54 protein-coding genes (2 of these 54 running past the window's edge) are annotated in these 56,119 nt (G+C 71.7%); 30 read left to right on the top strand and 24 right to left on the bottom strand.

Features of this window, described 5'->3' with window-relative positions:
• Positions 1–849, bottom strand: the start of a protein-coding gene (gene asnB, locus BMW88_RS12940) for an asparagine synthase (glutamine-hydrolyzing) (RefSeq protein WP_089950926.1). It extends 1,080 nt beyond the left edge of the window; the window shows 849 of its 1,929 coding nt (coding positions 1–849); it begins with the start codon at positions 847–849; its stop codon lies beyond the left edge, outside the window.
• 170 nt (positions 850–1,019) lie between these two features.
• Between asnB and ctaC the strand changes: the two genes are divergently transcribed.
• Together ctaC and BMW88_RS12950 are read left to right on the top strand one after the other, a co-directional pair.
• Positions 1,020–1,952 carry an aa3-type cytochrome oxidase subunit II gene (gene ctaC, locus BMW88_RS12945; protein ID WP_245777738.1) on the top strand — a complete coding sequence of 311 codons (933 nt, stop codon included), beginning with the start codon at positions 1,020–1,022 and terminating at the stop codon, positions 1,950–1,952.
• A 14-nt stretch (positions 1,953–1,966) separates the two neighbouring features.
• Positions 1,967–2,383 (top strand): cytochrome c oxidase subunit 4, encoded by a 417-nt coding sequence (locus BMW88_RS12950; RefSeq protein WP_089950927.1) that lies wholly within the window; start codon positions 1,967–1,969, stop codon positions 2,381–2,383.
• Between the two features lie 159 nt (positions 2,384–2,542).
• On the opposite strand, the gene BMW88_RS12955 is transcribed toward BMW88_RS12950, so the two are convergent.
• The 4 genes from BMW88_RS12955 to BMW88_RS12970 all read right to left on the bottom strand — a co-directional run bounded on the left by BMW88_RS12955 (position 2,543) and on the right by BMW88_RS12970 (position 5,377).
• Positions 2,543–3,226: a lysophospholipid acyltransferase family protein gene (locus tag BMW88_RS12955; protein WP_089950928.1), complete on the bottom strand. Its 684-nt coding sequence runs from the start codon at positions 3,224–3,226 to the stop codon at positions 2,543–2,545.
• A 228-nt stretch (positions 3,227–3,454) separates the two neighbouring features.
• On the bottom strand, positions 3,455–4,495 hold the full coding sequence (gene trpD / locus BMW88_RS12960; protein ID WP_089950929.1) for an anthranilate phosphoribosyltransferase: 1,041 nt from the start codon (positions 4,493–4,495) through the stop codon (positions 3,455–3,457).
• A gap of 5 nt (positions 4,496–4,500) precedes the next feature.
• Positions 4,501–4,911, bottom strand: coding sequence for a hypothetical protein (locus BMW88_RS12965; RefSeq protein ID WP_089950930.1), 411 nt, complete (start codon positions 4,909–4,911; stop codon positions 4,501–4,503).
• Between the two features lie 64 nt (positions 4,912–4,975).
• Positions 4,976–5,377 carry a hypothetical protein gene (locus tag BMW88_RS12970; RefSeq protein ID WP_089950931.1) on the bottom strand — a complete coding sequence of 134 codons (402 nt, stop codon included), beginning with the start codon at positions 5,375–5,377 and terminating at the stop codon, positions 4,976–4,978.
• 93 nt (positions 5,378–5,470) lie between these two features.
• Between BMW88_RS12970 and ctaE the strand changes: the two genes are divergently transcribed.
• From ctaE to qcrB, 4 genes are all read left to right on the top strand, one after another.
• A complete protein-coding gene (ctaE, locus tag BMW88_RS12975) occupies positions 5,471–6,079 on the top strand; it encodes an aa3-type cytochrome oxidase subunit III (RefSeq protein ID WP_089950932.1) in 609 nt (202 codons plus the stop codon).
• Positions 6,080–6,140: 61 nt separating this feature from the next.
• Positions 6,141–6,953 (top strand): cytochrome bc1 complex diheme cytochrome c subunit, encoded by an 813-nt coding sequence (gene qcrC / locus BMW88_RS12980; RefSeq protein ID WP_089950933.1) that lies wholly within the window; start codon positions 6,141–6,143, stop codon positions 6,951–6,953.
• Entirely contained in the window at positions 6,950–8,077 is a 1,128-nt protein-coding gene (gene qcrA, locus BMW88_RS12985; protein ID WP_089950934.1) for a cytochrome bc1 complex Rieske iron-sulfur subunit, read from the top strand. The genes qcrC and qcrA overlap by 4 nt, the downstream gene beginning before the upstream one ends.
• Positions 8,074–9,738 (top strand): cytochrome bc1 complex cytochrome b subunit, encoded by a 1,665-nt coding sequence (gene qcrB / locus BMW88_RS12990; RefSeq protein ID WP_089950935.1) that lies wholly within the window; start codon positions 8,074–8,076, stop codon positions 9,736–9,738. The genes qcrA and qcrB overlap by 4 nt, the downstream gene beginning before the upstream one ends.
• 79 nt (positions 9,739–9,817) lie before the next feature.
• On the opposite strand, the gene BMW88_RS12995 is transcribed toward qcrB, so the two are convergent.
• A complete protein-coding gene (locus BMW88_RS12995) occupies positions 9,818–10,105 on the bottom strand; it encodes an Lrp/AsnC family transcriptional regulator (protein ID WP_089950936.1) in 288 nt (95 codons plus the stop codon).
• A 537-nt stretch (positions 10,106–10,642) separates the two neighbouring features.
• Positions 10,643–12,343, bottom strand: coding sequence for a DEDD exonuclease domain-containing protein (locus BMW88_RS13000; RefSeq protein WP_089950937.1), 1,701 nt, complete (start codon positions 12,341–12,343; stop codon positions 10,643–10,645).
• Positions 12,344–12,519: 176 nt separating this feature from the next.
• Between BMW88_RS13000 and BMW88_RS13005 the strand changes: the two genes are divergently transcribed.
• The 4 genes from BMW88_RS13005 (at position 12,520) to BMW88_RS13020 (ending at position 16,804) form a co-directional block, all read left to right on the top strand.
• On the top strand, positions 12,520–13,851 hold the full coding sequence (locus BMW88_RS13005) for an NYN domain-containing protein (RefSeq protein WP_089951094.1): 1,332 nt from the start codon (positions 12,520–12,522) through the stop codon (positions 13,849–13,851).
• A gap of 65 nt (positions 13,852–13,916) precedes the next feature.
• The gene (locus BMW88_RS13010; RefSeq protein WP_089950938.1) at positions 13,917–14,918 is read left to right on the top strand and encodes a C40 family peptidase; all 1,002 of its coding nucleotides are present in this window, start codon (positions 13,917–13,919) and stop codon (positions 14,916–14,918) included.
• Between the two features lie 10 nt (positions 14,919–14,928).
• Entirely contained in the window at positions 14,929–15,690 is a 762-nt protein-coding gene (locus tag BMW88_RS13015) for a hypothetical protein (RefSeq protein WP_089950939.1), read from the top strand.
• 10 nt (positions 15,691–15,700) lie between these two features.
• Positions 15,701–16,804: a glycosyltransferase family 4 protein gene (locus BMW88_RS13020; RefSeq protein ID WP_089950940.1), complete on the top strand. Its 1,104-nt coding sequence runs from the start codon at positions 15,701–15,703 to the stop codon at positions 16,802–16,804.
• Positions 16,805–16,884: 80 nt separating this feature from the next.
• Here the strand turns inward: BMW88_RS13020 and BMW88_RS40910 are convergent, their stop codons facing one another.
• The 3 genes from BMW88_RS40910 to BMW88_RS13030 all read right to left on the bottom strand — a co-directional run bounded on the left by BMW88_RS40910 (position 16,885) and on the right by BMW88_RS13030 (position 22,676).
• Entirely contained in the window at positions 16,885–17,550 is a 666-nt protein-coding gene (locus BMW88_RS40910; protein WP_143116060.1) for a hypothetical protein, read from the bottom strand.
• Between the two features lie 220 nt (positions 17,551–17,770).
• Positions 17,771–20,635, bottom strand: a complete 2,865-nt coding sequence (locus BMW88_RS13025; RefSeq protein ID WP_089950941.1) for an AfsR/SARP family transcriptional regulator — start codon at positions 20,633–20,635, stop codon at positions 17,771–17,773.
• A 244-nt stretch (positions 20,636–20,879) separates the two neighbouring features.
• Positions 20,880–22,676 (bottom strand): AMP-dependent synthetase/ligase, encoded by a 1,797-nt coding sequence (locus BMW88_RS13030; protein WP_089950942.1) that lies wholly within the window; start codon positions 22,674–22,676, stop codon positions 20,880–20,882.
• Between the two features lie 98 nt (positions 22,677–22,774).
• Between BMW88_RS13030 and BMW88_RS13035 the strand changes: the two genes are divergently transcribed.
• Genes BMW88_RS13035 through BMW88_RS13060 form a run of 6 tightly spaced genes read left to right on the top strand, consistent with a single transcriptional unit; the run spans position 22,775 to position 27,020 of the window.
• Positions 22,775–23,155 carry a polyketide cyclase / dehydrase and lipid transport gene (locus BMW88_RS13035; RefSeq protein WP_089950943.1) on the top strand — a complete coding sequence of 127 codons (381 nt, stop codon included), beginning with the start codon at positions 22,775–22,777 and terminating at the stop codon, positions 23,153–23,155.
• Between the two features lie 57 nt (positions 23,156–23,212).
• A complete protein-coding gene (locus BMW88_RS13040; RefSeq protein WP_177221078.1) occupies positions 23,213–24,001 on the top strand; it encodes a metallophosphoesterase family protein in 789 nt (262 codons plus the stop codon).
• A 23-nt stretch (positions 24,002–24,024) separates the two neighbouring features.
• Positions 24,025–24,465 carry an SRPBCC family protein gene (locus tag BMW88_RS13045; RefSeq protein ID WP_089950944.1) on the top strand — a complete coding sequence of 147 codons (441 nt, stop codon included), beginning with the start codon at positions 24,025–24,027 and terminating at the stop codon, positions 24,463–24,465.
• On the top strand, positions 24,462–25,682 hold the full coding sequence (locus tag BMW88_RS13050; protein ID WP_089950945.1) for an ArsA family ATPase: 1,221 nt from the start codon (positions 24,462–24,464) through the stop codon (positions 25,680–25,682). Before BMW88_RS13045 ends, BMW88_RS13050 begins: the two co-directional genes overlap by 4 nt.
• 13 nt (positions 25,683–25,695) lie before the next feature.
• The gene (locus tag BMW88_RS13055; RefSeq protein ID WP_089950946.1) at positions 25,696–26,046 is read left to right on the top strand and encodes a hypothetical protein; all 351 of its coding nucleotides are present in this window, start codon (positions 25,696–25,698) and stop codon (positions 26,044–26,046) included.
• Positions 26,047–26,060: 14 nt separating this feature from the next.
• Positions 26,061–27,020, top strand: a complete 960-nt coding sequence (locus tag BMW88_RS13060) for an ROK family glucokinase (protein ID WP_089951096.1) — start codon at positions 26,061–26,063, stop codon at positions 27,018–27,020.
• Position 27,021: 1 nt separating this feature from the next.
• Here BMW88_RS13060 and BMW88_RS13065 read toward each other — a convergent pair whose 3' ends face one another.
• Positions 27,022–27,408, bottom strand: a complete 387-nt coding sequence (locus tag BMW88_RS13065; protein WP_218148048.1) for a DUF3140 domain-containing protein — start codon at positions 27,406–27,408, stop codon at positions 27,022–27,024.
• Here BMW88_RS13065 and BMW88_RS13070 point away from each other — a divergent pair.
• Positions 27,407–27,622 (top strand): hypervirulence associated TUDOR domain-containing protein, encoded by a 216-nt coding sequence (locus tag BMW88_RS13070; protein ID WP_089950947.1) that lies wholly within the window; start codon positions 27,407–27,409, stop codon positions 27,620–27,622. The genes BMW88_RS13065 and BMW88_RS13070 overlap by 2 nt on opposite strands.
• A 258-nt stretch (positions 27,623–27,880) precedes the next feature.
• On the opposite strand, the gene BMW88_RS13075 is transcribed toward BMW88_RS13070, so the two are convergent.
• Positions 27,881–28,363: a hypothetical protein gene (locus BMW88_RS13075; protein ID WP_245777739.1), complete on the bottom strand. Its 483-nt coding sequence runs from the start codon at positions 28,361–28,363 to the stop codon at positions 27,881–27,883.
• 190 nt (positions 28,364–28,553) lie between these two features.
• On the opposite strand from BMW88_RS13075, the gene BMW88_RS13080 reads away from it, so the two are divergent.
• The 3 genes from BMW88_RS13080 (at position 28,554) to BMW88_RS13090 (ending at position 30,927) form a co-directional block, all read left to right on the top strand.
• On the top strand, positions 28,554–29,288 hold the full coding sequence (locus BMW88_RS13080) for a lysophospholipid acyltransferase family protein (RefSeq protein ID WP_089950948.1): 735 nt from the start codon (positions 28,554–28,556) through the stop codon (positions 29,286–29,288).
• Between the two features lie 21 nt (positions 29,289–29,309).
• A complete protein-coding gene (locus BMW88_RS13085; RefSeq protein WP_089950949.1) occupies positions 29,310–29,822 on the top strand; it encodes a polyadenylate-specific 3'-exoribonuclease AS in 513 nt (170 codons plus the stop codon).
• A gap of 76 nt (positions 29,823–29,898) precedes the next feature.
• Positions 29,899–30,927, top strand: coding sequence for a 6-phosphofructokinase (locus BMW88_RS13090; protein ID WP_089951099.1), 1,029 nt, complete (start codon positions 29,899–29,901; stop codon positions 30,925–30,927).
• A 95-nt stretch (positions 30,928–31,022) separates the two neighbouring features.
• Here the strand turns inward: BMW88_RS13090 and BMW88_RS43220 are convergent, their stop codons facing one another.
• From BMW88_RS43220 to BMW88_RS13100, 3 genes are all read right to left on the bottom strand, one after another.
• Entirely contained in the window at positions 31,023–31,280 is a 258-nt protein-coding gene (locus BMW88_RS43220; protein ID WP_245777740.1) for a hypothetical protein, read from the bottom strand.
• 4 nt (positions 31,281–31,284) lie between these two features.
• Positions 31,285–33,282, bottom strand: a complete 1,998-nt coding sequence (locus BMW88_RS13095; RefSeq protein WP_245777741.1) for an MMPL family transporter — start codon at positions 33,280–33,282, stop codon at positions 31,285–31,287.
• A gap of 298 nt (positions 33,283–33,580) precedes the next feature.
• A complete protein-coding gene (locus tag BMW88_RS13100) occupies positions 33,581–34,588 on the bottom strand; it encodes a DUF2891 domain-containing protein (protein ID WP_177221080.1) in 1,008 nt (335 codons plus the stop codon).
• Positions 34,589–34,741: 153 nt separating this feature from the next.
• On the opposite strand from BMW88_RS13100, the gene BMW88_RS13105 reads away from it, so the two are divergent.
• Entirely contained in the window at positions 34,742–36,130 is a 1,389-nt protein-coding gene (locus BMW88_RS13105; RefSeq protein ID WP_089950951.1) for a class II 3-deoxy-7-phosphoheptulonate synthase, read from the top strand.
• A 77-nt stretch (positions 36,131–36,207) separates the two neighbouring features.
• Here the strand turns inward: BMW88_RS13105 and pknB are convergent, their stop codons facing one another.
• Positions 36,208–38,235: a Stk1 family PASTA domain-containing Ser/Thr kinase gene (gene pknB / locus BMW88_RS13110; RefSeq protein ID WP_425434653.1), complete on the bottom strand. Its 2,028-nt coding sequence runs from the start codon at positions 38,233–38,235 to the stop codon at positions 36,208–36,210.
• A gap of 101 nt (positions 38,236–38,336) precedes the next feature.
• On the opposite strand from pknB, the gene BMW88_RS13115 reads away from it, so the two are divergent.
• Positions 38,337–38,702: an Rv2175c family DNA-binding protein gene (locus BMW88_RS13115; protein WP_245777765.1), complete on the top strand. Its 366-nt coding sequence runs from the start codon at positions 38,337–38,339 to the stop codon at positions 38,700–38,702.
• Between the two features lie 69 nt (positions 38,703–38,771).
• A complete protein-coding gene (locus tag BMW88_RS13120) occupies positions 38,772–39,173 on the top strand; it encodes a hypothetical protein (protein WP_143116061.1) in 402 nt (133 codons plus the stop codon).
• A gap of 8 nt (positions 39,174–39,181) precedes the next feature.
• On the opposite strand, the gene BMW88_RS13125 is transcribed toward BMW88_RS13120, so the two are convergent.
• The 3 genes from BMW88_RS13125 to BMW88_RS13135 all read right to left on the bottom strand — a co-directional run bounded on the left by BMW88_RS13125 (position 39,182) and on the right by BMW88_RS13135 (position 42,108).
• Positions 39,182–39,412 carry a hypothetical protein gene (locus BMW88_RS13125; RefSeq protein WP_089950954.1) on the bottom strand — a complete coding sequence of 77 codons (231 nt, stop codon included), beginning with the start codon at positions 39,410–39,412 and terminating at the stop codon, positions 39,182–39,184.
• The gene (gene mptB, locus BMW88_RS13130; protein WP_143116062.1) at positions 39,409–40,923 is read right to left on the bottom strand and encodes a polyprenol phosphomannose-dependent alpha 1,6 mannosyltransferase MptB; all 1,515 of its coding nucleotides are present in this window, start codon (positions 40,921–40,923) and stop codon (positions 39,409–39,411) included. The genes BMW88_RS13125 and mptB overlap by 4 nt, the downstream gene beginning before the upstream one ends.
• Before the next feature lie 117 nt (positions 40,924–41,040).
• A complete protein-coding gene (locus BMW88_RS13135) occupies positions 41,041–42,108 on the bottom strand; it encodes a polyprenyl synthetase family protein (RefSeq protein WP_425434650.1) in 1,068 nt (355 codons plus the stop codon).
• 103 nt (positions 42,109–42,211) lie between these two features.
• On the opposite strand from BMW88_RS13135, the gene metF reads away from it, so the two are divergent.
• Entirely contained in the window at positions 42,212–43,093 is an 882-nt protein-coding gene (metF, locus tag BMW88_RS13140; protein ID WP_089950956.1) for a methylenetetrahydrofolate reductase [NAD(P)H], read from the top strand.
• 3 nt (positions 43,094–43,096) lie between these two features.
• Here the strand turns inward: metF and BMW88_RS13145 are convergent, their stop codons facing one another.
• Positions 43,097–43,750, bottom strand: a complete 654-nt coding sequence (locus tag BMW88_RS13145; protein ID WP_089951102.1) for a DUF3153 domain-containing protein — start codon at positions 43,748–43,750, stop codon at positions 43,097–43,099.
• Positions 43,751–43,858: 108 nt separating this feature from the next.
• Between BMW88_RS13145 and BMW88_RS13150 the strand changes: the two genes are divergently transcribed.
• A complete protein-coding gene (locus BMW88_RS13150) occupies positions 43,859–45,511 on the top strand; it encodes a DUF885 domain-containing protein (RefSeq protein WP_089950957.1) in 1,653 nt (550 codons plus the stop codon).
• Positions 45,512–45,639: 128 nt separating this feature from the next.
• On the opposite strand, the gene BMW88_RS13155 is transcribed toward BMW88_RS13150, so the two are convergent.
• Positions 45,640–46,134, bottom strand: a complete 495-nt coding sequence (locus BMW88_RS13155) for a VOC family protein (protein WP_089950958.1) — start codon at positions 46,132–46,134, stop codon at positions 45,640–45,642.
• 23 nt (positions 46,135–46,157) lie between these two features.
• Between BMW88_RS13155 and BMW88_RS13160 the strand changes: the two genes are divergently transcribed.
• Complete coding sequence (locus tag BMW88_RS13160) at positions 46,158–47,723, top strand: alkaline phosphatase D family protein (RefSeq protein ID WP_089950959.1); 1,566 nt, start codon at positions 46,158–46,160, stop codon at positions 47,721–47,723.
• Here the strand turns inward: BMW88_RS13160 and BMW88_RS13165 are convergent.
• Together BMW88_RS13165 and BMW88_RS13170 are read right to left on the bottom strand one after the other, a co-directional pair.
• Positions 47,700–48,446, bottom strand: coding sequence for a maleylpyruvate isomerase N-terminal domain-containing protein (locus BMW88_RS13165; protein WP_245777742.1), 747 nt, complete (start codon positions 48,444–48,446; stop codon positions 47,700–47,702). The genes BMW88_RS13160 and BMW88_RS13165 overlap by 24 nt on opposite strands.
• Positions 48,443–48,862, bottom strand: coding sequence for an SAV_6107 family HEPN domain-containing protein (locus tag BMW88_RS13170; RefSeq protein ID WP_089951104.1), 420 nt, complete (start codon positions 48,860–48,862; stop codon positions 48,443–48,445). Before BMW88_RS13170 ends, BMW88_RS13165 begins: the two co-directional genes overlap by 4 nt.
• 203 nt (positions 48,863–49,065) lie before the next feature.
• On the opposite strand from BMW88_RS13170, the gene BMW88_RS13175 reads away from it, so the two are divergent.
• The 4 genes from BMW88_RS13175 (at position 49,066) to BMW88_RS13190 (ending at position 51,822) form a co-directional block, all read left to right on the top strand.
• Positions 49,066–49,554 (top strand): YbaK/EbsC family protein, encoded by a 489-nt coding sequence (locus BMW88_RS13175; protein ID WP_177221082.1) that lies wholly within the window; start codon positions 49,066–49,068, stop codon positions 49,552–49,554.
• Positions 49,551–50,114, top strand: a complete 564-nt coding sequence (locus BMW88_RS13180; RefSeq protein ID WP_089950960.1) for a GNAT family N-acetyltransferase — start codon at positions 49,551–49,553, stop codon at positions 50,112–50,114. The genes BMW88_RS13175 and BMW88_RS13180 overlap by 4 nt, the downstream gene beginning before the upstream one ends.
• An 89-nt stretch (positions 50,115–50,203) precedes the next feature.
• The gene (locus BMW88_RS13185; RefSeq protein ID WP_089950961.1) at positions 50,204–50,839 is read left to right on the top strand and encodes a GntR family transcriptional regulator; all 636 of its coding nucleotides are present in this window, start codon (positions 50,204–50,206) and stop codon (positions 50,837–50,839) included.
• The gene (locus BMW88_RS13190; protein ID WP_089950962.1) at positions 50,836–51,822 is read left to right on the top strand and encodes a 1-aminocyclopropane-1-carboxylate deaminase; all 987 of its coding nucleotides are present in this window, start codon (positions 50,836–50,838) and stop codon (positions 51,820–51,822) included. Before BMW88_RS13185 ends, BMW88_RS13190 begins: the two co-directional genes overlap by 4 nt.
• A 1-nt stretch (position 51,823) precedes the next feature.
• Here the strand turns inward: BMW88_RS13190 and BMW88_RS13195 are convergent, their stop codons facing one another.
• Positions 51,824–56,119: the 3' portion of an ATP-dependent helicase gene (locus BMW88_RS13195; RefSeq protein ID WP_245777743.1), read on the bottom strand. Its footprint extends 273 nt past the window's final position; the window shows 4,296 of its 4,569 coding nt (coding positions 274–4,569); its start codon lies off the right edge, out of view — the gene reads right to left on this strand; its stop codon occupies positions 51,824–51,826.

Below are 56,119 nucleotides of genomic sequence, written 5' to 3' on the forward strand. Positions count from 1 at the left end.
GACCGTCGAGTCGATGCCGCCGGACAGGAACGAGCCGACCGTCACGTCCGCGCGCATGTGCTTGGCGACCGAGTCGCGCAACGCGGCGGTGATCTCGTCGTAGAGCGCGTTCGCCTCGGCCTCGCCGTTGACGGTCCGCACCTTGAACTGCGCCGGGAAGTAGCGCTCGAACCGCGGGGCCTGGCCCGGCACGAGCGTGAACGAGTGGCCGGACTCGACGCGGAAGATCCGGTCGTGCAGCGACGCCGGCTCGGGCACGTACTGCAGCGTGAGGTAGTGCTGCAGGCCCTTGACGTTCATCTTCGGCGCGACGCCGAGCACGGGGGCGATCTCCAGCAGGATCTTCTTCTCGCTGGCGAAGGCGACGCCGCTCTGGCCCTGCGCCCAGTACAGGGGCTTGATGCCGAACGGGTCGCGGCCGCCGAACACGATCCCGCGCTCGGAGTCCCAGATCATGAACGCGAACATGCCGCGCAGCTTCGTGATGGCCGAGGGGCCGAGGTAGTGGTAGGCGGCGACGATGGTCTCGGTGTCGCCGTCGGTGTGGAAGACCGCGCCGTGGGACTCGGTGAGCTCCGCCCGCAGCTCGAGGTAGTTGTAGACCTCGCCGTTGAAGTTGATCGTGTACCGGCTCGGCGACTCCGGCGGACCCCAGGTCAGGGGCTGGTGGGAGTGCTCGATGTCGATGATGGCGAGGCGGTTGAACCCGAACACGACCTCGTCGACCCGCCGGGTGCCGCTCTCGTCCGGCCCGCGGTGCCGCATGCAGCGCAGCGCGGCCTCCACAGCCGGACGCGCGTGTTCAGCCTCGTTCTCGCTGGGGCATACAAGTCCTGCCAGGCCGCACAAGGCTCTCGCACCTCTCAACAATTACGACGGGGGAAGACCCAAGTATGCCGAAGCGGCTCTGTGTGACCGAAACTGCACCGCAAGCGCGGTGCCCCCGAGGGGTGAGCGTCGCCGCGCTGGGCTACGCTCCCGCTTGATCCGTTGGCATGGAACGAGGAGGCGGGCGAGCAGTGGGCCTGAAGGAGGGCACCAGGGCACACCGGCTGGCGAAGACCGCCGGGCTGGTCGGCCTGGTCGGTATCGGGGCCACCGGTTGCTCCACGGACGAGGTGCTGCGCTTCGGCTGGCCGGTGGCCGTCACGCCGCAGGCCGAGAAGATGCGCGAGCTCTGGACCTGGTCCGTGATCGCCGCGCTCGTCGTCGGCGTCATCGTGTGGGGCCTGATCCTGTGGTCGGTCGTGTTCCACCGCAAGAAGTCGGAGGAGCTGCCGCGTCAGACGGCGTACAACCTGCCGCTGGAGATCGTGCTCATCGTCGTGCCGACGGTGATCGTGGCGGTGTTGTTCTACTTCACCGCCGTCACGCAGAACTACGTGACGGACAAGTCGGGCAAGCCCGACGTGAACGTCGACGTCATCGCGTTCCAGTGGAACTGGGAGTTCCAGTACCCGGACCACAAGACCGCGGAGGGCAACGTCGTCAGCACGGTCGGCACCTCGGGCGAGATCCCGATCATGGTGCTGCCGGCGCACAAGCGCGTCCAGTTCACGCTGCGCTCGACGGACGTCATCCACTCGTTCTTCGTGCCGGAGTTCCACTTCAAGCGGGACGTCTTCCCGATGCCGGAGAAGAACAACCAGGACAACGTCTTCCAGATCGACCAGATCGACCGTCCCGGTGCGTTCGTCGGCCGCTGCGCCGAGCTCTGCGGCTCCTACCACGCGGTGATGAACTTCGAGGTCCGCGCCCTGAACGAGGCCGACTTCGACAAGTACATCGAGCTCCGCAAGGAAGTGAACGAGAAGACGGGCAAGCCGTACACCACGGCCGAGGCGCTTTCTCAGGTCAACTGCGGCGAGCTGTGCGCGCCGCTGGCCACCACGACCACCCCGTTCAACACCGACCGGACGGCCCGTGAGGCCTCCGGCGCGGGTCAGAAGTAGGGACACGCCCCGCGATGAAGATCGAAGCTCGCGTATTCGACCTGGTGATGGCCTTCTCGTTCCTGATGGCCGTCGTCTACGGCTGGTGGACGCACGCGGCGACCGGCCACGTCGAGCCCACCGGCACGGTGGCGCTCGCGCTCACCGGTGGCCTGGCCCTCATCACCGGCACCTACTTCCGGTTTGTCGCCCGCCGCATCGAGGTGCGGCCGGAGGACAACCCCGAGGCCGAGGTGTCCGACGGTGCCGGTGAGCTGGGCTTCTTCAGCCCCGGCTCGTACTGGCCGATCGGCCTCGCGGCCGCGGCGGCAACCGCCGGTGTCGCGGTGGCGTTCTGGCACGTGTGGATGCTCGTGATCGCCGTCGTGCTGGTGCTGATCGCGGTCGGCGGTCTGGTGTTCGAGTACCACACCGGTCCCAACCACGACTGACGTCCGGCACGTCCGGGCAGCGCACTCGGCCGAGGCCCCCTCCGCAACGGAGGGGGCCTCGGCCGTTTCCCGGGCACAGCACCGACGCGAAAGGGCCCCTTCCGCCGTGGTGGCGGAAGGGGCCCTTTTCACTGGTCCTTCGCGGTGTGCCGCGGAGCGCTAGGCGGCGGCGGGGACCTTCTCCGGCGTCTTCTGGTACGCGTCGACGTACTCCTGGCCGCTCAGGTCGAGGATGCGGTAGATGATCTCGTCGGTGACGCTGCGCAGCACCGGCAGCGACTCCTGCATGCCGTCGTAGCGGCTGAAGTCGAGCGGCTCGCCGAACCGGACGGTCACCGGGACGATCTTCGGGAACTTGCTGCCGACCGGCTGCACCTTGTCCGTGCCGATGATGCCCACCGGCACGACCGGGGCGCCGGACTCGAGCGCCATGCGGGCCACCCCCGTGCGGCCGCGGTGGAGCATGCCGTCGAGCGAGCGGGTGCCCTCCGGGTAGATGGCGAAGGCGTCACCGCGGGCGAGGATCTCGGCGGCCGTGTCGAGCGCGGCGCGGGCGTCACGCCCCTTGCCGCGGTGCACCGGCACGTGACCCAGCGACGAGAAGAACCAGCGCGACAGCGAGCCCTTCACGCCGGTGCCCGTGAAGTACTCCGCCTTGGCGAGGAACGACACGCGGCGCGGGACGACCATCGGGATCACGACGCTGTCGATGAAGCTGAGGTGGTTGGCCGCCAGGATGACCGGGCCGTCGGTGGGGATGTTCTCCAGCCCTTCCACCACGGGGCGGTAGACGAGACGGGCTGCGCGCGCGACGACGTGTTTCATCACCGGGTAGAGGACCATGCCTCCAGCATTCCAGGTGGCGGTTGCCGCCGCGTTACCACGTGGTGCGCATCTCCAGCCCATCACTCGCTCGGACTACGCGGGTGCGTCGGCCGTGCGAGGAGGGTCACGCGGCGACGACGAGACGTGACGAAACGCACCGCACGGCCTGGTCCGGGCCGCGTCACCCGGCAGGCCCCGCCGGCGCCACCGGCCGGCCCAGGCCCGAGCGGGCGCCGCGCCGGCAGGCTAGCCCTTGAGCGAGGCTGAGAGCTCCACCCAGCGGCTCAGCAGTGCCGCCGCCCGGCCCGAGTCGACGGCGTCCGCCGCGCGGCTCAGCGAGGCCGTCAGGTCGGCGTGCAGGTCGTCGGAGAACCCGCTGTGCGCCGCGATGGCGCCGGCGGCGTTCACCAGCACCGCGTCGCGCACCGACCCCGTCTTGCCGGCCACCAGGTCGCGGACCACCCGGGCGTTCACGGAGGCGTCGCCGCCCTTCAGGTCCTCCTCGCGCGCGGGCTCCACGCCGAGCACGGCAGGGTCGATCGTCTCCGTGCGCACCACGCCGTCCTGGGCGAGCCACGCGGACGTCGTCGTGGTCGTGGTGATCTCGTCGAGGCCGTCGTCGCCGCGGACCACCAGCGCGGTGTTGCGGCGGCGCGCGAACACGCCGGCGATCAGCGGCGCCGCGGCGGCCCTGGCGCAGCCGATCAGGCCGACGGTGGGCTGCGCGGGGTTCGTCAGGGGGCCGAGCAGGTTGAACGAGGTCGGGATGCCGATCTCGCGGCGCACCGGGCCCGCGTGCCGGAAGCCGGGGTGGAACACCGGCGCGAAGCAGAAGCCGATGCCCAGCTCCCGCACCGTCGCCCGCACGCCCTCCGGCGGCAGGTCGATCGCGACGCCGAGCGCCTCCAGCACGTCCGCCGTGCCGCACTGCGACGAGGCCGCCCGGTTGCCGTGCTTCACCACCGGGACGCCCGCGGCCGCCGTGACGATGGCGGCCATCGTCGAAATGTTCACCGAACCGGAATGGTCGCCGCCGGTGCCCACGATGTCGGCCGCCCGCACGTCCACGGTGAAGCGGCGCGCGTGGTTGAGCATCATCGTCGCGAGGCCGTCGATCTCCTCCGGCGTCTCGCCCTTGGCCCTCAGCGCGACGATGAACGCCGCGATCTGGGCGGGCGTCGCCGCGCCCGACATGACCTGGTCCATGCCCCACGAGGTGTCGCCGGCGGTCAGGTCGACGCCGTCGAGCAGCCGGTTGAGCAGCGAGGGCCAGGTGCGCTCCGCCATCCCGATCAGCCCTTGACGACGGGAACAGCCGAGCTCCGCAGCACCTCGGCCACGGTCTCGGCGGCGGCCAGCGGGTCGAGCGGGTGCACGAGCACCGCGTCGGCCTGCGACCAGGTCGCGAGCCAGCGGTCGTCCTTGCGGCGCACCGCGACGACGACCGGCGGGCAGTCGGTGATCTCGTCCTTGAGCTGGCGCGACAGGCCCATGCCCCCGGTCGGCTGCGCCTCGCCGTCGAGGATCAGCAGGTCGACGGTGCCGTTGTCCACCTCGTAGAGGACGTCGGCGATCGCGCCCGCCTCGATGAAGTCGACCCTCGGCAGGTCCGGCGCGGGACGGCGGCCGACCGCAGTGATGATCGTCTCACGCACCTCGGGCCGGTGGCTGAACACCAGGATCTTCGTGGTCTGCGTGCTCATCTCTCGATCCTCCGCTGCGACTGCTGACTGGGCCGTCAAGAAAGTGACCAAGGTCGCGGCGATGCTATCGGGCCGCCGCCGGCCGCGGTTGCAGGGCGTCCCACCCCAGGGCGTCCCCGCCGAGCCGTTGCGCCAGCGAGGCCATCCGCGAGCGCTCCTGGGCGCAGTGCAGCGCGTCCAGCTCCTGCACCCGGCTGACCTGCGTCACCTCGCCCGCGACGAGCACCCAGCCGTCCGGTGCGAGCAGCTCCCGCGCGCGTTCTACCTGGTCAGAGGGGATGCGCAGGTGGTGGCGCAGCACCGCGGGCTCGTCGGCGCGCCACTGCGGGGAGCGGGCGAGCGCCGCCGAATCGGCCTCCGCGATGTCGAAGGCCTCGACGACCACGACGAGGTCCGGGTCGTCGAGCGACAACGCCGGTTCGCCCTCCCGGCGCAGCAGCTCCCGCAATCGGCCCAGCAAACCCATCCGTTGACCTCCTCGCGGTCACCCGCCGTGTGACCCAGCCGACCCATGATCCGCCCAGGACCCGATGGGCGGAGCAAATAAGCGCAAGCAATAATGCTGCTCGTGACCACGGCAGCGCCTTCAATCGGCCAGCGCGTGCACTCGCTGAACCGTCCGAACATGGTCAGCGTCGGCACGATCGTCTGGCTGTCCAGCGAGCTCATGTTCTTCGCTGGCCTCTTCGCCATGTTCTTCACGGTGAAGGCCCAGAACGAGGGACCCTGGCCCCCGCCTCCCACGCACCTGAACGTCCCCTACGCGTCGGTCTTCACGATCATCCTGGTCGCGTCGTCCTTCACCTGTCAGTGGGGCGTGTTCGCGGCGGAGCGGGGTGACGTCTTCGGTCTTCGTCGCTGGTACATCGTGACGCTGATCATGGGAGCGATCTTCGTCGGCGGCCAGGCGGGTGAGTACATCGAGCTGGTCCACGCGGGCACCACGATCCCGTCGTCGGCCTACGGCACGGTCTTCTACCTGACCACCGGCTTCCACGGCCTGCACGTCATCGGCGGCTTGATCGCGTTCGTCTACCTGTTGATCCGGACGAAGCTCAGCAAGTTCACGCCGGCACAGGCCACCTCGGCGATCGTCGTGTCGTACTACTGGCACTTCGTCGACGTCGTGTGGATCGGCCTGTTCGCCATCATCTACATCGTGCCCTGACCCGGTCGGCACGAAGCCAAGCCACGAGCTCCCGAACTGACAGCAAGGGTTGCCGCACACCATGACCACCACGACGAAACGCCCCCGCGGCGCCCGCACGAAGCTGCGCCGCCGGGTCGCCGGACTGCTCGCACTGGGCTTCGGCCTGCTGAGCGCCGGCATGCTGTTCGCCGCCTTCGCGCCCCAGGCGCAGACCGCCCAGGCGCAGCAGCAGGACGCCCTGGTCCGCCAGGGCGAGCAGATCTACCTGAACACCTGCATGAGCTGCCACGGCAAGTCGCTCGAGGGTGTCGAGGGCCGCGGGCCGAGCCTCGTGGGCGTCGGCGACGCCGCGGTGTACTTCCAGACTTCCTCCGGCCGCATGCCGCTGGCGCGGCAGGAGGCGCAGGGCATCCGCAAGCCCGCGAAGCTCTCCCCCGAGCAGATCAACGCGCTGATGGCCTACATCACCGCGAACGGTGGCGAGGGCCCGAAGAAGCCCTCCGAGTCCGGTGAGGCCCTGCGCGGCGACAACCCGGCGCGCGGTGGCGAGCTCTTCCGCCTCAACTGCGCGAGCTGCCACAACTTCACGGGTCGCGGCGGCGCCCTGTCGTCCGGCAAGTTCGCGCCGGCGCTCGACGGGGTGAGCGAGGAGCAGATCTACACGGCGATGCTGAGCGGCCCGCAGAACATGCCGAAGTTCGGCGAGCGCCAGCTCACGCCGGAAGAGAAGAAAGACATCATCGCGTACGTCAAGTCGGTCACCGACGGAAACAACAACTCCGGCGGTAACCCCCTGGGCGGGTTCGGGCCCGTCTCGGAGGGATTGATCGCGTTCATCGTGGGCATCGCCGCGCTCATCGGCGTGACCCTCTGGATCGGAGCCAAGGCATGAGCGGCGACAAGCCGACCGACCTGCCCAGCGAGGCAGAGCTCGCGGAGATGAGCCGGGACGACCTCGTCAGGCTCGGCACGAAGATGGACGGCGTCGAGCTCGTCCACTACGAGGAGAAGTTCCCGGTGGCGGGCACCCGCGCCGAGCGCCGTGCCCAGCGCTCCGTCGCGCTGTGGTTCCTGCTCTCCGCGCTGTCCGGCGTGGCCTTCCTCGGCGTGTTCCTGTTCTGGCCGTACCAGTACGAGGCCCCGCACACCGAGCGCCACCTGCTGCACCTGCTCTACAACCCGCTGATCGGCCTGTTCCTCGGCCTGTCGGTGCTGGCCCTGGGCATCGGCGCGCTGCTCTACACCAAGAAGTTCCTGCCCGACGAGCTCGCCGTGCAGCAGCGCCACGACGGCCCCTCCCCCCAGGTCGACCGCGCCACGCTCGTGGCGGAGCTCGCCGACGCCGGTCAGCGCAGCGGCATCGGCCGCCGCAACCTGATCAAGCGCACCGCGGGCCTCGGCGCCGGTGTGCTGGGCCTCGGCATCGCCGTCGTCCCGCTGGGCGCGCTCGTCAGGAACCCGCACTCGGACAGCGAGACCAAGAACTCGCTGTGGCACACGAGCTGGAAGCCGGAGAAGCCGGGCGAGAAGGTCTACCTGCGCCGTCACACCGGCAACTTCCACGAGGTCTCCCTGGTGCGTCCCGAGGACGTCGAGCCGGGCGGCTTCGAGACGGTGTTCCCGTTCCGCGAGTCCGAGCGCAACGACGAGCACGCGCTGGTCGCGGCCCTCAAGCGGTCCGACGCGCCGGTCATGCTCATCCGCATGCGCCCGAACCAGGCCATCGTCAAGCGCGCCGGCCAGGAGGACTTCAACTACGGCGACCTGTACGCGTACTCGAAGGTCTGCACGCACCTGGGTTGCCCGACGTCGCTGTTCGAGCAGCAGACCGGTCTGCTGCTCTGCCCGTGCCACCAGTCGCAGTTCGACGTGTTCGAGTACGCCAAGCCGCGGTTCGGTCCGGCAACCCGTCCTCTTCCCCAGCTTCCGATCACGGTGGACGAAGACGGATACTTGGTTGCCCGCAGCGACTTCATCGAGGCTGTGGGTCCGGCGTTCTGGGAGCGGAAGTCATGAGTGCCATCACCACGCCGACGAAGCCGGCCAATGCCGCCGCGCGCGTCGCCGGAGCGGCGGCCAACGCTGCCGACGAGCGGTTCCACCCGGCCGCTGGCCTGCGCAAACAGCTCAACAAGGTCTTCCCGACGCACTGGTCGTTCCTGCTCGGTGAGATCGCGCTCTACAGCTTCATCGTGCTGCTGCTGTCGGGTACCTACCTGGCGTTGTTCTTCGACCCGTCGATGACCGAGGTCACCTACAACGGCGCGTTCGAGAACCTGCGCGGCATCGAGATGTCGCGCGCGTTCGCCTCGACGCTCGACATCTCGTTCGAGACCCGCGGTGGCCTGTTCGTCCGCCAGGTGCACCACTGGGCGGCGCTGCTGTTCATGGCCGCGATCGTCGTGCACATGTTCCGGGTCTTCTTCACCGGCGCGTTCCGCAAGCCGCGTGAGATCAACTGGGTCATCGGCATCGTGCTGTTCATGCTCGGCGCGATCGAGGGCTTCCTCGGCTACTCGCTGCCGGACGACCTGCTCTCCGGTACGGGCCTGCGCGTGATGGCGGCGCTGCTGATCTCGATCCCGGTGATCGGAACGTGGCTGAACTGGCTGATCTTCGGCGGGGAGTTCCCCGGCACGGACGTCATCCCGATGCTCTACACCGCGCACATCCTGATCATCCCGGCGATCATCCTCGGTTTGGTCGCGGCGCACCTCGCGCTGGTCTGGTACCAGAAGCACACCCAGTTCCCCGGCGTGGGCCGCAAGGAGACGAACGTCGTCGGCGTCCGCATCATGCCGGTGTTCGCGGCCAAGGGCGGCGGCTTCTTCGCGATCGTCGTCGGTGTCACCGCGGTCATGGGCGGTGTCTTCCAGATCAACCCGGTGTGGAACTTCGGCCCGTACAACCCGTCACAGGTCTCGGCGGGGTCGCAGCCCGACTGGTACATGGGCTGGACCGACGGTCTGATGCGCATCTGGCCCGCGTGGGAGTTCTACCTGGGCAACTACACGATCCCGGAGCCGTTCCTGCCGTTCATCCTCGGCCTGCCGCTGCTGACCGGCATCGCGGCGGTCTACCCGTGGATCGAGCGCAGGATGACCAAGGACTACGCGCACCACAACCTGCTGCAGCGCCCGCGTGACGTGCCCGTCCGCACCGCGCTCGGCTGGATGGCGATCACGTACTTCATGGTCCTGCTGCTCATGGGCGGCAACGACATCATCGCGTACCAGTTCGACATCTCGTTGAACCTGACGACGTGGATGGGTCGCGTCGGCATGCTGGTGCTGCCTCCGATCGCGTACTTCGTCGCCTACCGCATCTGCATCGGCCTGCAGCGCGGCGACCGCGAGGTGCTGGAGCACGGCGTGGAGACCGGCATCATCAAGCGCCTGCCGCACGGCGAGTTCATCGAGGTCCACCAGCCGCTCGGCCCGGTGGACGACCACGGCCACCCGATCCCGCTCGCCTACCAGGGCGCGTCGGTGCCGAAGAAGATGAACAAGCTCGGCTCGGCGGGCCACCCGGTCGCCGGCAGCACGTGGTCGCCGGACCCGGTCGAGGAGACCGTGGCCCTGGAGAACGCGCGCGCGAAGCGGCACGTCACCGAAGGCCTCAGCGCCGAGGACACGGCCGGCGAGCTCGCGGGCAAGCCGTCCGACCCGAAGGCCTGACCCCGCTCGGACCAGAGCCGAAAAGCCCCCGTGGAACTTCCACGGGGGCTTTTCGCTGTCTCGGTGTTCTTCGGGCTTCTTACTGGGCGTCGTCCAGGCCGATGGCGAACGCCGCCTCGTCGTCGCGCTTCGAGTAGCTGCGGAACGCGATGTGCGTGTCGGTGTTCAGCACGCCCGCGACCTTGCTGATCTTGCCGGGCACCAGCGCCGCGAGGTCCTCGTGCTCGCTGACCCGCACGAGCGCGATCAGGTCGACGTCGCCCGCGCAGGAGTACACCTCCGTGACTCCGTCGATGTCGGCGATCTCCTGCGCCGCCTCTGGGATGCGTTCGGCGGCGGCCTGGATCAGCACGATGGCGGTGACCACGGCGTCCTCCTCGGGGTCTCGGCACGGGTGTCTGAAGCACCCGTAGTCTGCCCTACCGGATGATCGACGGCGTGAGGACGTCGTTGTCCGTGTGAGTGCCTGGCCGCGGTCGGCATGGGGTCGCTGGTTCTCCGCGGAACGGGCGGTGGGCCGGGTTCACCGGGGGCTTGTTCGGCCGAGGCGCCCAAGACGCTGGCTCCGTGCCGCCGCCGCTGGGCAGGAGCCGGTGCCACCAGCGGAGGGTCAGGCCCACCGGCCGGGCACCGGCGGCCTGCTCGGCCCAAGGCACCCGGGCCGCCGCGCTGGTGTGCGGATGCCGCGACTCCGCGCGGGGCCCGGGCCACCGGCCGGTGGCCGAGGTGTTGCTGGATTCGTGTGGAACGGGCGGTGGGCCAGGTTCACCGGTCGTGTGCCGGGGGCTTGTTCGACCTGAGGCGCCGGGCCGCTGACCTCTTGCCGCCGCCGTTCCGCAGGAGTCAGCGCCACCGGCGGCGGCTGACCGAGTCGCGGCTCCCGCCCCAGGCAACCAGCGGAGGGTCAGGCCCACCGGTCGTGCACCGGCCGGGCACCGGCGGCCTGCTCCGCCCAAGGCACCCAGGCCGCCGCGGCACCGGCGGGGGAGGACCACGGCTCGTCCGCGTACACCAGGCGGGTGCCCGGCTGGTCGAGCCAGCGCAGCACCACGCCGGTCTCCTCGGGCGGTGCGCCCCGCAGCGGGCCGGCGGTCGGCACGACCGTCTCGGCGGAGGCGACCAGGGCGTCGACCACGGGCATCGGGCGGGTGCCGCGGCGGGCCACGCCGGCGGAGGCGAGGCGGCCGTAGCGGACGACCGAGAACTCCCAGCCGCCTTCGCGGTCGGGGCGGGCCGCGACGAGGTGCGGCAGGGCGGCCAGGGCGGCCAGGCGCTGGGCGCGGTCGAGGGATCTGACCAGGCCCGCCAAGCGGTCGCGGCGGCGGGCGGCCTCCTCGAAGCGCTCGGCGGACGCGAGGCCGCCCAGCTGGGTGATGAGCGTGCGCAGCGGGTCGGCGCTGCGGCCGACGACCAGGTCGCGCACCGCGACGACGGCGGGGGAGTACTCGTCGACGGTCTGCCTGCCCGCGCACGGTGCCTGGCAGCGGCCCAGTTCGGCCAGGGCGCAGGGGGAGGCCCGCTGGTTGGTCGCCGGGATCTTGATCGTGCACGAGCGCAGCGGCACGGCGTCGAGCAGGGCCTCGGCCACCGCTTCGGCCGACCGGCGGGTGCGGAACGGGCCCAGCGCGCCGTCGCGGGGGTTCCTGACCAGGGACAGCCTGGGGAACGGCTCGTCGGTCAGCACCAGCCACCACGCGTGGTGCGGGTTCTTCGACCGGCGGTTGTACGCGGGCCGGTGGGCGCGCAGGAGGCGCAGCTCGCGCACCTCGGCTTCCAGCGGGTGGGCGCACTCCACGGCGTCGACGCGCACCGCCAGCGCCACCATCTCGCGGAGCCGGCGGCGGCCCTCGCTGGCCGTGAAGTACTGGCGGACCCTCCGCCGCAGGTCGGAGGCGGTGCCGACGTAGAGCACCTCCTCCTTCGGGCCGCGGAAGAGGTACACGCCGGGTGTGGACGGCAGGTGCGCCGCCAGCGAGCGCTTGCGGCGTTGCTCCGGCGTCACCTCCGGCAGGTACGCCAGCAGCTCCTCCAGGGAGTGCACGCCGACGTTGCCCACGCGCTCCAGCAGGGCGTGCAGCACCTCGACCGTCGCGCGGGCGTCGGCCAGGGCCCGGTGCGTGGGCTTGGTCGAGGTGCCGAAGAGGTCCGACAGGGCGGACAGCCGGCACGACGGGGCCTCGTCGCGGCTCAGCACGCGCCGCGCCAGCTTCACCGTGCACACCACGGGCGGTTTCGGCCACCGGTAGCCGTGGCGCTCGCACGCCGCCTTCATGAAGCCGACGTCGAAGCCCGAGTTGTGCGCCACCAGCACCGCGCCGGCCGCGAACTCGAGGAACGCCGGCAGCACCGTCCCCATCCTCGGCGCGCCCGTGACCATCAGCTGCGTGATCCCGGTCAGCTGCGCCACCTGGGGCGGGATGCCGCGCTCGGGGTCGACGAGCGTGGCGAACTCGCCGAGCACCCGGCCGCCGCGCACCTTCACCGCGCCGATCTCGGTGACGGCGTCCTCCTCGTTGCTCCCGCCCGTCGTCTCCAGATCGAACACGACGAACGTCGTGTCGCGAAGGGGCGTCCCCAGCTCGTCGAAGGACAGTTGACCGGTCACGGCGGCTGACGTTAGCGGCGGGGTCTGACAATTTCCGGCGGTGCTCGTCCCCGACCTGCGCAGGCCGCGCGGAGACGGCCCCGCGGTGATCTTTTCCAGATCGTTGTTCCCACGGGCGGAGATGTCCGTGCGCTGCTCAAGCGCGGGGGCTCTAGCCTGTGGGGGTGCCCGACCCGATGCCCGAGCCCGAGTTCGACCAGCCTGCCGAGGAGGCAGGTGAGTCCACTGTGGACTGGTCGGCCCTGCCGGAGCCGTTGCGGACGAGGCTCGCGGAGATGGGCGCGGACGCGCTGGGCGAGATGGCGAAGGTCGACGTGCCCCAGCACCTGCGCCCGGTGGCGAAGTTCGCCCCGACCAAGCGCGCCCGGCTGGGAGGTGCGCAGGTCGTGGCCGCGCTGCGGGACTCGGCGAACTTCCGCACCGCCGTCGTGGAGTGGCTGCGCAAGAACCGGCCGTCGACGCTGGAGGTGACCTCGCCGGACCCGCTGACGGCGGCCGCCGCGGCGGTGCTGACCGGTGACGAGGTCGCGCCGCACTACGTCGAGCTGGTCTCGCGGCGGGTGGGCGACGCGACGTTGCGGGCCGAGCGCGACGCGGCGGTGGCGCGCGCGGAACGGCTGGAGGGCGAGCTGGAGCGGCTGCGGTCCGAGCGCAGCCAGCTCGACGGCGCCGCCGAACGGGTCCGCGCGGAGGCCGAGATCGAGCTGGAGCGCCTGCGCAAGCGGTTGCGCGAGCAGGGCGTGAAGCTGCGTGAGGCCAAGGACGCCGCGCAGGCCGCGGCCGCCGAGGCCGCGCAGGTCCGGGCCCGCACCGCGGAGGAGGTCAAGCGCCTCGCCGCCGAGCGCGACCGGGAACGGGAGCGGGCCGAGGCCGAACGCGGCAAGGCGCAGCGGGCCATCGCGGACGCCGAGGTGGCCCGGCAGTCCGCGCGGGAGGCCCGGCAGGCGGACGAGGTGCGGCTCGCGCTGCTCGTCGACACCCTTGACGGCGCCGTCACGGGACTGCGCCGCGAACTGGCCCTGGGCGGTTCCGGGCCGCGTCCCGCCGACCTCGTGCGGGGCGCCAGCGCGTCGCAGGGCGCCGTCGGGCGCGTGGAGGACCCGGCGGCGCTCGACCGGCTGCTGGCGCTGCCCGCGGTGCACCTGGTGGTGGACGGCTACAACGTCACGAAGACCGGCTATCCGGAGCTGTCGCTGTCGGACCAGCGCGACAGGCTCGTGCACCAGTTGGCCGTGCTGGCCGCGCGCACGGGCGCCGAGGTGACGTTGGTGTTCGACGGCGCGGGGGTGGTGGCCGTGCCCGCGGCAGCGCCTCGGGGCGTGCGGGTGCTCTTCAGCGACCCCGGCGTTCTGGCCGATGACGTGATCCGCGCGCTGGTCACCGCCGAGCCGGAGGGACGGCCCGTGGTGGTGGTGACGTCGGATCGCGCGGTCGCCGACTCGGTGCGCCGCCGCGGTGCGCACCCGGTGCCGTCCGCTGTGCTGCTGGCCCGTCTCGGGCGCGTTTGATCACCCGGTAGCCTGACGCCGTCGATCTTGGCGGTCTTGTTCTGGCGAGGGGGATCGGCGACCTCATGTCGCGCAAGCTCACCCGTGGTTTCCTGGTTCTGGTCCTGCTCTCGGCCACGCCTGCCGTGTCCCTGGCCGCCCAGCCGGCCGATCCGGCGCGCGCGTACGCCGATCTGACCGCGCAGGCGACGAAGCTCAACGAGGAGGTGCTGCGCGCGCAGGAGGACCTCGTCCAGCGCCGCGCCGAGCTCGACCGCGCGACCGCCACCGTCGCGGCGGCGCAGCAGATCGAGCGGCAGGCCAAGGCCGAGGAGAACGACTTCCGCGGCCAGGTCGACCTCATCACCCAGGCGTCGTTCGAGGGCGCGCGGTTCAACCAGCTGTCGGCGCTGCTCGTGGCGGACTCGCAGCAGGACTTCCTGAACCGCCTGGAGATGATGCGGATCCTCGCCACGGACAGGGCCGAGTCGCTGGCCAGGCTGTCCGGCGCGGTCGAGAAGGCCCGCCAGGCGCACCAGGTGGCGGAGACCGCGCGCGCCCGCGCCGCCGAGGCCGCCGCGGCGGCCGAGAAGCTCAAGAGTGACCTGGACACGCGCAACCAGGCGTTGCAGGCGCAGATCGGCGACGTGCGGGCGGCGTTCACGCGGCTGCCGGCGCCGGTCGCGTCCCGGTTGCGCGACCCCGGCGACCGGTCGCGGATCAGCGTGCCCGCGGGGACGGCGGGGCTCGCCCTGGCGTTCGCGCTGGAGCAGCGCGGGGACGAGTACAACTACGGCTCGACCGGGCTCGACCGGTGGGACTGCGCGGGGCTGACGATGAAGGCCTACGAGGCGGCCGGGTACACGATCCCGCGCACCTCCGGCGGGCAGGCCTCGGTCGGGCGCGCGGTCACCCGGGCCGAGGTCCGCGCGGGAGACCTGATCGTCTACTACGCGAGCCGGTCGCACGTCGCCCTGGCGGTCGACAACGCGCGGGCCGTGCACGCCTCCACCGAGGGGCAGCCGGTGAAGATCGCGCCGATCGACGCCATCGGGCCCATTTCGGCGATTCGGCGCATCGAGGGTTAGCGTTGCGCCGATGAGGCACCTCAGGGCGTTGCTGGCGGTCACCGTCGCCATGACGTTCCTGCTCGGCCTCACCGTCGCCACGCGCCCCGCCGAGGTGCCGCCGACCGGGACGGCGCGGTGCGAAGAGGCCGTCCTGCGGGTGGCTTCCGGAACCGTGACCGGCAGTTCCTGCGACGGCGAGCTGGCGGCACGGGTCGCGGCGCTGCTGGACGAGTCCGTGCGCGCCGTCGCCGCTGTGGTGGACGTCGGCTGGGGCCGGCGAGCCGACGTCGTCGTCCCGGCGTCCCGCTCCGAGCTGGTCGCGCTCGTCGGACCGGGGTTCGCGGACATGGCCGGCATCGCCATCCGCGACGGCGCCGGGCAGCGGGTGGTCGTCAACCGGGAGCGCGCGGCACCGTTGTCGGACGCGGAGCTGCGGGTGCTGCTGCGGCACGAGATCACCCACGTCGCCACGCGCGACCTGACGTCGGACTCGGCCCCGCTGTGGCTCGTGGAGGGCTTCGCCGACTGGGTCGCGTTCCACGGGCTGGGGCTGTCGCTCCGGCAGGCCGCGCCGCTGCTCACCCCGGACGTCACGGCGCTGCCCGCCGACTTCGGCGGTGCCGGGCGGGACCTCGCCTACCAGCAGGCGTACTCGGTGCTGGTCTACCTGGAGTCGCGGCTGGGGGAACGCGGCGTCGTGGACTTCTACCTGCGGCACGCGTCGTCCGCTGTGGACGTGCCGGTGGACGTCGCGGGCTGGCGCGAGTTCCTGCGGTCGAGCATCGGCTAGCGTTGCCCCCGTGCGCCGAACCCTGCTGGTGACCAACGACTTCCCGCCCCGCCCCGGTGGCATCCAGTCCTACCTGCACGCCCTGGCCACCCGGCTGCCCGCGGACTCCCTCGTGGTCTACGCGCCGAAGTGGGAGGGCGCGGAGGAGTTCGACGCCCGGCAACCGTTCCCGGTGGTGCGGCACCCCACGTCCCTGATGCTGCCGACGCCGGACGTCCTCGCCCGCGCCCGCGCCATCGCGCGCGCCGAGTCGTGCGAGGCCGCGTGGTTCGGCGCGGCGGCGCCGCTCGCGCTGCTGGCCCCGTCGCTCGGCCTGGACCGCGCGGTGGCCTGCACGCACGGGCACGAGGTCGGCTGGTCGATGCTTCCGGTGGCACGGCAGGCGTTGCGCGCCATCGGGTCCGGTGTGGACGTCGTGACGTACGTCAGCAAGTACACCCGCTCCCGGTTCGCCGCCGCGTTCGGCGCGATGGCGGCGCTGGAGCACCTCCCGTCCGGTGTGGACACGAGCCAGTACCGCCCGGATCCCGCCGCGCGCGCCGAGATCCGCCGCCGCTACGGGCTGGGCGACCGGCCGGTGGTCGTGTGCGTGTCGCGCCTGGTGCCGCGCAAGGGGCAGGACGTGCTGATCCGGGCGCTGCCGCTGATCCGGCGCTCGGTGCCGGACGCCGCCCTGCTGATCGTCGGCGGCGGGCCGTACCGGAGCGCGCTCGAGAAGCTGGCCGCCGGCGACCGCGACGTCGTGCTGACCGGCTCGGTGCCGTGGGAGGAGCTGCCCGCGCACTACAACGCCGGCGACGTCTTCGCGATGCCGTGCCGCACCCGCGGCCGCGGGCTGGACGTCGAAGGGCTCGGCATCGTCTACCTGGAGGCGTCGGCGACCGGGCTGCCCGTCGTGGCCGGGCTCTCCGGCGGCGCGCCGGAGACCGTGCTGGACGGCGTCACCGGCAACGTCGTCGACGGCCGCGACGTCGCCGACGTCGCCGAGAAGGTCGCCGCCCTGCTCGCCGACCCCGGGCTGGCCGCGAAGGCAGGACGCGCCGGCCGCGAGTGGGTGAGCGAGAACTGGCGGTGGGACCAGCTCGCGCACCGCCTCGAGAACCTGATCGGCTGAATTGCGAGGTCTCGTGCAGATGTGTGAGCGCACGTGAGATTCATGTCAGAGCGAAGATGGTTCTAGATCTGAAGACGGCGTCAAGGAGTTACTCTTCCTTCATTCGACGCTGTTTGTGAGCGCTTCCGATGTTCCGCTTTTTTCCCGGGCGGCGGGAGCGGCACTGGCCGCATGTGCTCGAAGCGCACGTGCGCGATCTCGTTCAGCGAGTAGCGAGGTGAACGGAAGTGCTTCCTGGCGCCGCTCCACTCGTCGTAGGCGAGAACGTCAATCTCGATGTATGACGGGTTTCCTGGCATCAACAAGTGCTCGAGAGTGTCTTGTCCGCAAGTTGCGATGGCCGGCATCCGGAAGGCGTTCCGATGGTTCGGGGAAGCCTCTCTGATCGCTCGATCGACATCGAGCCGGATCACTCGGCGGCCATCGGAAGGGTTCAAGCGGGTGATGTGAGGGTTGTTGACGGGTATGGGGAGGATGACGTTCGACGTCCCTGGAGAATACTGAAAATTTTTTAATCCGTAAGTAGTCAGCGTGCAGGTGATGGAGAGGTCGACTGCGCCTCTTCTCTTCGAGGCGTTGCACATGAAGACCTCGTAGCACGCGGTCCCGTCAGTCATGTACCTCTTGCTGATGAGCGGCGTGAAGATGACTTTGGGGATGATGCGATGATTGGTGTAGTACCACAGCAAGGCTGACAGAAGGAATCCGCCGAGCAGGCCGATGGTAGTAGTTGCGGCAGCTTCCACCTGATCCCTCGCATCCTCGAACGAATCTCGTCGTCCGACCATGACTCCGGTCGAGGGCTCTCTGTTGCGCAACTCGGGGCACTTCACCCGAAGGTTCGAGTGCTTTCGGTGCTACCAGCCTCTATCGCAGTGCCCCAGTACTGAGTGGTGGGTTGATCCCGCAGTCGTTCCGAACAGGCGCACCGCCTCGAGAACCTGATCGGCTGAGACCTCCCGCGGATCAGCCGAGCTCGCGCGCCCGGCTCTCCAGCGCGCGCAGCCCCAGCTCGGCGCTGCGCCGCACGGCCTGACCGGCGGCGGCCCGGGCGTCGGCGTCGCGGGAGAGGTCCCGCCACACCAGGGCCAGGCCGATCAGCGCCCGGACCTCGCCCGAGGCGTAGCCGATCCGCCGCGCCGTCACCAGCGCCTGCTCGAACAGCGCGGCGGCGGCATCGAGGTCGGCCAGCGCCCGCCGGACCTCGCCGAGCGTGATCCGCACCGACGTCGCCACCTGCTGGTCACCGCCGTCGGCGACCAGCGCCAGGGCGCGCGACGCCGGCGACAGGGCGCTCTCGGCGTCACCGGAGGCGAGCTCCAGCGCGGCCAGGTTCTCCAGGGCCTCAGCCTCGCCCGCGGGCACGTTGCCGATCTCCAGCGCGCGGTCGAGGTGGACGCGCGCCTCGTCGAGGCGGCCCTGCAACCGCAGCGCCATGCCGAGGTAGGTGTGGCTGTCGGCGTTCGGCGCCAGGAACAGCGCCTGGGAGAAGTGTTCGACGGCGCCGTCGATCTCGCCGAGCTCCACCGCGAGCTGGCCGAGGTTGTACAGGCCGGTGCTGATGCTGTCCGGTGAGCGCAGCATCTCCAGGCAGCGCACCAGGGCCTCCTTCGCGGCGCCCAGCTCTCCCGACCGGCGGTGCACGAGGCTGAGGTTGTTCAGCACGCTCGCCTCGGCGTCCCCGTCGCCCAGCTCCCGGTACAGCTCGATGGCCCGGTTGTGGTGCTCGACCGACCGCCCGTAGTCGCCGAGCCGCAGGTAGAGGCTGCCGAGGTTGGTGTGCATCGCCGCCTCGGCCGGGCGGTGCGCGGACGCCTGCGCGGCCCGCAGCCCGTGGCGGGCCGTGGCGAGCCACTCGCCGACGTGCTGGCCGATCCACAGGTAGCCGCGCAGCGCGTCGGCGAGCTGCCAGGCCATCTCCGCGGGGCCGTGCAGGGCCGCGTGCCGGATCGCGGCCGTCAGGTTCGGGCGTTCGGCGTCGAGCCACGCGAGGGCCTCCGCCGAGCTCGCGATCCGCGGCACCGGGCCGGTCGCCGGCGACGGCAGCCGCACGATGCCGGGGTAGAGCAGCTCCGCGCACCGCTCCACGCCGCGCGCGTAGTGGTTCAGCAACGCCGTCCACGCCGCCTGTTGCTCGGCGGGGCTGTCGGACTCCTCGCGCGCCGCGGCGGCGTAGCGCACCAGCTCGTCGTGGAACCGGTAGCGGCCCGGCGCCGAGGCGGGGACCACCAGGTTCGCGATGGCCAGCACCGTCAGCAGGCCCTCGGCGTCCACGTCGGCGAGCGCCGAGGCGGCCTCCGGGGTGAAGTCCGGGCCCGGCACGAGCGACAGCAGCCGGAACAACCGCTGCGGCGCCGGCGGCAGCGCGGCGTAGGCGAGCTCGATCGGTGACCCGGAGATCGTCACGTCGTCGCGCCCGGCCAGGTACGCCGCCGCCACCCGCAACGCGAGCGGGAGGTGCCCGCACCGCTGGGCCAGCTCCGCGTGGTCGCCCTCTCCGAGCAGCGCGGACAGCAGTGCCACCGACTCCGCCGGGCTGAACACGTCCACCGGCACGGTCCGCGCGCCGTTCATCGCGATCAGCCCGCGCAGGTCGTCCCTCGACGTCACGATCACCCGGCACGACGCCGTCCCCGGCAGCAACGGCCGCACCTGGTCGGGCGCGGAGGCGTTGTCCAGCACCAGCAGCACCCGCCGGCCCGACAGCAACGACCGCAGCATCGTGCTCTGCTCGTCCGCGTCCGGCGGGATCTCGTCCGGCGGCACGCCGAGCGCCCGCAGGAACCGCGACAGCACGTCGAGGCCGTCCGCGGGCGGTCCCAGCGCGTAGCCGCGCAGGTCGACGTAGAGCTGTCCGTCCGGGAACCGGTCCCGCAGCAGGTGCGCCACGTGCACGGCCAGGGTCGTCTTGCCCACGCCCGGCGGCCCCGCGAGCGTCACGATCGGCACGGAGCCGCCCGTGATCAGCCCGGAGATCCGTTCGACGTGCCGGGTGCGCCCGGTGAAGTCCGCGATGTCGTCCGGCAGCCGCATCGGCGACGCCGGCGCGCGGTCCTGCCGCCGGTCGGCCACCGGCGCCGCCAGCTCCGGCGAGCCCACCAGGATCGCCTGGTGCAGGGCCCGCAGCTCGGGCGACGGGTCGATGCCGAGCTGCTCGTCCAGCGTCCGGTCGAGCTGCCGGAACGCCTCCAGCGCCTCCGCCTGTCGGCTGCCGCGGTACAGCGCGACCATCAGCTGGCCCCAGAACCGCTCGCGCAACGGGTGGTCCCGCGTCAGCGCGAACAGCTCCGGCACCAGGTCGGCGTGGTGGCCCAGCGCGAGCTCCACGTCGACGCGCTGCTCGTGCACGGTCATCAGCAGCTCGGTCAGCCGGGGCGCGTGCTCGGAGTGCAGCGTCTCCGACGGCACGTCCGACAGCACCGGGCCGCGCCAGAGCTCCAGCGCCTCGGCGAACGCCTGCCGCGCCGCGGTCAGGTCGCCCGAGGCCGCTGCCGCACGTCCCCTGGCGGCCGCGTCGGCGAACCGGTGCACGTCCACGGCCAACGGGTCGACGCGCACCCGGTAGCCGTCGGCGGCGGTCTCGATCAGCGACGGGTCGCCCAGCGCCGCCCGCAGCCGCATCATGTACGTCTGCAACGTGCCCCGCCCGCGGGCGGGTGGCGTGTCACCCCACACGTGCTCGACGAGTTCCGTCACGGACACGACGCGGTTCGGCCGCAGCAGCAACGCCGCCAGCAAGGCCCGGTGCTTGCCCGCGCGCAGCACCACCGCGGACCCGCCCACCCGCACCTCCATCGGGCCGAGCAGCCGGAACTGCGGACCCGAAACCATTGCCGTCCCCTCGCGCGCACCCGATGATCGCCGTCTGCCCGACAGCCTATTAGCGCGCTGTCGCGCGGTGACATCGGCGCGTCAGCGATACGTCAGCGACGTACGGCAATCTTCTCCTCGTCCCGGTCGGGGGGCCGGGGCAACACACTTCTCGGGTTCCGCGGAGTTCCGCGGATCACGATCGCTGGGGGTCGAAAGGCCCAGGGGCTCCAAGGAGCCCCTGGGCCTTTCGCGCATCCACCCGCTACTTCGCGTAGATCGCGTCGATGTCCGACGCGTAGGTCGTCGCCACGACCGAGCGCTTGAGCTTCAGCGACGGCGTCATCTCGCCACCGGCCTCGGTGAAGTCGACCGGCAGGACGCGGAACCTGCGGATCGCCTCCGCCTTCGACACCGTCTTGTTCGCCTCGTCCACCACCGCCTGGATCTCGGCCAGCAGGTCGGCGTCCTCGATGAGGTCGGGGACCTCGGCGGAGGCCGGCTTGCCGTGCGACTCCTTCCACGACGGGAAGAACTCCGGGTCGATCGTGATCAGCGCGCCGATGAACGGCTGCTTGTCGCCGACGACCATGCACTGCGAGATCAGCGGGTGCGCCCGGATGCGGTCCTCGAGCTGCGCGGGGGAGACGTTCTTGCCACCGGCGGTGACGATGATCTCCTTCTTCCGGCCCGTGATCTTCAGGAAGCCGTCGTCGTCGAGCTCGCCGATGTCGCCGGTGTGGAACCAGCCGTCCTCGAGGGCCTCCTTGGTGGCGGCCTCGTTGTTCCAGTAGCCGGTGAAGACGATGTCGCCCTTGATGAGGATCTCGCCGTCCTCGGCGATCCGGACCGACGTGCCCGGCACCGGCAGGCCGACCGTGCCGACCTTCTCCTGGCCCTTGAACGTCACGCACGCCGCCGCCGACGTCTCCGTCAGGCCGTAGCCCTCGTAGACGGGGATGCCCGCGCCGCGGAAGAAGTGCGACAGGCGGTCACCCAGCGGCGCGCCACCCGACACGGCCGCCATCGCGCGGCCGCCGAGGGCGGCGCGCAGCTTCGCGAACACCAGCTTGTCGAACACGGCGTGCTTGAGCCGCAGCCCGAAGCCGGGGCCGCCGTCGTCGAGCGCGGTGCTGTAGGCCACCGCCGTCGCCTCGGCGGCGTCGAAGATCTTGCCCTTGCCGCCGGCGTGGGCCTTCTGCTTGGCGCCGTTGTAGACCTTCTCGAACACGCGCGGCACCGCGACGACGAACGTCGGGCGGAACTGGCCGAGGTCCTCGACGAGGTTCTTCACGTCGGCCGTGTGGCCCAGCGTCACCCGCGAGTACACGCACGCCAGCGCCAGGGCGCGGGCCAGGATGTGGGCGAGCGGCAGGAACAGCAGCAGCGAGTTGCCGGCCGTGAGGATCTCGGGGAACCGCGACAGCGCCGACCGCACCTCGGCGAGCAGGTTGCGGTGCGTCAGCGTGCAGCCCTTGGGGCGGCCGGTGGTCCCGGAGGTGTAGACCAGCGTGGCCGTGTGGGCGGCCTTGGCCTGCGCCCGGCGCTCGTGCACCTGTTCGTCGGTGATCTCGGCGCCCAGCGCCGTCAGCTCGTCGACGGCGGCGGCACCGCCCTCGACCTGCCACACGTGGCGCAGCTCCGGCAGCTTGCCGACCACCTCGTCGACCAGCGCGCGGTGCGACGACGCCTCGACGAAGACCGCCTTCGCGCCGGAGTCGGACAGGATCCACTCGATCTGGTCCGCCGACGACGTCTCGTAGATCGGCACGACGACACCGCCCGCCGCCCAGATGGCGAAGTCGAGCAGCGACCACTCGTAGCGGGTCTTGGAGACCAGGCCGACCCGGTCGCCCAGTTCCAGACCGGCCGCGATCATGCCCTTGGCGACCGCCATGACCTGCGCGGCGAAGTCGCGCGCCGTGATGTCGACCCAGGTGCCGTCGACCTGCCGGCGGAAGCTGACGGCGTTGCCGAAGCGTTCCGCGTTGGCCCACACCATGTCGGTGAGGTTCTCCTCCGGAGCCACTGCGGCCGTGGCGGGGACGCTGAACTCGCGCACGTCAACCTCCGTACGGTGATTTGTTACTGACGGGGAAACTTAGCGTGTGATTCCGGCGATACAAAGGCTGGTACGCCCTTCCGTTACCTTTTGACCCCATGGCCAGTGTGGACGTCGTCGACGAGACCTTCCTGGCGGTGCCACCCGGCGTGGTCGCCGCCGCCTTCGCCGCGCCCTCGTCGTGGCGGGCGTTCTGGCCGGACCTGGAGCTGGACGTCTACGCGGACCGCGGTGACGAGGGACTGCGCTGGACCGTGGGCGGCGCCCTGGTGGGCACCATGGAGGTCTGGCTCGAACCGGTCCTCGACGGCACCCTGCTGCACTACTTCCTGCGCGCCGACCCGCCCACCGGCTCGTTCGCGCCGCGCGCCGCCCGCCGCGAGGTGCAGCGCCGCCAGCTCGACGCGAAGTCCGTCGCGCTCGGACTCAAGCTGGCGCTGGAGGACGGCCGCCCTCCCGGCTGCCCGCCACAGGGGTGATCCTGCTCGACGCGTGGCGCGGACACCACCCCCTGTTCTTTCAACTAAGTTGGAACCGTGCGGGTTCACGTGGTCTCGGATGTGCACGGCAACGCGGAGGCGCTCGCCCGCGCCGGTGACGGCGCGGACGCGCTCGTCGTGCTCGGCGACCTCATCGACTTCGTCGACTACCACGACCACTCCAGGGGAATCCTCGGGCGCGTCTTCGGGCCGGAGAAGGTGGGGGTCTTCGCCGAGCTGCGGCGCGGCACGAGGCGCGCCGACACGGCGAGCTACATCCGGTCGCTGTGGGACGGCCTCGCGAACGCGCGGTCCGTGGTGGAAGAAGCCGTGCTGGAGCAGTACCACGCGCTGTTCGGCGCGATGTCCGCGCCGACGTACGCGACACCGGGCAATGTGGACAGTCCGCAGCTGTGGCCGCGGTTCGCCCGCGACGGCGTGCACGTGCTCGACGGGGAGGCCGTCGAGATCGGCGGGCTCAAGTTCGGGTTCGCGGGCGGCGGGCTGATGCTGCCGGGGCACGTCCGCAACCCCAACGCGCCCTGGCACCCGTACCTGCGCACGGAGCAGGACATGGCCTCCGCGCTGGAGGGCATGGGCGCGGTCGACGTGTTGTGCACGCACATCCCGCCGCTGGTTCCGGAGCTGACGTACGACGTCGTCGCCCGCCGCCCGGAGTGGGGCTCGCGGGCCGCGCTGGACAAGATCGTGGGCGAAAGCCCGCGCTGGTCGGTGTTCGGGCACGTGCACCAGCCGCTCGCCAGGCGCGTGCGCATCGGTTACACCGAGTGCATCAACGTCGGGCACTTCCAGCGCAGCGGCAAGCCTCACGTCCTCAACTGGTAAAGACGCGAGTAACCTCCTCACACATGGCCGACGAGTCCACTCAGTCCATCGTCATCGACGCGCCGCCAGAGAAGATCATGGCGATCATCGCGGACTTCCCGTCGTACCCGGACTGGGCGAACGGGATGAAAGAGGTCGAGGTGCTCGGCACCGGTGACGACGGCCGCGCGGAGCAGGTCCGGTTCGCGATCGACCAGGGGCCCGTCAAGGACGAGTACGTCCTGAGGTACGACTGGGCGGCCGACGGCCTGTCGGTGCGGTGGGACCTCGTCAAGGGCACCATGCAGAAGTCCCAGCACGGCAGCTACGTGCTGGAGCCGGCCGGCGCCGGCACCAAGGTCACCTACACGCTGTCGGTGCAGCTGGTGATCCCGATGATCGGCCTGTTCCGCCGCAAGGCCGAGAAGCTGATCCTCGACACCGCGCTCAAGGAGCTCAAGAAGCGCGCGGAGAAGGCGGCTTGAGCCGGGTCCTGCTCTTCACCGGCAAGGGCGGGGTCGGCAAGACGACGCTGGCCGCCGCGACGGCGGCCTCGCTGGCGGCGCACGGCCGCAAGGCGCTCGTGGTCTCCACCGATCCCGCTCACTCGCTCGGTGACGCCCTCGACGTGCGACTGGGCGCCTCACCGTCCGAAGTGGACACCCCGGGGACGGCCGTCGGCGGGCTGTTCGCCTGCCAGATCGACCCCCGCGGGCTCGTCGACGAGGCCTGGGGCGAGCTGCGCGGGCACCTGCGGACGGTCCTCGCGGGCGCGGGCGTCGACGAGCTCGACGCCGAGGAGCTGACCGTGCTGCCGGGTGTCGAGGAGCTCCTCGCGCTCGCGGAGGTGCGGCGGCTCGCGGTGTCCGGGCCGTGGGAGGCCGTGGTCGTCGACTGCGGGCCGACGGCCGAGACGCTGCGGTTCCTGTCGCTGCCCGAGGCGTTCGCGGGCTACCTGGAACGGCTCTTCCCGACGCACCGGCGCGTGGTGCGCGGTCTGCTGGCCGGTGTCGCGGGCACCGGGACCGTGGAGAGGTGGGACGCGACGGCGGACGCGCTGAGCAGGCTCGCCGAGCGGCTGGACGCGCTGCGCACGATGCTCGCCGACCCCTCGGGGTGCTCGGTGCGACTTGTGCTCACGCCCGAGCGCGTGGTCGCCGCCGAGACCCGCCGGACGCTGACCGCGCTGGCGCTGCAGGGGATCCGGGTCGACAGCGTGATCGCGAACCGGCTGGTGCCCTCGCCGGGGTCCGCGCGCGGCGCCGCCGCGACCTGGTTGCGCACGCGCCGCCGGGAGCAGGACGCGGTGCTGGCCGAGCTGACCGGCATCGGGGAGGTCCGCACGGTCGACCACCGCGCGTCCGAGCCCGTCGGGGTGCCGGCGCTGCTGGAGGTCGCCGCCCAGCTCTACGGCGACGACGACCCGTTGCCCGGTGCCGCGCCGGCGGGGTCGTTGCTGGAGGTGTCGGGCAACGGCCGTGGCCTCGACGCCCGGTACTCGCTGCGGATCGCGTTGCCGCTGGCGGACGACGCGGAACCGGACCTCGCGCGGGTTGGCGACGACCTCGCGCTGACCGTCGACGGCCGGCGCCGGCTCGTGGCGCTGCCGTCGTTGCTGAGGCGCTGCGTCGTGACCGGCGCGGAGATGGACTCGGGCGGCGTGACGGTGGGGTTCCGGCCGGACCCGTCGTTGTGGCGCTGATCAGGAGCTGCGGATGACCCAGGACAACACCGGCAAGCTCGCCGAGGAGCTGCGGCTGCTCGTCGAGACCGCCGCCGAGCGCGTGCAGCCGTGGCTGCACCGTGTCGCGGAGGCGGGCGACGGCTCGCACGCACCCGAGACCTGCGGCTGGTGCCCGCTGTGCAACGGCGCGGCGCTGCTGCGGGGTGACCGCTCCGAGCTGGCCGCGAAGGCCGCCGAGCACGCGGCGGGGCTGATCGCGGTGCTGCGCGCGGCACTGCGCGAGCCCGGCGGCGGGCCGTCGCCCGCACCACCCGGTGCCGACGCGCCGGCGGACACCGGGCAGCGGGTGCAGCACATCAAGGTCGTCAGGAAGAGCGACTAGTGCTCACGGTCGGAGTGGACATCGGTGGCACCAGCGTGCGCGCTGGTGTCGTGGACGCGCGCGGTTCCGTGCTGGACACGTCACGGGCGCCGACGCCCGCGGGCGAACGCGCCCTCGAAGACGCGATCGTGGCCGCGGTGGAGGAGGTGGCGGACCGGCACGCGGTGAACGCCGTCGGTCTCGCCGTGGCGGGGTTCATCGCCTCCGACCGCCGCACGGTCCGTTTCGCGCCCCACCTGGCATGGCGGCAGGCCGACGTGGCCGATCGCATGAGCGACCGCCTGGGCATGCCGGTCGTGCTCGAACACGACGCGAACGCCGCCGCCCTGGCCGAACAGCGCTTCGGCGCGGCACGTGGTGCCCGCACGGCCGTACTGGTCGCCATCGGCACGGGCATCGGCGCGGCCTTGCTGCTCAACGGCGAGGTCTTCCGCGGTGCCTACGGTGTCGCTCCCGAACTGGGCCATCTGCGCGTCGTGCCCGATGGACGCCCCTGCCCGTGCGGCAAGAACGGCTGCTGGGAGCGCTACTGCAGCGGCACGGCCCTGAGTGCCACGGCCGTGGAACTGCTGGCCAAGCACCCCGGTGTGTCGACCGTGCTGGCCCGTGAGGCCGCCGGCGACTCCCGCGCGGTGACCGGACGCCGGGTGGCGGGTGCCGCCAGGGACGGCGACCCGCTGGCCAAGCGCGCGATGGCGGAGCTGGCCCGCTGGCTCGGCGAGGGCCTGGCGCTGGTCGCCGACGTCTACGACCCCGAGGTGATCGTCATCGGGGGCGGGGTGTCGGAGTCGGCGCCGCTGTTCCTCGACGACGCCCGCGAGCGCTACGCCGCCGTCGTCACCGGCGCGGGCCACCGGCCGCTGGCGCGGATCCGCACCGCCCAGCTCGGCGACGACGCCGGCATCGTGGGCGCGGCGACGCTGGCCCGCGAGATGACGACGTCGATGGCCGAGAACCACTCGCGCCGGTCCTGACCTACTTCCCGAGGGGGTCGTGGCCCCAGTTCATCAGGGAGTAGCGCCAGCGGCTGTCCTCGACGTCGCCGCCCGGCCGCTGGGCGAGGTGGCGGTGGACGTAGCCGACGACCTTGCGCATGTGCTCGTAATCGCTGTCGGTGAGGTCGTCGCGTTTGGTCCTGAGCAGCTCCACGATGCGCCGGCCGGACGCGTGCCCGGTCGACTCGCCGGACTTCTTGTCGCCGACCTCCTCCGACTCGTCGGAGCCGAGCCAGCGCTCCAGCTCCGCCGCGGTCATGTTGACCGCGGCGCCGAAGTCCTGGCGGGTCTTCTCCTGCTCCTCGTCGCGCACCCCGTCCTCCTCCTGGCGGCGTTGGCTGGTCCGGACGGGGTACCCCGCGGTCATGACGAAGCATCCCTACGAACCGGGTGACGAGGTCGAGTGGTCGAGCCACGGCAGCACGACGCACGGTGAGGTGAAGGAGGAGATCACCGAGGAGAAGCAGGCTGCCGGGCGCAAGGTGAGCGCCTCGGAGGAGGAACCGCAGTACCGGGTGCGGAGTGCGAAGAGCGGCAAGGACGCCGTGCACAAGCCGAGCGCGCTGCGGAAGAAGAAGTGAACGGTCGCGGGAAGCGGGGCTGAGTTGTTCGCGGCGAGCGAACAACTCAGCCCCCGAAGCGTTAGCGGCCGAACAGGCGCAGGATGCGCGGGCGGCGGCGCTTGGCGCGCTCCGCGTCCTTCTTGCTCAGGGTCGCCATGGCACGGGCCATCATCAGGTGCTGCATCTGGTCCATGCCGACACCGTAGGCACGACCGAATCGTTATCTGAAGGTTTGAGTGGCCGTTATCACGCCGTTACCCGTCGGGACGCGACGTGTCACACCTGCGCGCCGTCGTCCCAGCCGGAGTCCGGCGGCGGGGTGTTGCGCATCCGCAGGATCAGCCAGCCGACGCCCGCGCAGAGCGCCACCAGGGACAGCGGGGTGCCGATGCTCGGCTGCAGCCCGAAGAGGCCGGGCACGACCAGCAGCAGGATGCCCAGCACGAACAGGCCGAGCGCCGCGAACGTGGAGGCGCGCAGCGCCGGGAACGGCGGCGGCTCCGGCGGCACGTAGTGGTCCTCGTCGTCCCGATCTCGGCGTTCTGGCTCGTCCTCGGGTTCCGGCGGGAGGTCGTCGGCCGTGTCGTCGGGCGCTTCGCGTTCGTCGCGGACGGCCACGGGGCTCGCCTCGTCGAGGTCGAGCCAGTCCTTGCCGACGCCGTCCCGTTCGAGACCCGCGACGATCTCGGCAAAGAGCTCGTCGACGTTCTCGGGGCCGTCGGTCGAGTCGCGCCGGGCGTTCATCCAGAGCCTCTCCACGAGCCGCACCCTCTTGACCCCACATCGTTGCACGGTCGGGACGTGTAGCGGGTGACGGCGGCCAGGTCGGCGGTACGCGGGGCGCGGGGCGTGACGCCCCCGGCCCCGACTCGTTGTGTGAGGTGCCGTCGGCTCCGTAGGCTGGCTGGCGGGATCAAGGTTCGCGGTGTCTAGGGAGGCGCTCCCCAAAGTGCTGTACTGGTTGATGAAGCACGTCCTCCTGGGACCGATCCTGCGGTTGTTCTTCCAGCCCAAGATCATCGAGGGTGCCGAGAACATCCCGGAGGACGGCGGAGCGATCCTGGCGAGCAACCACCTCGCCGTGTCCGACTCCTTCTTCCTGCCGCTGATGCTGTCGCGGCGCGTGACGTTCCCCGCCAAGATCGAGTACTTCACCGGCACGGGGGTCAAGGGCAAGCTGCAGAAGTGGTTCTTCTCCGGCGTCGGCCAGGTGCCGATCGACCGGTCCAGCGCGTCCGCCGCGCAGGGCGCGCTCGACACCGGCGTGCGGATCGTGCGCGAGGGCAAGCTGCTCGGCATCTACCCCGAGGGCACCCGCTCGCCCGACGGCCGCCTCTACAAGGGCAAGGTCGGTGTCGCGTGGATCGCGCTGGAGTCCGGTGTGCCGGTCATCCCCGTCGCGATGTTCGGCACCGACAAGGCCAACCCCATCGGATCGAGGATGTGGAAGCCGCACCCGATCCGGATCAAGATCGGCAAGCCGCTCGACTTCTCCCGCTACGAGGGCCTGTCCGGCGACCGGTTCGTGCTGCGGTCGATCACCGACGAGATCATGTACGCGTTGATGGAGCTCTCCGGCCAGGAGTACGTCGACGTCTACGCGGCCAAGGCCAAGGAGCAGCCGGCCGGCGGTCAGCAGCGGGGCGGCAAGCCCGACCGGGTGCCCGAGACGAAGGCGGGCTGACCGGACCCCTAGGGTGTCGCGGTGCGGTTCTTCTACGACTGTGAGTTCATCGAGGACGGGGTGACGATCGACCTCGTGTCGATCGGGGTGGTCGACGAGGAAGGCCGCGAGTTCTACGCCGTGTCCACCGAGTTCGACCCCGAGCGCGCGGGTCCGTGGGTGCGGCAGAACGTGCTCAACCAGCTCCCCTCGCCCGCGGACAGGGCGTGGCGCAGCCGCGAGCGCATCCGCGAGGACCTGCTGGACTTCCTCGGCGCCCGCAACGCCGCGCGCGACGAGGTCGAGCTGTGGGCGTGGTTCGCCGCCTACGACCACGTGGCGCTGGCACAGCTGTGGGGTGCGATGCCCGCGTTGCCGCGTGCCCTGCCCCGGTTCACCCGCGACCTGCGGCAGCGCTGGGACGACGTCGGCCGCCCCAAGCTGCCCGCGCCTCCCGCCGACGCGCACGACGCCCTCGCCGACGCGCGCCACAACCTCGCGCGGTGGAATGTGATCGAGGAACACCGGCGCAAAATCGGGTTTCCCGTCCGGTGAGTGGGACCCGCGTTGCTGCACCGATACAGCTCGTGAAAGTCTGAGTGACACAGAACACGAGAGATTGGGCAAGCAGATGCGCATCGGTGTGCTCACTGGCGGTGGTGACTGCCCCGGTCTGAACGCCGTGATCCGGGCCGTGGTCCGCAAGGGCATCAAGGCACACGGCTGGGAGATCGTCGGGTTCCGCAACGGCTGGCAGGGTCCGATCGAGAACCTGACCAAGCCGATCGACCTCACGGACGTCGAGGAGATCCTCACCCGTGGTGGCACCATCCTCGGCTCGTCGCGCACGAACCCCTACAAGGTCGAGGGCGGCGTCGACCGCATCCGCGAGACCATCGCGGCGAACAACATCGACGCCATCGTCGCGATCGGCGGCGAGGACACCCTCGGTGTCGCCAAGCGCCTGACCGACGACGGCATCGGCGTCGTGGGTGTGCCGAAGACGATCGACAACGACCTCGGCGCCACGGACTACACGTTCGGCTTCGACACGGCCGTGCACATCGCGACCGAGGCCATCGACCGCCTGCGCACCACGGCGGAGTCGCACCACCGCGCCCTCGTCGTCGAGGTCATGGGCCGGCACGCGGGCTGGATCGCCCTGCACTCCGGTCTCGCCGGTGGCGCGAACGTCATCCTCGTGCCCGAGCGCCCGTTCAACGTCGACAAGGTCGTCGAGCACGTGGAGCGCCGGTTCGAGAGCGAGTTCGCGCCGATCATCGTCGTCGCCGAGGGCGCGATGCCCGAGGGCGGCGCCGAGGTGCTGCACTCCGGTGAGCGCGACGCCTTCGGTCACGTCCGCCTCGGCGGCGTCGGCCAGTGGCTCGCCGAGGAGATCGCGGACCGCACCGGCAAGGAGTCCCGCGCGGCCATCCTCGGCCACATCCAGCGCGGCGGCACGCCGACCGCCTACGACCGCGTTCTCGCCACCCGCTTCGGCCTGCACGCCGTCGACGCCGTCGCGGCGGGCGACTTCGGCACGATGGTCGCGCTGCGCGGCACCGACATCGTGCGCGTGAAGCTGTCGGAGGCGACGGCGGAGCTCAAGACGGTTCCGACCGAGCGCTACGAAGAGGCCGAGGTCTTCTTCGGGGCCTGATCGACCGGCACCGCACCCCGCAAGGCCGGGCGTCCCCGCGGACGCCCGGCCTTCCGCGTGTGCGGGCGGGCTTCCCACCGCGGTCGCGAAGGGGTTCACAGGGGCCGGAGCGCGGGCGTCGCCTTCTGCGGGTTCTCGGGCAGGGGACGACGTGGTTGCGTCTCGTGGGCGGGGGTGTCCGGTGTCTCGCGAAGTCCGACGCGCCGGTGCAGCCGGCGCATCGGCGTGGGAGCCCACCACGCGTGGCGTCCGAGCATCCGCATGCCGACCGGCATCAGCACACCGCGGATGAGCGTGGCGTCCAGCAGCACGGCCAGTCCCGCTCCGATGCCGAACATCTGGACGAAGCTCACGCCGCTACCGGCGAAAGCGCAGAGGCTGACCGCGATTCAGCGCCGCGGCGGTGGACACGAGCCGCCCGGAGCGGGACATCCCGAGGACCACCGCGCGGTGGTGGTCGGCGCCTTGGTCGTGGGCCTCCTTGATCCGGCTCACCACGAACAGCTCGTAGTCGATGGACAGGCCGAGGATGATGCTGAACATCAGCACCAGCATGCAGGTGTTGAGCGGCAACGGGGTGAAGCCGAGCACCGGCGACAGCCACCCCTCCTGGAAGATCAGCACCAGCACCCCGAGCGTGGCCGACAGGCCGAGCACGTTGAACGCCAGCGCCCGCACCGGCTGCAGCAGGCTTCCGGTGAACAGGAACAACAGGGTGAACGTGGTGAGCGCGACCAACGTGATCGCCAGCGGCAGCCGGTCCCCGATCGCGTCCTGGCTGTCGGCCAGCAGTGCCGCCTCGCCGCCGACCACGACCGAGGTGCCGGCCGGTCGCGGCAGCGCGCGGATCGCGCTGATCAGCTCGCGCGCCCGCGCGGAGCCCGGGCCGGCCGCCACGAGGAGGCGCTGGCTGTCGCCGCGGGCGAGCGCGGGGCCGGCGGGGGCCGGTCCGCTGGCGTGACCGCGGGCGAACGTCCCCGCGCTGGACGTCACCCGCAGCACACCGGGGAGCTCGGAGATCCGGCGCGCGTGGCCCGCGACCGCGGCCGGCTCGGCGGTGCCCTGGAGGACGACCTGGACCGCCCTGTCGTCCTCGTTGCGGAAGTGGTCGCGCAGCGCGTCGCCCACCACCCGGCTGTGCGCCGAAGCCGGGAGCACCCGGTCGTCGGGCATGCCGAGCTCCGCGTGCAGCAGCGGCACTGCGGCCAGCAGCAGCAGGACGATCACCGGCACCCCGGTGAGCACCGGCCGGCGCGTGGCGGCGTCGGCCAGCCTTGCCCAAAACGCCGAACCGGAGCACGCCGAACTGGAGGACGGAGGGCGCCGGTGCGCCCACGGCAGGCGTCCGGCGTCGACCTTCGGCCCGAGCGCGGCCAGCGCCGCCGGCAGCACGAGCACGGCGCTGACCGTCGAGGCGGCGACCACCCCGATCCCGGCGTAGGCGAACGAGCGCAGGAAGTACATCGGGAACAACAGCAGCACGGCGAGCGCGGCGGCGACCGTGACGGCGCTGAACACGATCGTCCGGCCGGCCGTCTGCACGGTCCGCGCCACCGCGGCGGAGGTGTCGAGGCCGGCGGCCAGCTCCTCGCGGAACCGGCTGATCGTCAGCAGCGCGTAGTCGACGGCCAGTCCCAGGCCCAGGCCGATCGCCATGTTGATCGAGTAGATCGACACGTCGGTCAGCGACCCGATGACCGACAGCCCCGCGACGGTGCACACGATCGCGATGCCACCCATGACCAGGGGCAGGATCGCGGCCACGAGCGTGCGGAAGGCGAGCACCAGCAGGAGCAGGATCACCGGAACGGCGATCAGCTCGGCCAGCAGCAGGTCGGCGGCGAGCTGCCGGTCGGCGTCCAGCTCGGCCGCCGCCCTGCCGCCGATGTGGACGGTGATCGGGCCCCGGTCGCCGGCGTGCCGCTCCCGCAGCCGCTCGACGGTGTCCGCGTTGCTCCCGGAGTCACCGGAGAACTGGCCGAGGGCGAGGGCGTGCCGGCCGTCGCCCGAGCGCAGCTGCGGCGCCCCGGTGACGAAGTACGAGGTCACCTGGGACAGCGCCGGGTCGGCCGCCAGGCGCGCGGTCAGCTCGGCGCCCGCCTGCCTGACCGCCGCGTCGTCGACCGCGCCGCCGCGAGCGGAGATCAGCACCAGGGCGTTGACGTGACCGCCGAACCGCTCCTCGATCAGCGCCTGCGCCTGCCAGGACTCCGAGCCCGGATCACCGAAACCGGACGTCGTCAGGGTGCCGGAGGCCGTGCACCCGAGCGCTCCGGCACCGATGACCACCAGCGCGCCGGCCACCAGGACGGCGCGTGCGTGTCCCGTGACGAACCGGCCGATACCTCTGAACACGGGCGGACTCCCTCTTCATCGGATGCCGGTCGACCGAGCGGGCGCCGCGCCAAAGTAAGTGGCATCCGATTTGCCTGCGCTTTGTGTCGCCCGGTCGAGCGTCCCTCGACGGAGTGCGCAAATGGGGAACCGGCGATCGAAGTCCCTTGCGCCTCAAGGGTTCGAGCTGCTCCGGTGATCCCTGCATGCTGAAGAAATGTCGCGAATATTCACGCGACACGATTGACGGAGTCCGCTGATGTTGGTTGTGCAAAAGACGTCCGTGGACGTCTTTTGCACAAAGACGGACAAGCGCAGGTCAGCAGGCTTTGACGTCGAGGTAGGCGCCGAACGTGCCGAGCCAGTGGTCGGCCATGTACCCGTGGCCGCCGAAGACGTAGGTCCACCCGGCTTCGCGGTGCGCGGCCGAAGCCGTCCTGGCCAGCTCGGTGTACCGGTGCCCGGCCGGCAGCGAGTCCGCGATCGCCTCCCAGTTCCAGGCGCGCGACAACGCGAGCCCCGCCAGGTGCGAGCCGTACGGGTCGCCGGGGTCGTCGACCGGGAACGGCTCGCGCAGCACGCGCCACCGCGGCGAGGCGAGGTCCGGCAGGTACGCGTCGAGCCAGGCGCCGAAGTCCGCGGTGCCGAGGGCACGGCGCATCAGGTCGGCCGTCGTCAGCGCGGGGGAGAGGAAGTCGGCGGCGTCCGGCTCGAACCCGCCGTAGGCGACCTCGTCCCGGTGCCACCGCAGCGCCGCGTCCGCGCACGCCGACGCGAGCTCGGCGTCCCCGGTCGCCAGGGCGGCGTCGAAGACCAGGCCGGTCGCGAACGCGGTGTTGCCGTGCGTGCCGGTGCGGATGGGCAGCCGGGCGGCCGAGACCCACTCCAGCCACCGGTTCCGCAGCACGTCCGCGATCGGCGCCACCGACCACGGCAGCCCCGAGGTCCGCAGCTCCGCGTCGAGCAGCAGCAACCACGCCCACCCGTACGGGCGTTCCCAGTACCGTCCCGCCGGCGAGGCGAAGAACCCGGCCTCGACGACGCAGTTCTCGTGCGTGATCAGCTTGTCCAGCGCGTCCCGGGCCGCGTCCGCCCCCGCGAGGGCGGGACGCAGCCGCAGCAGGCGCACCGCCAGCCAGGTCTGGTGCACGCACGAGTGCCAGTCGAACGACCCGGCGAACACGGGGTGCAGCTCCCGCTGCGGCACGAGCCGGTGATCGCCGTCGATCACGTGCGTCCAGTGCACCGGGTGGTCCCGCTGGATGTTGTCGATCGCGATGCCCAGCAGCCGGTTCGCGGTGCTGTCATCCAACCGGGTGGCTTCCATGGCCCACATCATGCAGTGCGACGCCCCGGCGGGCAGTGTCGACAGTTGACGGGTGAGCTGCTCCGCCGGTCCCGCGGGCCCGGACGTTCCCGGCCGGGGAGCGCTGACAGGCCCGGCCCGGTCTCTCAGTGTGGAACAACTAAGCTGAGCAGCGTGAACTGGACCGTGGACGTGCCCATCGACACGCTTCCCGAGCTTCCGCCGCTGCCTCCCGAGATGCGCAAGCGCCTGGACGACGCCCTGTCGCGCCCGGCCGCCCAGCAGCCGGAATGGCCCGACGCCGAACAGGTGCGTCGCGTGCGGACCGTGCTCGAGAGCGTGCCGCCGATCACCGTGCCCGCCGAGATCGACCGGCTGCACACGCAACTGGCGCAGGTCGCGAACGGGCAGGCGTTTCTTCTGCAGGGCGGTGACTGCGCCGAGACGTTCGCGGACAACACCGAGCCGCACATCCGCGCGAACATCCGGACCCTGCTGCAAATGGCCGTGGTGCTGACCTACGGCGCGAGCCTGCCGGTGGTCAAGGTCGGCCGCATCGCCGGCCAGTACGCCAAGCCGCGCTCGTCGAACATCGACGCCCTCGGCCTGCCGTCCTACCGCGGCGACATCATCAACTCCCTGGTCGCGACGCCCGAGGCCCGCATCCCCGACCCCGGTCGCATGATCCGCGCCTACGCGAACGCCGGTGCGGCCATGAACCTGCTGCGGGCGCTCACCGGAGCGGGTCTCGCGGACCTGCACCGGGTGCACGACTGGAACCGCGACTTCGTGCGCACCTCGCCCGCGGGCGAGCGCTACGAGGCGCTGGCCGGCGAGATCGACCGCGGCCTGCGGTTCATGTCGGCGTGCGGCGTCACAGACCAGTCGCTGCACGGCACCGAGATCTTCGCCTCGCACGAGGCGCTGCTGCTGGACTACGAGCGCGCGCTGCTGCGCCTGGACACCACCGGTGACCAGCCGAGGCTGTACGACCTGTCGTCGCACTTCGTGTGGATCGGCGAGCGCACCCGCCAGCTCGACGGCGCGCACATCGCGTTCGCGGAGATGCTGTCGAACCCGATCGGTCTCAAGATCGGTCCGACGACGTCGCCGGAGATGGCCGTCGAGTACGTCGAGCGCCTCGACCCGCGCAACGAGCCGGGCCGCCTGACGCTCATCTCGCGCATGGGCAACCAGAAGGTGCGCGACGTGCTCCCCGCGATCGTCGAGAAGGTCGAGGCCTCCGGCCACAAGGTCATCTGGCAGTGCGACCCGATGCACGGCAACACCCACGAGTCGAGCACCGGCTACAAGACCCGGCACTTCGACCGCATCGTCGACGAGGTCCAGGGCTTCTTCGAGGTGCACCGCCGCCTCGGCACGCACCCCGGTGGCATCCACATCGAGCTCACGGGTGAGGACGTCACCGAGTGCCTCGGCGGCGCCCAGGAGATCTCCGACGCCGACCTCGCCGGCCGCTACGAGACGGCGTGCGACCCGCGCCTGAACACCCAGCAGTCGCTCGAGCTCGCGTTCCTCGTCGCGGAGATGCTGCGCTCGTAGCCGTCACCACGGGAACAAGGCCGAAAGCGAAGGGCCCCGCGCCGGGAGCGCGGGGCCCTTCGCCTTCGCCTGACGGGTCAGAGACCGAAGATGATGATCTCGGTCCCGCGCCGCACGCGCGTGCGCGGCGGGATCGACTGGTTCACGACGGTCGCGTTGCCGCTCTTGTTGAACTCGACCTTCACCTTCAGGCCGGCCCGCTCGAGCTCCTCCTTGGCTTCCCGCACCTTCTGCCGGCTCACGTCGGGGACCTCGACCTCGCGGTTGTTCTCGAAGAAGACGGTGACACGCTTGTTGCCCGTGCCCTCCAGCACCGTGCCGGCGGCCGGGTCGGTCCGCGCCACGCGCGACTGGTCGTTCTCGGCGGCGTCCTCGCCACCGGCCTCGACCGGCTCCAGCCCGGCGCGCTGCAGCTCCGCGAACGCCTCGTTCTTCGTCTTGCCGGCGACGTTCGGCACCGGCGTGCGCGGTGACGGTCCCTTGCTGAGCACGAGCGTGACCGGGCTGTCGATCGTGAGCGCCGTGCCGGGCCTCGGGTCGAGCGCCACGACCTTGCCGATCGGCACCGTGTCGTGGAACGCGTCCTTGGCGGGGTCCTTGACGGCCTTCAGGCCCGCCGCCTCGATCTCCTTCGTCGCGGCCTCGACCTCGACGCCGACGGTGACGAACGGCACCACGGGCCTGCCGCGCGACACGGTGATCTTGACGGGCTGGTTCTTGCGCAGCTCCGCGCCCTGGGCGGGGTCGGAGCTGATGACCTGGCCGTTCGGCACGTCGTTGGACGGCACCTTGTCGATCAGCGCCGTCAGGTCCGCGCCCTGCACCAGCCGCACGGCGTTCTGCTCGCTCTGCCCGACCACCGCCGGCACGGTCGTCCAGCGGCCGGCGCCCACGTACCAGGAGAACAGGCCGACGAGCAGCACGAGGACCCCGGCGACGGAGCCCCAGATGAGGAAGAGCTTCTTGCGGCGCTTGCGCTCCTGCTCGACAGGGTCGACCTTCGGCTTCTTCTGCCCCCGGTTCTGCGGCGGGCGGCGGCGCGGCTGCTCGGGACGCGGCATCGTGCGCGTTCCGGCGACGCCCGGCGGAGGGGGCGGGGGACCCGTGCTCACCGTCGTCATCCCAGGCGTCATCCCAGGCGTCATCCCAGGCGCCATGACCGGCTTCTGCACGACGGGCCTGGTGGCCTCGGCGACGGACGGGGGCGTGGCGCCGACCGCCACGGGAACCGGTCTCATGACGACCGTCCTGTCGTTCTCCGGCGCCGTGCCGGGGACGGGCACCGGCTGCGGCGACAGGCCCAGCTCCGCACCCACGCGCTCCAGCTCGGCGAGGAACGCGTCGGCGTTGGGCGGCCGCAGCGCCGGGTCGCGCCGCGTGGCCTTGCGCACCAGCGTGTCGAGCGCCAGCGGGATCCCCGGGATCGACGGGACGTCGGAGTTCACGTGCTGGTAGGCCACCGAGATGGGCGTCTCGCCGCGGTAGGGCGCCGCGCCCGCCAGCATCTCGTAGAGCACGATCCCGGCCGAGTAGACGTCACTGCGCGCATCCGCCGCACCGGTTTCCACCTGTTCCGGTGACAGGTAGGCGACGGTGCCGAGGATCTCGCTGTCGCTCGTGACGCCGTTCTCGGCGATGGCGCGGGCCAGTCCGAAGTCGGCCACCTTCACCTGGCCACCCGGTCCGATCAGCACGTTCTCCGGCTTCACGTCGCGGTGCACCAGCCCGGCGCGGTGCGCGGCGCCCAACGCCGACAGCACCGGGCCGAGGACGCTCAACGCGACGGCGGGAGCGAGCTTGCCGCGCTGGTTCAGCAGGTCACGGAGGTTGCCGCCGTCGATGAGCTCCATGACCAGGTACACCTGGTCACCGTCGACGCCTTGGTCGTGCACGGACACCACGGCCGGGTGGTGCAACTGGGCCGCGGCGCGCGCCTCGCGTTCGAAGCGCGCCACGAAGGCGGGGTCGGCGGTCAGGTGTGGATCCATCACCTTCACGGCGACATCGCGATCGAGGCGGGTGTCGCGACCTCGGTAGACGGTGGACATGCCCCCGCGCGCCAGCACGGAGTCCACCCGGTAGCGCTGCTCGAGCAGTCCACCCATCACGTTCGAAACCGACCTCTCCACAGTGCGAGATGGTAAAGCTCAGGATGACCCGGTTGGCGGAAGGGCGTTCCCAGTTCGGTTATGGCATCGTGACCCCCGTGAGTGCGATTCCTGCCGCTGCGGATGTACTGGCTTCCGACCTGGAGGTTCTCGGCCTCCCCGAGGTGGCCGACCGAATGGGACTTCCGGTCACCCGGGTCCACCAACTGCTGCGCGACGGGCAACTGCTCGCCGAGCGGCGGGACGGCGTCCTCGTCGTTCCCGAAGCGTTCCTGGCCGCCGGAGGCGTGGTGAAGGGTCTGCCCGGCACCATCACGGTGCTGCGCGACCAGGGCTTCTCCACGGACGAGATCCTGCGCTGGCTCTTCACGGAGGACGACAGCCTCCCCGGCACTCCGATCGAAGCATTGCGCGGAGACCGTGGGCGTGAGGTAAAGCGACGCGCGCAGGCCATGGGCTTCTAGTTCACCCGATGCAGCGGTTCCGGGCGTTTCCGCAGGCGGGAGACGTCCGGAACCCCTGAACTGGTGAGCATGACCATCAAGACTCTGCTCGCCGGCCTCACCGCCGTAGGCCTGCTCCTGTCGCCGGTCGCCGCGTCCGCGGCCCCCGCCGCCGTGCAGGCGAAGCCCACCACGCTCGAGCTCGACGCCGGTGGCGCCCAGGTCAAGCTGAAGAAGGGCAACAAGCTCCAGATCAAGGGCAAGCTCGGCACCGGGGGCGAACGCGAGCTCACCCTGGGGCTCGACGTGTTCGCCCAGATCCGGGTGAGCGCCACGGTGTGGACCAACATCTACACCCAGAACTGCCAGCCGAACGCCACGTTCATCGCGCGGCTCAGCATCGAGGCCTCCGCTGACCTGCGCCTCTACTTCCCCGGCACGAGCACGTACGCCTCGGCGACGTCGAACGTCGTCGCGGTCGTCGTGACCTGACGAGGGGCTCACCTCGTCGTCGCACGCGCGAGCAGTGCCCGGCCGGCGCCGGGCACTGCCACCCGTCGCCACAGCACCTCGCAGCCGATGAGCCCCGGGATGCCGCGGTACGGGGCGTGGGCGGTGCGCGCACAGGCCCGTGCGGCCTCCGCGCGGGTGCCGAGCACCTTGCCGTGCCGGGCGTGCACCCGGCGGCACGCGGAACACGTGCCCCTCAGGTCCTCCGCGGTGGGGCTCATTCGTAGCGCGTGGACAGGCCGAACGGGTCCGGCTTCACCAGTGACCGCGCCGCGAGCGCCGACACCACCAGCGCGAAGAAGAGGTAGCCCCACGAGTACAGCGCCGTGTCGCCGTTCGGGAACGTCACGAGCAGCAGGAAGACCGACGCGAGCGACACCGTCACGAGCGCGCCCGTGCCCCACGCGAACCCGGCGGCGAGCGCCAGCGGCCAGCTGAAGTACCACGGCAGCGTCGCGGGGGAGAGCAGCGCGACGGCCAGCATCGTCAGCGCGCCGCGGCGGACGTTGTCGCGGACCTCGCCGTCGCGGGCGGCCCACCACTGGGTGTACGCGATCCAGATCAGCACGACCGAGCCGATGCCCCGCGCGACGGCGATGAAGATGCCGCCGTCGACGTAGACGAACCAGTTGACGACCATGCGCGCGAAGTCGCCGACCGCGCTCGGCAGCGACAACCAGTTGATGATCATCGACGAGCTGCGCAGCGCGGGGATCCAGCCCAGGCTCACCCCGGCGACGAGGGTGCAGGCGAGGAACGCGCCGAGGAACGCGGCCAGGCCCGGCAGCAGGGCCCGGCGGAACCGGGCGCGCTTGTCGCCCTCCAGCCGCGCCGCCCAGATCCACACGAGGAACGGCACGATCACGACCGCCGTCGCCTTCACCGAGAACGCGAGGCCGAGCAGCACGAAGCCGAGCACGTGCCTGCGGTCGAGCACCAGCAGCACGCCGGCGGCCATCATCCCGATCATCAGCAGGTCGTTGTGCGCGCCGCCGACGAGGTGGATCAGCAGCAGCGGGTTCGCCGCCACGAGCCACAGCGCGACAGCCGACTTGCCGCCCAGGTGCCGGCTCAGGCCCGGCAGGGCCCAGCACAGCAGCACGAGCCCGCCCGCGAGCGAGAAGCGCATGGCGACGACGCCGAGGATGACGCTCGCGTCCGTCGCCCACACGATCGCCTTGGCGATGAGGATGAACAGCGGCCCGTACGGAGCGGGCGTGTGCTGCCAGACCCAGCTGACGTTCTCGCTGAGCGTGCTCTGCAGCACCGCGGGCCCGACCTCGTACGGGTCGTAGCCGCTCAGGGCGAGCTGGCCCTGAGCCAGGTAGCTGTAGATGTCCTTGCTGAACAGCGGCGGCGCGAAGAGCAGCGGCAACGTCCACACCGTCACCGCGACCAGCACCGCGAAGTCGCCGATCTCGCCCCACCGCACGAGACGGCCCAGGCGCACCCACGCCCAGATGACCAGCCCCAGGCCCAGGTACAGCACCATGCTCGCGAGGTCGCGGCCGTGGCCGTAGCGCAGCCAGCTCAGCCCGACCTGGGCGAGCAGCGGGTCGCGCTCGAGGATGGCGCCGGCGCCCATGCCGCCGAGCGCGATCAGGGCCACGCCCAGCAGGCCGAGCATGGTGGTGCGGATGGGGATGGCGTAGGTGTTCGCGCGCACGGCTGGATCAAGCTCCTGCGGGGACACCTCGGAGCTCGTGCGGGGAAGGGACGGAGTTGCTGCCATCGCCCGAACATCGTTGCACAAGGCGAGCAAGCGTCAGCAAGCAACAGGCCTCACCGGTAACGAGGAGTTGATGAACTCCCACGATGCGGGGACGCCGGTCCGGGTCGTCGGCCGCGCTCAGAAAGCCCGCTTCGTGGAGCTGATCGCGAGGTCGGCGAGCTTGGTGGCGGCCGGCTCGGCCACGGCGGCCTCGTCGAGGGCGGCCAGCGCGCTCTTGGTCAGCTCCTCGATGCGCTCCTCGACGGCGTCGACGGCACCGACCTCCACGAGCGCGCGCCGGACCTCCTCGACGGTGCCGAGGTCGAGGTCTGGCTTGCCCAGCGCGGTGTCCAGGACGTCGGCACCGAACTGCGCGCCGAGTGCCACGAGCAGTGTGCGCTTGCCCTCGGAGAGGTCGTCGCCCGCGGGTTTGCCGGTGACCTCCGGGTCGCCGAACACGCCGAGCAGGTCGTCGCGGAGCTGGAACGCGACGCCGATGTCGGCGCCGAACGCCCGCAGGCCGTCGATCAGCTCCGGCGAGCCGCCCGCCATCGCCGCGCCCATGTGCAGCGGCCGTTCGACGGTGTACGCGGCGGTCTTGAGCCGGTCGATCCGCAGCGCCGCGTCCGGGGACGAGTCGCCCCGCGCCTGCGTCAGCACGTCGAGGTACTGACCCGCGAGCATCTCGGTGCGCATGTCCCGCCAGGGCTCGCTCATCCTGCGCAGCACGTCGGCCGGCAGCCCGGCGGCGAAGAGCATGTCGTCGGCCCACGCCAGCGCGATGTCGCCGATCAGCACGGCCGCCGACATGCCGAACCGCTCCGAGGAGCCGAGCCAGCCCTGCTCGCGGTGGTGCGCGCCGAACGCGATGTGCACGGTCGGCTTGCCCCGGCGCACCGAGGAGGCGTCCATCAGGTCGTCGTGGATCAGCGCGCACGCCTGGATCAGCTCCAGCGAGCTGACCGCCGTGAGCACCTCGGTCGCGAGCTCGCCGTCCGGATCGCCACCGGCCGCGCGCCAGCCCCACCACGCGTAGGTCGGGCGGATGCGCTTGCCACCGCCCAGCACGAAACCGGAGAGCGCGTCCACCGCGCTCGCGAAGCTAGGGTCCATCGCCTCGCCGGACGCGCGCCGGGAGGCCAGGTACGTGGTCAGCGCTTCTTCGACGTGCCGGGGCAGGGCGGCGTCGAGGGGGTGGTGGGACACGCGTCCATGGTCCGCTGTGTCCCGGACCACCCGCATGCCGGGGGCCGATACCACATGGTGAGCTAGTGTCCCACCTAGCGGAAGTGGCACTAGGCTTGCGCCCATGACGTCGGTCGTGGAGAGGCTGCAGGGGCAGTCGCCGAAGTTCTCGGTGGAGTTCCTCCCGCCGCGGGACGCCGAGGACGAGAAGGTCCTCTGGAAGGCCGTGCGCGAGCTGGAGGGCCTGGACCCGGCGTTCGTGTCGATCACCTACGGCGCCGGCGGGTCGCGCCGGGACCGCACGATCCGCGCCACGGGCCGCATCGCGCAGGAGACGACGCTGCTGCCGGTCGCGCACCTCACCGCCGTCGACCACTCGGTGGCCGAGCTGCGCAACGTGATCGGCTGGTACGCGGCGATCGGCGTGCGCAACGTCCTCGCCCTGCGCGGCGACCCTCCCGGCGACCCGATGGGCGAGTGGGTCGCGCACCCCGAGGGCCTCAACTACGCCGACGAGCTGGTGCGGCTCGTCCGCGAGCTGGGCGACTTCTGCGTGGGGGTGGCGGCGTTCCCGTACGGGCACCCGCGCTCGGCCGACCTCGACACCGACCTGAAGTTCCTGCTGCGCAAGCTGAACGCGGGCGCGGACTATGCGGTGGCGCAGCTGTTCCACGCGCCGGAGCCGTTCCTGCGGCTGCGCGACCGGGTGGCGGCCGCCGGCTGTTCCGCGGCGATCCTGCCGGGGATCATGCCGATGCTGTCGCCGCGCGGGCTGGCCAAGATCGTGGAACTGTCCGGCGCCGACCTGCCGCCCGAGATCGCGCGCAGGCTGGAGCCGTACGCGGACGACGTCGCCGGGTTCCGCGCGACCGGCATCGACATCGCGACCGAGATGTGCCAGCGGCTGCTCGACGAGGGCGTGCCCGCGCTGCACTTCTACACGATGAACCGCGCCAAGGCGACGCGGGAAGTGCTGGGGCGCTTGGGTTTGGTGACGCGTTCGTAGCCGTCAGGCGACGGTGCTGCGCCTGTGCGCGATGAGGGCGAGCACGACGACGATCAGCGCCGCCCCGCCGGTGAGCCCGGCGACGAGCAGCGCCCAGCCGAAGAACGAGCTGGAGTGCGCGCCCGCGTACTGCACGGTGGCCTGGAGCATCGACGCCTGGCCGGGCTTCGGAGACCACGCGATGGTGTTGTTCTCCTCCTCGCGGCCGTTGGTGTTCACGACCTGGCCGGGAAAGCTCACCTTCACCTGGATGTCCGCGCGTTCCACGGGCACCTGGGTGAGGTCGACCGACCCCGAGAGGGTGACAAGATCACCCGACCGGCGGAAGTTGAGGCTGTACCGGCTGTTCGACGAGCTGGTCGCCGTCGAGAGCGTCCGCATCTCGTCGAACGACAGGCCGTTGAAGAACAGTTGCGTGCCGGTGTAGGAGTCCACCCGGTACGCCTTGGTGGTGACGCGGCTCTCGAGCTCCGGCGGCACCTTGAGCTGCGGGCCGGGGTCGTTGTCCTGCGTGGGCGGCGTGGCCGCGATGATCTCACCGGAGATGCGGTCGTCGGCGGACACGGCCATGGCCGCGTACACGCGGACGCAACCGCTCAGGGAAAACAGGGTGAGCAGCAGGAAGACCGGCACCAGCAGTGCCCGGGATCGACGCACGGCGGACATCCTGCCAGCACGGTCCCCGCGACGCAGGTCCCCTCCGAAGGTCGTGAGCTTGACTAACTACCTTTTGGCGTCGAGAGGCGCGAGGTAGCGTCACGCTCCATGGCATCCGTGCACGACATCAGCAACAAGTTCGTCAGCGACCACGTGGCGCTCGACCCGATCATGGCCACGGTCCTGGGCTTCGCGGGCTCCGACGACCGGTTGACGGACCTCTCCCCGGAAGGGCACGCGGCACGCCACGAGCTCACCGTCCGCGCGCTCGCCGACATCACCGCCGCCCAGCCCGCGGATGCCTCGGAAGAAGCGGCACGCGCCGTTTTCCTCGAACGGACCGGCCTCGACCACGAGTTCTACGAGGCGGGGCTGACCGAGTCCGCGCTGAACGTCATCGCGAGCCCGATCCAGTCCGTGCGCGACATCTTCGACCAGATGCCGACCGATACGCCGGAACAGTGGGCCACGATCGGACGTCGTCTCTCGGCCGTGCCCGCCGCTCTCGATGGACTCCGCGCTTCTCTCTCGCACGCCGCTTCCCGCGGCCAGGTGTCCGCACTGCGCCAGGTCACCAAGGTCGCCGCGCAGTGCGACGTCTGGGCCTCGACGTTCTTCACCTCGTTCGTCGCCTCGGCCGACGTCGACGGTGCGGTGCGTTCCTCCCTGGACGCGGGCGCCACCGCCGCCTCGGCCGCGTACGCCGAGTTCGCCACCTTCCTGCGCACGTCGCTCGCCCCGCAGGCGCCCGTGGAGGACGCCGTCGGCGAGGAGCGCTACCGCCTCGGCTTGCGGTACTTCACCGGGGCGAAGCTCGACCTGGCCGAGGCCTACGCGTGGGGCTGGGAGGAGTTCCTCGGCATCGAGGCCGAGATGAAGCAGGTCGCGGCCCGCCTGAAGCCCGGCGCGTCCCTGGCGGAGACGGCGGCGTACCTCGACGAGCACCCGCGCTACCAGGTGCACGGCCGGGACGGCCTGCGGGCGTGGATGCAGGAGCTGTCGGACAAGGCCCTGCTCGACCTGCGCGACGTGCACTTCGACCTGCCCGACGCGCTGATGAACCTCGAGTGCAAGATCGCGCCGCCCGGCGGTGGCGTCGGCGCCTACTACACGCCGCCGACCGCGGACTTCTCCCGCCCCGGCCGCATGTGGTGGTCGATCGCCGAGGGCAAGACGGTGTTCCCGACCTGGCGCGAGACGTCGACGGTCTACCACGAGGGCGTGCCGGGCCACCACCTCCAGTGCGCGACGGCGGTGTACCAGTCGCAGAAGCTGAACGACTTCCAGCGCCTCATGTGCTGGGTGTCGGGCCACGGCGAGGGCTGGGCGCTGTACTCGGAGCGCCTCATGCGCGAGCTCGGCTACCTCGACGACGACGGCGACCTGCTCGGCATGCTGGACGCGCACCTGTTCCGCGCGGCCCGCGTGATCATCGACATCGGCATGCACCTGGAGCTGGAGATCCCCGCCGGCACCGGCTTCCACCCCGGCGAGCGCTGGACCCCGGAGCTGGGGCTGGAGTTCCTGCTGACCAGGACGCTGCAGGAGCCGGCGGCCGCCCGCGACGAGATCGACCGCTACCTCGGCTGGCCCGGCCAGGCCCCGGCGTACAAGCTCGGCGAGCGGCTGTGGCTCGCCGCCCGCGAGGACGTGCGGGCGCGCAAGGGCGCCGGCTTCGACCTCAAGCAGTTCCACAAGGAAGCCCTGGAGATGGGCTCGATGGGCCTCGACACGCTCCGCGAGCGCCTCGCCGCCCTCTGACCCGGTCCCTGGTGCAACCCCCTGAGCTGCGCTGATCCGGCTCATGCAAAAGACGTTTGCGGACGACCGCAAACGTCTTTTGCATAACGGACCCCAGGTGACGATCGCCGGAAGACCTCCGGCCATCGTCACGCCGGGTCTGCCCACCGCACCCGCACGCGGTTCGTGATCGGCTCCGGATCGTCGGTCAGCACGAACTCGAGCCAGGGGCCCGGCTCCGGCCGCACCGAGGCGAACACGTCACCGCCGCGCACCACCGGGTGCCCGGTCGCGCGAGCCGACGCCAGCGGGTCGCGGGAGTCGACGACCACCGCCGCGACCGCCCCGGTGTACTCCGGCCGCGGCTCCAGGACGCAGAACTCGTTGCCCTGCGGATCGCGCAGCACCACCCACGGCACGTCGCCCTGGCCGACGTCGGCGTGTTCGGCGCCGAGCTTCACCGCGCGCGCCACGATGTCCGCCTGGTGGTCGAGCGAGGAGGAGGCCAGATCGAGGTGCACCCGGTTCTTCTCGATCTTCGGAACGTCGCTCCACACGAACGTCAGCTCGATCTCGTCGCCGGCGAACTCGGACCAGAACGCCGCCAGCGCGGGGGGATCTGCCGCCTCGAACGTGATTTCCACTCGTGGAGGGTACTGTCTCGCGCGTGGCGAAGCTGGTGCTCGGACCGCTCCTGAGACATGTGAACGAGACGTCGGCGACCGTGTGGGTCGAGACGGACACAGCGTGTGAAGTCACCATCGCCGAGCACACCGAGAAGACCTTCCAGGCGGGCCGGCAGCACTTCGCGCTCGTCACGCTGGAGAACCTCGGCCCGCGCACGGAGTACGACGTCCGGCTCGACGGCGAACCGGTCTGGCCGGAGCCGGGCAGCGAGTTCCCCAAGCCGGTCATCCGCACCGGCGAGGTCCGCCGGATCGCCTTCGGGTCGTGCCGCGCCGCGCCGAGCCAGCCGGTCGGGCCCGACGCGCTGGACGCCTTCGCGCAACGGCTCATGAAGACGCCCGAGCAGGACTGGCCGCAGGCGCTGGTCCTGCTGGGGGACCAGGTCTACGCCGACGAGCCCACCGAGGCCACCAAGCAGTGGCTGCGCGACCACCGCCGCGGCACCAGGGAGCCCGACGGCGAGGTCGTGCACTTCTCCGAGTACGCCCGCCTCTACCACGAGACCTGGGGCGACCCGGAGATCCGCTGGCTGCTGTCGGTCGTCCCGACATCGATGATCTTCGACGACCACGACGTGCGGGACGACTGGAACACCTCCGCGGTGTGGCGCAGGCAGATGGCGGCGAAGCCGTGGTGGCGGGACAGGATCCGCGGCGCCATCTCCTCCTACTGGGTCTACCAGCACCTGGGCAACCTCGGCCCGGACGAGCTCGCCAGGGATCCCCTGTACGCCAAGGTGAAGGCGCAGGACACGGACGTGCTCCCGCTGCTGGAGGAGTTCGCCGAGGAGGCGGACAAGGAGACCGACGGCGGCAAGTCCACGTGGTGGAGCTACCGCCGCGACTTCGGCCGCGCCCGGTTGCTGGTGGTGGACACGCGTTCCGGCCGCATCCTCGAAGAGGGCAGGCGGCAGATGGTCAGCGACGCCGAGTTCGAGTGGATCGAGCGCAACGCCGAGGGCGACTTCGACCACCTGCTGATCGGGTCGTCGCTGCCGTGGCTGATGCCGCACGCGCTCAGCCACTTCCAGTCCGTCAACGAGGTCGGCGCGCGCAAGCCGGGCTGGCAGGGCCGCGCGGCCGAGAAGATCCGGCAGGTCGTCGACCTCGAGCACTGGCCCGCGTTCCGCGAGTCGTTCGACAGGCTCTCCCGGATGATCGAGAAGGCCGCGAACACCGACGCCGCGACGGTGTGCGTGCTCTCCGGCGACGTCCACCACAGCTACGTCGCCGTGGCCGAGTTCCCGAGGCCCACCAAGGCCGTGGTCACCCAGCTCGTGTGCTCGCCGATCCACAACGAGCCGCCGAAGGCGCTCGAGCCGATGTTCCGGCTGGCGTGGTCGCGCATCGCCGGCCGGGTGTTCCGCCGCCTCGCCACCCGCGTCGGCGTGCCGCAGGACCTGATGAGCTGGCGCAAGACCAGCGGCCCGCACTTCGGCAACTCCGTGGCGCTGCTGGACTTCGACGGCCGCCGCGCCCGTTACCGGCTGCTGTCGGCAACGGGCGAGGAGACCGCGTCCGTCCTACTTGGTCGCGAGCCGCAGTAGCGCCCACAGCTGCGCGATGGCGTCGTGGTCGCCGGCCACCCGGACCATCCGGTCGGGCAACCGCCCCCACAGCCAGCGGTACATCGTCATCGGGCTCGCCGACACCTGCGCGTCGGCGAGGTGGGCGTCCTCCGGGTTGACGACCCGCCACGCCGACGCGCCCCGCGGACCGCAGCGCGTGAGCCACAGGTGGTCCTCGACCTCGATGGCGACGAGGCTGTCCCGCGAGCCCCGCACCCCGAGCACGTCAAGCTTGTGCCCCAGCCACAACGTCAGCACCTCGTCGACGCCGTCGACCGCGACGTCGTCGTCGACCGCGCCGGCCTCCACGCCCGCCGCGCCCTGGACGTCCATGCGGTGCACCGTGGTCTCGTGCGCGAGCCGGCGGCGCCAGAAGCCGTAGTTCTGCTGATCCGGCCACCACGTCGCGCATGGCTCGTCCTCCTCGTGCGCGCTGAGCTCCGCGAGAACGGCCGCCGCGCCCGAGCGCATGAACTCCAGCGGGTCCTCGCCTGCTTCCGGGTGGTCCTGCCACTCGCCGGCCCGCGGCTCGCGGCCGAGCCTGATCCACTCCAGCGCGCTGCGGTAGCCGCTGCCGACGTGCCGCACGGTCTCGCCGAGGTTCAGCCCGGGACAGGCGGGCACGCCCTTGTGCGGTGGCTGGCCGAACGCGGACATGGCGAGCAGTTCCGCCTCACGGCGCAGGATGTCGAGGAAGTTCACCGCCTCGCCTCATCCATCAAGCCGGCGACGAGCGTCACGAACTGATCTGCCTGCCGCACCAGGTCGTCGGCCGTGCGCGCGTTGACGTGACTGGTGATGCCCGCGAGCACAGCGGCCCTTGTGGACGACCACGACGCGAAGAAGGTCGCCCATTCGCCCATTTCCGGTGCGATCGCGGCGAGCAGCACCCACGCGCTGGTCGGTCTCGACCGCCCGCGGTGGGGACGTCCCCGCAGCGCGAGCACCGCGGCGGCGGCGCGCAACGCGGCGAGGTAGGCGGTCGCGAACCGTTCAGGGGGCTCCGGCGTGCGTCCGGACTCGGCGAGCGAGTCACGGGCCTGCTGCAGCAGCGCGAGCGCGGATGCGGGTGGCAGTGGGAGGGGGAAGTCTGCCGGATTCGAAATCTCAGCTGTCATCTCGGCCTCCTCGTGGCGTCGGTGAACGACGTCTCCGCCGAGGGGAAGCCGGCGGCTCTCGGAGGTGGGGTGCTTCCCCCACCCCACCTCCGAGGCATGGTGCGACTCGAACACATGTTCGAGTCCTGCCCAGCGTAGCTCCCGGCCGATGGATTCCTCAACCCGGCCCACCACGTGGGCGCCAGTCGTGGTCTGATGGTGACGTGAGTGCGCTCGAACACCCTGGAATCCGCAAGGTCGCGCAAGCCCTGCCACCCGCCACCGCCGAACGCATCGTCGTGCTGCCGGACGCCGCGCGGACGGCGGCGGCCGCGGCGGAGGCCGTGGGCGTGCAGGTGGGCGCGATCGCGAACAGCCTGCTCTTCGCGGCGGTGCGCGACGGAGTGGCGGCCCCGCTGCTGGTGCTGACCTCGGGCGCGCACCGCGCGGACACCTCGCTGGTCGCCGAGCTGGTGGGGGCGGACGCGGTCAAGCGTGCCGACCCGGAGTTCGTCCGCGAGCACACGGGTCAGGTGATCGGCGGCGTGTCGCCGGTCGGGCACCCCGCGCCGATCGAGACCCTGGTGGACGAGGCGTTGTCCGCCCACGAGGAGATCTGGGCGGCCGCGGGCCATCCGCACGCCGTGTACCCCACGACCTTCGCGGACCTGGTGGCGCTGACGGGCGGACGCGTGGCGGTGGTGTCGTCATGACGGCCTCGCCGCGCCTGGAGCGCGTCGTCGAGATGACCGCCGCCGAGCTGAACGCGCGGCTGGGCGAGGCGCTCGCGCTGTACGTGACCGCGATGAACTACCCGCCCGGCACCGTCGAGCAGCGCGCCCCGATGTGGCTCGCGCACATGATGCGCGAGGACTGGCGCTGCGTCGTCGCGCTCGGGGAGCAGGACGAGCTCGTCGGCATCGGCTACGGCTACCGCGGCGCGTCCGGCCAGTGGTGGCACGAGCAGGTGCGCCGCGGCCTGATGGCCGTCGCCGCGCCCACCGTCGTCGAGGGCTGGCTCACCGACTACTTCGAGCTGACCGAGCTGCACGTGCTGCCGCGCGCGCAAGGCCGCGGTCTCGGTGAGGAGCTGCTGCGCCGGCTGATGGAGGGCGTGTCCTCGTCCCGCGTGCTGCTGTCGACGCCCGAAGGCCCGAGCAAGGCGTGGAAGCTCTACCGCCGTGTCGGTTTCGTGGATGTCCTGCGGCACTACCAGTTCACCGGCGACCCGCGCCCGTTCGCCGTCCTGGGCCGCTCGCTGCCGATCGACTGACACGAGAGCTCGTCGAACCCCAGGCCGCCGCTGCGGCTCGGGGTTTCTCGCTGTTGCACTGGGCAGGCGCTGGCTCTAGCCTCAGTGAAATGCAATATATTGGATATGGGTCACTGAAGGAACGGGCCGCCGCCGAGATCCGGTCGGCGATCGTGCGCGGCGACCTGGAGCCGGGCACGGCCATCAAGGACGTCGAGCTGGCCGAGAAGCTCGGCCTGTCCCGCACCCCGGTGCGCGAGGCGCTCGCCACGCTGACCGAAGAGGGTCTGATCGAGACCAAGCCGCACGCGTACACGCGGGTCACCGCGCTGGCGGCGGAACCGGTGCGCGACGCCCTCGTCGTCGTGCAGTCGATGCACGTCCTCGCCACCCGCCTGGTCGTCCACCGCAAGTCGCTGACGGACGAGGACATCGCCGCGATGCGCGCCGCGAACAAGGCCTTCGAGGAGGCGCTCGACGCCGACGACGCCATCGCCGCGCTGGCCGCCGACGACGAGTTCCACGCGGTGGCCGTGCACCGCTGCGACAACTTCGCGGTCGCCGCGACCATCGACCGCTTCACCCCGCTGGTCCGGCGAGCCGAGCACAGCCGCTTCTCCTCGCCGAACGCCCGCCACTCGGTCACCCAGCACCAGCAGATCATCGAAGCGTGCGAGCAGGGCGACCACGAGCTGGCCGCACGCCTGGTCGACGAGAACTGGCGCACTCTGGAGGACGAACTGTGAACAGGTTCCCGCTGCTCTTCGGGCCCTCGCCGGTCCACCGCCTGGACCGCCTCACGACCCACCTCGGCGGCGCCGCGGTCTGGGCGAAGCGGGAGGACTGCAACTCCGGCCTCGCCTACGGCGGCAACAAGACCCGCAAGCTCGAGTACCTCGTCGCCGACGCGCTGGCGACCGGCTGCGACACCCTCGTGTCGATCGGCGGGATCCAGTCCAACCACACCCGCCAGGTGGCGGCCGCCGCGGCACGGGCGGGCCTGAAAGCCGTGCTGGTGCAGGAGAGCTGGGTCGACTGGAGCGACGTGGGCAGCGACCGGGTGGGCAACATCCTGCTCAGCCGCATGATGGGAGCCGACATCCGCCTCGTGGACGCCGAGTTCGGCATCGGCGTCAAACCCGCCTGGGAGCAGGCGATCGAGGAGGTACGCGCGTCCGGCGGCAAGCCCTACCCGATCCCCGCGGGCGCCTCCGACCACCCGCTGGGCGGCATGGGCTTCGCGAACTGGGCGGACGAGGTCCGCCGGCAGGAGGCCGAGCTCGGCGTCTTCTTCGACACCGTCGTCGTGTGCTCGGTCACCGGCAGCACCCAGGCGGGCATGGTCGCCGGGTTCGCCGGCGACTCGAACCGCCGCGTGCTGGGCATCGACGCCTCCGCCAAACCGGCCGAGACCCACGCCCAGGTCGCCCGCATCGCGCACGCCACCGCCGAGCTGCTCGGGGTCGAGGTGTCCGAAGAGGACGTCCTGCTCGACGACCGCTTCCACGCCGGCACCTACGGCATCGCCGACGAGTCCACTGTGGACGCCATGCGTCTGGGTGCGAGCCTGGAGGGCATGATCACCGACCCGGTCTACGAGGGGAAGTCCCTGGCAGGCCTCATCCACCTGGTGTCGTCGGGCGAGATCGGCCGCGACTCCACCGTCCTCTACGCCCACCTCGGCGGGCAGCCCGCCCTGAACGCCTACAGCTCGCTCTTCCCGGCCTGAGTCAGGCCCGCAGGCGCAGACCCTTCGGTGTGGCGCGGAAACCCGCTTCCTGCAGGACCGTGGCGAGGTGCGAGGTCAGGGCGATCTCGCCGTCGGCCCGCTGGACCGCCAGCGCGCCGAGCCAGCCGCCGCGGACCGCCCGGCTCAGGGCGTTCGCGGCGGTGCGCAGGACCGGGTCGTCATCGGTGAACGACAGCAGCGACTTGCCTCCCCTCTCGACGTAGAGCGCCGGCGTGCCGTCGACGAGCACCGCCAGCGCGCCCGCCTTGCGAGCGGGCCGGTGTTTGCCTTCCCCCAGGGGATCGGGCCACGGCAGGGCGGCGCCGTACGGCTGGGCCGGGTCGGCGGCGGCGAGCACCACCGCGGCCTGGTCGTCGGGCGCCGGCTGGCCCGGTGCCCGCGACAACGCCCGCAGCCGGTCCACCGCGCCCCGTGCCGCGAACTGGGCCGCGCCCAGCCCCTCGACGACGTAGCCGCGGATGACCTGGCCCGACTCCTCCATCGCCCGCAGCACCTTGTAGACGCCGCTGAACCCGCCCGTCACCCGTTCGGTGTCGAGAGCGCCGCGGGTCAGCACCCCGTGGCGTTCCAGGAACGCCTCGGCGCGGGCGTGCGCCCGGCGCGTCGGGTCCTCCGCCGGGCGCACCGCCAGCGACCAGCGGCCCGCCGCGGTCGGCGGACCCGTGCGCGAGGGCAGGTCCGGACGAGCGGCGCGCAGCCGGGCGTAGCGGCCCCGCGGCGCACTGCGGCGTGGCTTGTGGGCCGCGCCGCCACCGGAGACCAGCGCGCGCAGCGGCGCCAGCGTGTCGTTGGTGATCAGACCCGCCCACACCAGGTCCCACAGGGTGCCGACGACCTCGGCGTCGGTGCACTGCACGGACTGCGAGACCCGGTCGACCACCTGGCGGAAGAACAGCGCGCCACCGGAGAGCACCTCCAGCACCGCCGTGTGCAGCGGCGACTCCGGGATCGCCTCCGGCACCAGGTCGGGCAGCAGCAGGTCCGCCACGTCGGCCGGGGCCAGCGCGATCCAGCCGTCGCCACCCGCCAGCGAACCGCAGCCGGTCCACGTCACCTCGCCGGACGCCGTCAGCTCGTCCAGCAACGCCGGGTAGTAGCCCGGCAGCCGGGAGGGGAACAGCAGCGCTTCCAGCGCACTGGCCGGGAGCGGCGCCCCGGCGAGCTGCTCCACCACCGAGAACACGTCGTCGACCGTGGGCGCCGACCGCAGCCGCCGCCCCAGGCCGTGCCACGAGGGCAGGAACCGGCCCAGCGCCGCGGGTTCGACCGGCTCCACCTCGGAGCGCAGCCGGGCCAGCGAGGCACGGCGCAGGCGGCGCAGCACGTCCGCGTCGCAGTACTCGGTGTGCGTGCCGCCGGGACGCAGCTCGCCGCGGACCAGCCGGCCCGTGGCGGCCATGCGTTCCAGGACACCCGTCACCACGGCCACACCCAGACCGAACCGGGCGGCGGGCTCCGCCGCGGCGAACGGGCCGTGCGTGCGCGCGTAGCGGCTCAGCAGGTCGCCCAGCGGATCCGCCACCGGCTCGGTGAAGGCCTCCGGGACGCCCACGGGCAGGGCGACGCCGAGCGCGTCGCGGACCTTGCCCGCGTCCTCGATCGAGATCGACCGCTCCTCACCGGCGATCCGGACGCGGATCACCCGGCGGGCGGCCACCAGCTCGTCCAGCCACGCGCGGGGCACGCCGCGGTCGAGGGCCTCGGCGTCGGAGAGGTCTCCCAGGAACCGCAGCAGGTCCGCGGTGTCCTCGGCGTGCCGCGGGCGGCGGTCCTCGGAGAGGCGCTGCAGGCTGCGCTCGACCTCGGCGACGATCTCGGGGTCGAGCAGCTCGCGGATCGCCTCGGAGCCGAGCAGCTCCGCGAGCAGCGTCGAGTCGAGCGACAGCGCCGCCGCCCTGCGTTCCGCCAGGGGGGCGTCCATCTCGTAGAGGAACATGCCCACGTACCCGAAGAGCAGGCTGCGGGCGAACGGCGACGGCGACGGCGTCTCCACCTCGACGACGCGGACCCGGCGCGCGCGGACGTCCGCCATCAGCTCACGCAGGCTCGGCACGTCGTAGACGTCCTGCAGGCACTCGCGCATCGCCTCCAGGACCACCGGGAAGCGCTCGTACTTCGACGCCACCGACAGCAGCTGCGCCGACCGTTGCCGCTGCTGCCACAGCGGGGTGCGCCGTTTCGGGTCGCGGCGGGGCAGCAGCAGCGACCGGGCGGCGCACTCGCGGAACCGGGCCGCGAACAACGCCGAACCACCGACCTCGGCCACGACGATCTGCTCGACCTCCTCCGGGTCGAGCAGCACGTCCTCCGCGCTCGCCGTCACCTCCACGCCGTCGTGGTCGAGCGCGTCGGGCAGCCTCAGCACGATGCCGTCGTCGGAGTGCGCGGCCTGCACCTCGACGCCGCGCTTCTCCCGCAGCCGCGCGGCGATCGCCAGCGCCCACGGCGCGTTGACCTGGGCCCCGAACGGCGAGTGCACCACGAGCCGCCAGTCGCCCAACTCGTCGCGGAACCGCTCCACCAGGACGGTCCTGTCGTTCGGGACGTGCCGCGTGGCCTCCCGCTGCTCGGCAAGGTAGGCGAGCAGGTTGTCCGTCGCCCACGCGTCCAGACCGGCCGAGGCGGCCCGTTCCCGCGCGGCCGAGTCCTCCATCGTGGACACCTCGCGCAGGAACTTGCCCATCGCGCGGCCGAGCTCGAGCGGGCGGCCCGGCGCGTCGCCCTTCCAGAACGGCATCCGCGCGGGCTGGCCCGGCGCGGGCACCACGATCACCCGGTCGTGCGTGATGTCCTCGACCCGCCAGGACGAGGTGCCCAGCAGGAACGTGTCGCCCACGCGCGACTCGTAGACCATCTCCTCGTCCAGCTCGCCGACGCGCGAGCCGGGACCGTTCTCCGACGGCGGTGTCATCACCGCGAACAGCCCGCGGTCCGGGATCGTGCCGCCGGAGGTGACCGCGAGCCGCTGGGACCCCGGCCGGCCGCGCAGCTCGGAGTTCACCCGGTCCCAGGTGATCCGCGGCCGCAGCTCGCCGAACTCCTCCGACGGGTAGCGGCCCGACAGCATGTCGAGCACCGCGTGCAGCGCCGAGTCCGGCAGCCCCGCGAACGGCGCCGACCGGCGCACGAGCGCCGTCATCTCCTCGACCGTCCACGTCTCCATCGCCACCATCGCGACGATGTGCTGCGCCAGCACGTCCAGCGGGTTGCGCGGGAACCGCACGGCCTCGATCGCGCCGTCGCGCATCCGTTCCGCCACCACCGCGCACGACACCAGGTCGCCGCGGAACTTCGGGAACATGACGCCCCGCGACACCGCGCCCACCTGGTGGCCGGCCCGGCCGACGCGCTGCAGCCCGGACGCGACCGACGGCGGCGCCTCCACCTGCACCACCAGGTCGACCGCGCCCATGTCGATGCCGAGCTCCAGCGACGACGTCGCCACGACGCACGGCAACCGGCCGGACTTCAGGTCCTCTTCCACGGCCGTGCGCTGCTCACGCGACATCGACCCGTGGTGCGCGCGGGCCACGGAGGCCGTCTTCTGCACCGTCATCCCGGACTGGGCGATCGCCTCCGCCGGGAACGCCCCCGGCTCGGCGGCCGCGTCCCCGTCCCGCGCCTCGGCTTCCTCCGCGAGCTCGTTCAGGCGCGCGGTCAGCCGTTCCGCGAGCCGGCGCGAGTTCGCGAAGACGATCGTCGACCGGTGCGCCCGCACGAGCTCCAGCACCCGCGCCTCGACCGACGGCCAGATCGAGGTGCGCTGCTCGGCTCCCGCGGCCGAACCCGACACCTCGCCCGTCGGCTGGCCGAGCTGTGCCATGTCCTCGACCGGCACCTCCACCTCGACCTGGATGGTCTTCGGCGTCTTCGGCTGCACCACCGACACCGGCCGCCCGCCGGCGAGGAACGTGCCGATCTCCTCGACCGGCCGCACCGTCGCCGACAGCCCGATCCGCTGCGCCGGCCGGTCGAGCAGCGCGTCCAGCCGTTCCAGCGACAACGCGAGGTGCGCGCCGCGCTTGGTGCCGGCCACCGCGTGCACCTCGTCGACGATCACCGTCTGCACGCCGCGCAACGACTCGCGCGCCGACGACGTGAGCAGCAGGAACAACGACTCCGGCGTCGTCACCAGCACGTCCGGCGGGGTGCGGCCGAACGCCCGCCGCTCCTCGGGGGACGTGTCACCCGTGCGCATGCCCACGGCGATCGACGGCTCGGTGAGGCCCAGCCGGTGGGCCGCCTGCCGGATGCCGGCGAGCGGCGCGCGCAGGTT

Source organism: Lentzea xinjiangensis (genome assembly GCF_900110955.1).
GTDB classification, from domain to species: Bacteria; Actinomycetota; Actinomycetes; order Mycobacteriales; family Pseudonocardiaceae; genus Lentzea; species Lentzea xinjiangensis.

What these genes read in the sequence shown, in the direction of transcription:
- BMW88_RS13180 (WP_089950960.1), top strand. Translation starts at nt 49,551, where the DNA reads ATGACGGCCTCGCCGCGCCTGGAGCGCGTCGTCGAGATGACCGCCGCC.
- BMW88_RS12965 (WP_089950930.1), bottom strand. Translation starts at nt 4,911, where the DNA reads ATGAGCACGCAGACCACGAAGATCCTGGTGTTCAGCCACCGGCCCGAG.
- BMW88_RS13005 (WP_089951094.1), top strand. Translation starts at nt 12,520, where the DNA reads ATGCCCGAGCCCGAGTTCGACCAGCCTGCCGAGGAGGCAGGTGAGTCC.
- mptB (WP_143116062.1), bottom strand. Translation starts at nt 40,923, where the DNA reads ATGGCAGCAACTCCGTCCCTTCCCCGCACGAGCTCCGAGGTGTCCCCG.
- BMW88_RS13025 (WP_089950941.1), bottom strand. Translation starts at nt 20,635, where the DNA reads ATGGTTTCGGGTCCGCAGTTCCGGCTGCTCGGCCCGATGGAGGTGCGG.
- BMW88_RS13045 (WP_089950944.1), top strand. Translation starts at nt 24,025, where the DNA reads ATGGCCGACGAGTCCACTCAGTCCATCGTCATCGACGCGCCGCCAGAG.
- BMW88_RS13100 (WP_177221080.1), bottom strand. Translation starts at nt 34,588, where the DNA reads ATGGAAGCCACCCGGTTGGATGACAGCACCGCGAACCGGCTGCTGGGC.
- BMW88_RS13090 (WP_089951099.1), top strand. Translation starts at nt 29,899, where the DNA reads ATGCGCATCGGTGTGCTCACTGGCGGTGGTGACTGCCCCGGTCTGAAC.
- qcrB (WP_089950935.1), top strand. Translation starts at nt 8,074, where the DNA reads ATGAGTGCCATCACCACGCCGACGAAGCCGGCCAATGCCGCCGCGCGC.
- BMW88_RS13150 (WP_089950957.1), top strand. Translation starts at nt 43,859, where the DNA reads ATGGCATCCGTGCACGACATCAGCAACAAGTTCGTCAGCGACCACGTG.
- qcrC (WP_089950933.1), top strand. Translation starts at nt 6,141, where the DNA reads ATGACCACCACGACGAAACGCCCCCGCGGCGCCCGCACGAAGCTGCGC.
- BMW88_RS13035 (WP_089950943.1), top strand. Translation starts at nt 22,775, where the DNA reads ATGGCCAGTGTGGACGTCGTCGACGAGACCTTCCTGGCGGTGCCACCC.
- BMW88_RS13120 (WP_143116061.1), top strand. Translation starts at nt 38,772, where the DNA reads ATGACCATCAAGACTCTGCTCGCCGGCCTCACCGCCGTAGGCCTGCTC.
- BMW88_RS13125 (WP_089950954.1), bottom strand. Translation starts at nt 39,412, where the DNA reads ATGAGCCCCACCGCGGAGGACCTGAGGGGCACGTGTTCCGCGTGCCGC.
- BMW88_RS12955 (WP_089950928.1), bottom strand. Translation starts at nt 3,226, where the DNA reads ATGGTCCTCTACCCGGTGATGAAACACGTCGTCGCGCGCGCAGCCCGT.
- BMW88_RS13015 (WP_089950939.1), top strand. Translation starts at nt 14,929, where the DNA reads ATGAGGCACCTCAGGGCGTTGCTGGCGGTCACCGTCGCCATGACGTTC.
- pknB (WP_425434653.1), bottom strand. Translation starts at nt 38,235, where the DNA reads ATGGGTGGACTGCTCGAGCAGCGCTACCGGGTGGACTCCGTGCTGGCG.
- ctaE (WP_089950932.1), top strand. Translation starts at nt 5,471, where the DNA reads ATGCTGCTCGTGACCACGGCAGCGCCTTCAATCGGCCAGCGCGTGCAC.
- BMW88_RS13065 (WP_218148048.1), bottom strand. Translation starts at nt 27,408, where the DNA reads ATGACCGCGGGGTACCCCGTCCGGACCAGCCAACGCCGCCAGGAGGAG.
- BMW88_RS12950 (WP_089950927.1), top strand. Translation starts at nt 1,967, where the DNA reads ATGAAGATCGAAGCTCGCGTATTCGACCTGGTGATGGCCTTCTCGTTC.
- BMW88_RS12970 (WP_089950931.1), bottom strand. Translation starts at nt 5,377, where the DNA reads ATGGGTTTGCTGGGCCGATTGCGGGAGCTGCTGCGCCGGGAGGGCGAA.
- qcrA (WP_089950934.1), top strand. Translation starts at nt 6,950, where the DNA reads ATGAGCGGCGACAAGCCGACCGACCTGCCCAGCGAGGCAGAGCTCGCG.
- BMW88_RS13070 (WP_089950947.1), top strand. Translation starts at nt 27,407, where the DNA reads ATGACGAAGCATCCCTACGAACCGGGTGACGAGGTCGAGTGGTCGAGC.
- trpD (WP_089950929.1), bottom strand. Translation starts at nt 4,495, where the DNA reads ATGGCGGAGCGCACCTGGCCCTCGCTGCTCAACCGGCTGCTCGACGGC.
- BMW88_RS13185 (WP_089950961.1), top strand. Translation starts at nt 50,204, where the DNA reads ATGCAATATATTGGATATGGGTCACTGAAGGAACGGGCCGCCGCCGAG.
- metF (WP_089950956.1), top strand. Translation starts at nt 42,212, where the DNA reads ATGACGTCGGTCGTGGAGAGGCTGCAGGGGCAGTCGCCGAAGTTCTCG.
- BMW88_RS13055 (WP_089950946.1), top strand. Translation starts at nt 25,696, where the DNA reads ATGACCCAGGACAACACCGGCAAGCTCGCCGAGGAGCTGCGGCTGCTC.
- BMW88_RS13170 (WP_089951104.1), bottom strand. Translation starts at nt 48,862, where the DNA reads ATGACAGCTGAGATTTCGAATCCGGCAGACTTCCCCCTCCCACTGCCA.
- BMW88_RS13010 (WP_089950938.1), top strand. Translation starts at nt 13,917, where the DNA reads ATGTCGCGCAAGCTCACCCGTGGTTTCCTGGTTCTGGTCCTGCTCTCG.